Here is a 57,671-nt window from a genome sequence, read left to right as displayed (position 1 = left end):
GCCGTCGCCCCCGGGCTGCCAAGCTGACTCACGCCTGGCTGGCGGCCAGCGCCTGGTCCAGGTCAGCCAGGATGTCGTCGATATGTTCGATACCAATGGAGAGGCGCACCATGTCGGGCGTCACCCCGGCTGCGCGGAGCTCCTCGTCGTTGAGCTGACGGTGGGTCGTCGATGCAGGAATGGAGGCACAGCTCTTGGCATCGCCGATGTTGACCAGGCGCAGGACCAGGCCCAGCGCATCGTAGAAACGCGCGCCAGCCTCGCGGCCGCCCTGGATGCCGAAGCTGAGGATGCCCGAGGCACGCCCGTTCATGTAGCGCTGTGCCAGGGCGTGGTCCTTGTGGCTGGGCAGGCCGGCGAACTGGACCCAGGTGACCGAGGGGTGACGCTCGAGGTACTCGGCAACCCGCTGCGCGTTGTCACAGATACGCTCGATGCGCAGCGACAGGGTTTCCAGGCCCTGCAGCAGGTTCCACGCCGCCTGGGCGGAGAGCGCCGCACCCATGTTGCGCAGCGGCACCACCCGGGCCCGGGCGATGAAGGCGGCCTCACCGACGTCGCGGGCGTAGCTCACCCCGTGGTAGGAGGTATCGGGCTCGTTGAGCAGCGGGAAGCGCTGAGCATGCTCGGCCCAGGGAAACTTGCCGGAATCGACGATCACGCCGCCGATGGTGGTGCCATGCCCGCCGATGTACTTGGTCGCCGAATGGATGACGATATCGGCCCCATGCTCGATCGGACGCCATAGGAACGGGGTGGCCACGGTATTGTCGACGATGACCGGCACGCCGTGGCGATGGGCCGCTTCCGCCAGGCGCGCCATGTCGATCACGCTGCCGGAGGGGTTGCCCACGCTTTCGCAGAACACCGCCTTGGTGCGCGCATCGATCAGCGACTCGATGCCGTCAATGTCGTCCTTGTCGGCGAAGCGCACCTCGATACCCTGGCGCGGCAGGGTGTGAGCGAACAGATTGTAGGTACCGCCATAGAGTTCGCTGATGGAGACGATATTGTCGCCGGCCTCGGCGATGGTCTGAATGGCATAGGTAATCGCCGCCATGCCGGAGGCCACCGCCAGGCCGGCGATCCCGCCTTCCAGCGCGGCGATACGCTGCTCCAGCACCGCGCACGTAGGGTTCATGATGCGCGAGTAGATGTTGCCCTCGACCTTGAGGTCGAACAGGTCGGCCGCATGCTGGGCGCTGTCGAAGGAGAACGACGTAGTCTGGTGAATGGGCACGGCCACGGCGTGCTGGTCGTTGGCGGTGTATCCGTGGTGAAGGGCGATGGTTTCCGGCTTCATGGCGTATCCTGTCGGCATAGGGCGTGAGCGGGCCGTTTCGACTCGCGGCGGCGGATAACGGCTATATCACGCGATGCTAACCAAGACTCAACCCAATCACCAATATCGTTTAGTCTGGTTGACCGACCCTGACGTGAAAACACGGATGCTGCGACGCTACCTGCCGATTCTCACATGGCTGCCCCACTACAACCGACGCCTGGCCACTGCCGATGTGCTGGCGGGGGTGATCGTTACCATCATGGTGATCCCCCAGTCGCTGGCCTACGCCGTGCTGGCCGGTCTGCCTGCCGTGGTGGGGTTGTATGCCAGCCTGCTCCCGGCGATCGCCTATGCGCTACTGGGGACCAGCCGCACGCTGGCCGTCGGCCCGGTCGCCATCATCGCGCTGATGACCGGGGCGGCCCTGTCAGGCGTTGCCGCACCGGGAAGCGCCGAGTATCTGCATGCCGCCTTGATCCTGTCCCTGCTCTCGGGCGTGATCCTGCTGCTGATGGGCCTGCTGCGCATGGGGTTCGTGGCGAACTTCCTCAGCCACCCGGTCATTGCCGGCTTTCTTACCGCCTCTGGCGTGCTTATCGCTGCCAGCCAGGTGGGGCATCTGGCGGGCCTCGACCTCGCCGCGCGTGACCTGCTGCCAAGGTTGGCGGAGCTGATCACGGCCCTGCCAGGCCTGCACCTGCCGACGCTCGCCATCGGCCTCGGCACGCTCGCCTTCCTGCTGCTGCTGCGGCAACAAGGGCGCCCGGCCCTGCGCCGCCTGGGCCTCTCTCGCCCCCTGGCCGACCTGCTGACACGCAGCGGGCCGGTCTTCGCGGTATTGGTCACCGCCACCGTCACCTGGCAGTTCACGCTGAACGAGCGTGGTGTCGCCGTGATTGGCGATATCCCCCAGGGGCTGCCTGCGCTCAGCCTGCCCGGCTTCGATGCCGGGCTGTGGCAGGCCCTGCTAATACCGGCCCTGCTGATCAGCGTGGTGGGCTTCGTCGAGTCGGTCTCCATGGGACAGATGCTGGCCGCTCGGCGCCGCGAGCGGATCTCACCCAACCAAGAGCTGGTCGCGCTGGGCAGCGCCAACCTGGCCGCCGGATTTTCTGCCGGGATGCCAGTCACCGGCGGCCTGACCCGTACGGTCATCAACCACGACGCGGGGGCCCAGACCCCGCTGGCCGGGCTATTCACCGCGCTCGGCATCGGCGCCGTGACCCTCTTCCTTACCCCGGCACTGGCCTACCTGCCGATCGCCACCCTCGCCGCCACCATCACGGTGTCGATCCTCACCCTGATCGACATTCCCATGATTCGCCAGACCTGGCGCTACTCCCGCAGCGACTTCTCGGCGATGGCCGTGACCATCCTGCTAACCCTGGTGGAAGGCGTCGAGGCCGGCATCATCAGCGGCGTGGTGCTCTCCATCGGCCTGTTTCTCTACCGCACCAGTCGCCCCCACAGCGCACTGGTCGGACGTATCCCGGATACCGAGCATTTCCGCAACGTCGAGCGTCACACCACGGAAACCGTCAGCCATGTGGCCCTGCTGCGTATCGACGAGAGCCTCTATTTCGCCAACGCGCGCTATCTCGAAGACACCGTGTATGACCTGGTGGCCACCCGCCCGGAGCTCGAGCACGTGGTGCTGATCTGCTCCGCCGTCAACCTGATCGATGCCTCGGCGCTGGAAAGCCTCGACGCCATCAACGCGCGCCTCAGGGATTCTCGGGTGACCCTGCACCTGGCCGAGGTCAAGGGTCCAGTCATGGATCGCCTGAAGCGCAGCGACTTCCTCGACGACATGACCGGCAGGGTCTTCCTCAGCACCTTTGCCGCCTGGCGCGAACTGTCTCGCCCTGCCGAATAGTAGAGAACCGAGCACGCAGCATCCTGCTTCTTCCATATTGCCTTTGGTCTATCAACCCGCGCCTAGACCTTGGTCTGAGGTGCCCTCACCTGCCTCTGTAGGAAAGCGCCAACTTCTTGTTGTGACAGAGAGACTCGGCGAGCCTTAGGCCATGTTCCGCAGAGCGGAAGGCTGACGATACATCATTCTTGCGGACTCATTGACACCACCACGGTGGCTTCCTAGTATCGAACTCAGTTTCGGAATTAAATACCGCATAGCAAAACAACAACCGGCACAATACAGGAGACATCTATGCGCCAGCTGCCCTGCTCGCTCGCTCTCGTAGCACTTCCGCTCTCGCTGCTCGCTGCCACAGTGGCCCAGGCCAGTGACGTCGAGCTTCCCCGCACCATGGCCTGGACCGCCTACGGCACCAGCTCCAGCGGCTATGCCCAGGCGGTGGCCATCGGCAACATGCTGCAGAGCCACTACGGCACCTCGGTGCGCATCCTGCCAGGCGACAATGATGTCTCGCGCATGACGCCGCTCAAGCAGGGCCGCGTCGACCTTTGCGCCTGCGGCATCGCCAGCTACTACGGTGCCGAAGGCGTCATGATGTTCGCCAACCGCGACTGGGGCCCGCAGCCAATCCGCGTCATCACCACCTCCACTGCCTCCTTCGGCCTTTCACTGGCCGTTGCCGGCGATCTCGGCGTCGAGACACCGGCCGACCTGGCCGGAAAGCGCATCGCCTATATTCGTGGCGATGACGCCCTGAACAAGGGCACCGAAGCCTACCTGGCCTTCGGCGGGCTGACGTGGGATGACGTCGAGCGAGTGGATTTCCCCGGCTATGCCCGCTCCTTCGACGGCATCATTGCCGGTAACGCCGATGCCTCCTTCACCACCACCGTCACCCCGCCGGCCCAGCAGCTCGCCAGCAGCCCACGCGGCATCAGCTGGCCGGTGCTCGACCCCGACGACGCCGAGGGCTGGGAGCGCATGATGGCGGTGGCCCCCTACTTCCGCCCCCACGAGGTGACCGCCGGGGCCGGCGACGTCAGTGCCGACAACCCCGTGCCCAGCGCCAGCTACCCTATCCGATCGTGGTCGCCAACCGTGACCTCGACGACAAGGTCGCCTACGGCCTGATCAGGGCGCTGCAGGACAACTATGACGACTACAAGGATGCCGCGCCCGGCGCCGTGGGCTACGCCTTCGAGTATCAAGACCTGCAGTGGGTCGTGCCGTTCCACGACGCGGTGGTGGCGTACTACGAGGAGATCGGCGTCTGGACCGACGAATTGCAGGCGCATCAGGAGGCGCTGGTAGAACGTCAGGAGCTGCTCCTCGCCACGTGGAACGACTTCCTGGCCGACGCGCCCGACGACGAAGACGCCTTCGAGGAAGCCTGGATGCAGGCCCGCGCCGAAGCGCTGCGCGAGGCTGGTCTCGACCCGGTCTTCGAGTGAAGCCAGGACCTCAGCCTGACCCGGGGCGGCCATGCCGCCCCTTCCCCGATTCACGGACGCCGCCATGACCCCTCCCACTCCCCTAACGAATCGACGCGCCAGCTCAAGGAGAAGGTCACCCATATCCGCACGCTGCCGCTCGCGCTGCGCTGGATCCCCGGCGCGGTGACCGTGGTATTGATGGCGATGACCCTGGACTATCTGTTCAACCTCGGCTGGCTGCGCTTCGTCACCGGGCTCGAGACCCAGTTCTATTACGCCGTGGTGGCGCTGCTGCTGCCGCTGGTCTACCTGCTGTGGCCGATCACCCCGTCTCTGCAGCACCGCCCGGTGCCCTGGTACGACTACGCGCTGAGCCTGGCCACGCTGATCGTCGGCGGCTACTTCGTTTACCACGCCGAATCGATCCTCGAGCGCGGCTGGGCCTTCGCCGCCCCCGACACCGCCATCCTGGCCAGCTACGCCTGGTGGCTCTTGATCGTCGAAGCGGCCCGCCGCGCCGGGGGCTGGCCCATCGCCGTGATCGTGGCCATGTTCTCGCTCTATCCGCTGGTGGCCGACGTCGTTCCCGGGCCGATCCAGGCGTTCCCCTCCACCCTGGAGGAGACCGCCATGTATCACACCATGAGTACCGAGAGCATCATGGGCGTGCCGCTGCAGGCCTTCGCCGGCCTGGTGATCGGCTTCCTGGTGTTCGGCGTGGTGCTGCAGAAGAGCGGCGGCGGGAAGTTCTTCATCGACCTGGCCTTCGCCCTGCTGGGGCACGTGCGCGGTGGCCCGGCCAAGGTCTCGATCTTCTCCAGCGGCCTGATGGGCTCGATGAGCGGCAGCGTGATCAGCAACGTGCTGACCACCGGCGTGCTATCGATTCCCGCCATGCGCCGCATCGGCATGGGCCGCTCGTTCTCAGGCGGGGTGGAGGCCTGTGCCTCCACCGGCGGCGTGTTGATGCCCCCGGTGATGGGCGCCACCGCCTTCGTCATGGCGATGTTTCTCGACGTGCCCTATTCCGCCGTGGCGCTGGCCGCCGTCATCCCCTCGATCCTCTACTTCCTCGGTCTGTTCATCCAGATCGACGCCTATGCGGCACGCCACGACATCAAGGGCCTGCCGGCGGCCGAGCTGCCTTCGCTGTGGCAGACCCTCAAGCAGGGCTGGTACTTCATCTTTGTCTTCGCCCTGCTGGTGTGGATGCTGCTGGTAATGCAGCGCGAAGCGGTGGCGCCCTTCTACGCCACGGCGCTGCTACTGGTGCTCAACCAGTTCTCGCGTCGCAATCGCTGGGGGCTCCGCGAGCTGGGCGAGTCGCTGTCGTCGGCGGCCAAACTGTTCGCCGAGCTGATCGCCATCCTGGCCGGCGTCGGCATGCTGGTCGGGGCACTGTCGATGACCGGCCTCTCCGGCACCATCGCCAACGACTTCATTCACATCGCCGGGGGCAGCGTACCGCTGCTGCTATTGATGGGTGCGCTCACCAGTTTCGTGCTGGGAATCGGCATGACCGTGACCGCCGCCTACATCTTCCTCGCCGTGGCCCTGGCCCCGGCGCTGATCCAGGGCGGCGGTCTCGACCCCATGGCGGTGCACATGTTCATCCTCTACTGGGGAATGCTCAGCTTCATCACCCCGCCCGTGGCGCTCGGTGCCTTCGCCGCCGCCACTGTCGCAGGGGCGCGCCCCATGGCCACCGGGCTGCAGGCCATGCGCCTGGGCAGCGTGATCTACTTCATCCCCTTCCTGTTCGTGCTCAACCCTGCGCTGATCATGCAGGGCGAGCCGCTGCAGATCGGACTGGTCTTCGTCCAGGCGCTGATCGGCATCGTGCTGTTCGCCTCCGCCATGCAGGGCTATCTCATCGGCGTGGGCCGGCTCGGCGTTGGTGTCGCCAGCGAAACCGTCATCCGCGGCCTGGTGCTGATGGCAGGCCTGCTGTTCGCCCTGCCCGGCGGCGGCATGGTCCCGCTCAGCCAGCTCGAGCTGTTCGCCCTCGCCCTCGCTGCGCTGGTACCCGCCGTACTGCTGGCGCGCTGGAGTCAGCGCCAGGCGCGGCCACGTTCGGCGACCCTGACGCCCCCATCGACTCATGAGCCTGACGATGCGCGATACGCTTACTCTTCTACCAGCCACTGAGAGCCATGCCCCATGACGACTCCGGTCAGCTACCAGCGCCATGACGACATCGGCGTGATCACCATCGACAACCCGCCGGTCAACGCCCTGGGCCAGGCCGTCCGCCAGGGCCTGATGGAGGCCGTCGCCCGGGGCCACGAGGATAGCGAGGCGCGGGTGCTGGTGCTCCTCGCTCGCGGCCGTACCTTCATTGCCGGCGCCGACATTCGCGAGTTCGGCAAACCGCCCCAGGCGCCGATCCTGCCGGAGGTGATCGCCTCCCTGGAAGCCGGTGACAAGCCCATCGTCGCCGTGCTGCACGGCACCGCGCTGGGCGGCGGGCTCGAGGTGGCGCTGGGCTGCCAGTTGAGGGTGGCCCTGCCCGGCACCAAGCTGGGCCTGCCCGAGGTCAAGCTCGGCCTGCTGCCGGGCGCCGGCGGCACCCAGCGGCTGCCACGGCTGAGCGGCATCGAGGCGGCCCTCGACCTGATCACCAGCGGCCGCTTTGCCTATGCCGACGAGGCACTCGCCCTGGGCATCGTCGACGCCGTGGCGGACGCTGACGACCCGCTCGAGGCGGGACTGGCGGCGGCGCGTGACGTCCTGGCCGGCAAACGTACGCCGCGGGTCACCGGGGAGCTGCCGCCCCCTGTCGCCGATCCAGCGGCCATCGAGCGCTACCGGACCCAACTGGAAAGCGAGGTGCCGGAACTCTACTCCCCTTCCGCTGTGTCGAAGCGATTGCCTTCAGCAGTGAAGGCAGCCTGGCCGATGGCCTGCGTCGTGAGCGCGAACTGTTCTTCGCCTGCATGGATTCACTCCAGCGCGCCGGGCTGATCCACGCCTTCTTCGCCGCTCGCGCACCGCACCGGGTGCCCGACGCCAGTGAGCCGCCGACATTCGAGCACCTCGCTGTGCTGGGCGAGCACCCGCTGTTCGAACGCCTGCGTGGAAAAGCCGAGCAAGCCGGCATCGTTCTCGCCGACCGTCCCGCCGAGGCCACTCAGGCGTGTCTGATCGCCGGTTCCGACACGACCTGTCCGAGTCATTGTCTGAGCATCGTTGTGCTGTCGCCCGAGGCGGCAGAAGACCTCACCGCCGTCGCTGCCGACCTGGCGCTGGTCGTGGCCGCCGGCATGACCGAACTGGTCGCGCTGCGCGCCGACGCCGAACGGCAGCAGGCGGTGGCCTATGCGCTGAAGGCGCTGCGTCTGCCCGTGACGGTGAGCCGTCAGGGCAGCCTGCTGGCCACGCTGGCCAAGGCAGCACGCGACGACGCCGCCAATCCCCGGGCGGCCATGGAGGCAGCGAGCCTGATGCTGGCCGAGCGCGGCTGGGCCTACCGCGAGAGCGATATCGACCTGCTCGCCATCGAGGCGCTGGGTTACCCGCGCCACCTGGGCGGCCCCCACCGCCAGGCCACTCTGGCGTTGGAAGAACGCCGCTGCGGATAAAGGCTGCGCCAGCCATTTACCAGGCGGCGAGCAGAAACCACCCTGTCAGCAGCGGAATGCAGGCCAGCAGGAAGCGGGCGTTCCAGCGGTAGCCGATATGACGGGAGGAAACGCCGGTGAAGCGCGACAGGATCAGCATCGAAGCCGTGATCGGCGATGACATCAGCGCCAGCGCCCAACCCACCATCAGGGCGGCACCAGTCAGTGCCGGCGAGAGTCCTTCGATTGGCAGCGAAGGCAGCAGACCCACCAGCAGTGTCACGGTCACGATGGGGTTGACCCCGACCTGGGCCAACCCCACCACCAGTAGCATCGCCAGCACCGCGTTGGCAGCACCCAGCGGCGCGATGAAGGTCAGCAGTGGCCCCAGACTTTCCACCGGGACCAGTGCCACGCCAAGATGGCCGAGATACCCCGCCGCCCCCAGCACCACGACCTCGTTGCCGATGGGCGCCACCAGCCACGGCAACTGACGCCGCAGGCTCGCCAGGGCCGCCGGAACACCCAGCAGGCCGAGCCGACGCCGTTGCCAGGCCAGCCAACCGAATGCGCTGAGAGGCGCCCCGACCAGGGCGGCGATCGGCAAACGAAGTTCAAGCCACCAGGACAGCAGGAAAACCAACGAGACGATGCCGAACAGCAGCAGGCAGAACGCCCCCAGCGGAGCCGGTGAAGGCACCGCGACCGCTTCGCTGCGAGCCACAGGGTGCGGGCCGGTCAAGTGGTCAATGCCCCACCCCATCAGGAAGATGAGCAGCGCCGCGCCCACCACATAGGGGGCCAGGTCGATCCAGCGCAGCTCCGGCAGGCTCGAGAGTACTACCGCTACGCCGATACCCATGGGCGAGATCAGCGGTGCCAGGGAAAACCACGCAGCAGCGCCAGCATCATCCGCCGCTGACGTGCCTGACGGACCCAGGCCCGCCCTTGGGCCGCCGCCAGGGTGTTGCTCTTCTCGATCATGCCGGCGAACAAATTCAGCACCCCGATGTTGAGGATAATGCCGAACAGTGCCGAACCGGCAGAAAGAATGGGATAGCGTCGCGTGGGCGGCTGCAGCAGCATGGCGGTGCCGCAGCGGCGTACCAAGCGTGAGCGGTAGGCCGGCAGGCGCAACAGGCCGAGCGCCACGACGAAGGTAGCGAAAAAGCGAAACGTCCGGCGGCCTCGAACAGCAGCCGACCCGGCGCCTCGGCCTGCCACAGCGCCAGCAGGCTCCCCATGGCGGCGGCGGACAGCAGCCCTAGCGCCATGGGCGAGAGCCGGCCGCCAAGCATGACCAGGTAGCCGGCCAGGGCCAGGATAGCCAGCGCCTGGACCACAGCGCTTCCGAAGACAAGATGAAACAGCGTGCACAGCGTAACGATCGACAACAGGCCGGCGCGCAGGCACGCCGCGTTCACTCGGGCACACCCTCCGCCGACTCGCTGCCGCTGCGACGGCGAAACGCTCCTTCGGCCATAGCCAGCAGCGTGCCCTCGGCATCGATGACTTCACCGCTTGCCAGGTAGACCTTGCGCCCTCCACCGCGCACCCTGCCGGTGGCACGCAAGGTGCCGGTCCCGGCTGGGCCCACGAAGGTGCTGGTCAGCGACAGCGTCATGCCGCGGCGCACCCGCCCGGGGTCATCGCAGTAAAGCCCGGCGAGGCTCAGGGCGCTGTCGAGCATCGACGTGAGCACCCCGCCATGCACAATGCCACTGCGATTGAGGTGGCGGTCGTCTGCTACCAGTTCAACCACCGCAAGTCCTTCCGACCACTCCACCACCCGTATGCCGAGCAGCTCGTGGTAGCCCATGAGTGCAGTTTCTCTCATGCCTCCTTCTCCCGGCCCGCCATGTCGCGCAGGCGGCCTTTGAGGATCTTGCCGCTGGCCGTGGCCGGCAGCGTGTCCATCAGGATCAGGCGCGTGGGCCGCTTATAGGGCGCCAGCCGCGAGCCGATGAACGCACGCAGCTCCGCCTCGCTGAGCGTGGCGCCGGGCTCGCACTGGACGAAGGCGACCACCTCCTCATTGCCCTCCACCTGGCGTCCCACCACCGCCGACAGTGTCACGTCCGGATGCTCATTGATCACCGCCTCCACGTCGGGTGGATAGATGTTGAAGCCGGAGCGGATGATCAGCTCCTTGCTGCGGCCGACGATATAAAGCTGGTCGTCGTCATCGAAGCGGGCGATGTCGCCGGTGTTCAGCCAGCCGTCCGCGGTGAGGCAGGCCCGGGTGGCCGTGGGCTGGCGAAAGTAGCCTTTCATCACGTTGGGTCCACGTACCCACAGCTCGCCGGCGCCGGCATGTGCGGGTTCGTCCTCGCCACCGTCGCCCAGCGGCGCCAGGCGGTACTCCAGCAGCGGCAGTACGCGCCCTACGGTGTTGCTGTCGAAGCAGTCGTCGATACGGGTCTGGCTGATGGTCGGGCTCGCCTCGGTGAGGCCATAGCCGTTGTGCAGGGTCAGGCCGAACAGGGCCTGGACACGCCCCTTGAGATCGCCATCGAGCGGCGAGCCCCCGCCGAGATGTAGCGCAGCGCCGGCGCCACCAGGCTTCTCCTTCGCGGCGAAGGTACTCCAGCGTGCGTGCGAACATCGCCGGCACGCCTTGCAGCACGGTGATGCGCTCATGCTCGAGTGCGGCCAGCATGGCGGCGGCATCGAAGCGTGGCACGGTGTAGAGGCAGGCGCCATTGTAGAGCGAACCCATGCACACCGATGACAGGCCGAACACGTGCGACACCGGCAGCACCCCGTAGACCCGCTCGCCCTGGCACAGGTGACGCATGCCGCCCGAAATGGAGGCGATATAGAGGATGCCGCGATGGGTCAGCATCACTCCCTTGGGCGTGCCGGTAGTGCCGGAGGTATAGATCATCGCCGCCACCTGCTCGGCGCCGCTGGCGGCGACCGGCTCCGGTGCCACCTCAGCCAATGCGGAGAGATGCAGTCGGCCCAGTGAGGCATGCTCGAGCGCCTCGGCGCCATGGCGTTCGCCATGGGACTCGGCGTCCGGCGAGGCCTCGCTGGTATAGAACACCCGCCGCGGCTGGCAGTTGTCGCGGATGACATCTATCTCCTGGGCCGAGAGGCGCGAATTGACGATGGCCACCCAGACGTCGCGCTCGCTGGCCGCCAGCAGCAACGCCACCAGCGCTCGGCCATTCTCGCTCACCGTCATGATGCGATCACCGCGGCGAATGCCCAGTGAATCAAGCCACTCGGCGGTGGCATGAATCGCATGCCCCAGCTCGCCGTAGCTCCAGCGCACCTCGCCGTCGACCAGCGCCGGCTCGTCGGCCAGGCGCTCGGCATTCTGCAGCACCCGGGTGCTGAGTCGCTCGGGAAGCTCGGCCACCAGCTCGCTCGCCATACGGCCGAAGATCGCCTCGTCGGGCGCCTGGCGGATGTCCGACTTAGCCGTCGGCGCACTCCCAACCGCCATCAGGTCACCTCCCGCACCATGTTGCGCGCGATCACCACCTGCTGGATCTGGGTCGTGCCCTCGTAGATGCGGAACAGGCGAACGTCGCGATAGAAGCGCTCCACCGCGTATTCCGCCATGTAGCCGGCACCGCCGTGCACCTGCACCGCCCGGTCGGCCACGCGGCCCACCATCTCGGCGCAGAACAGCTTGCAGCAGGAGGCCAGCGTCGAGACGTTCTCGCCGGCGTCCTTGCGCCGTGCGGCGTCGAGCACCATGGTGCGTCCCGCGTAGGCCTCGGTCTTGCTGTCGGCAAGCATCGCCTGCACCAGTTGGTGCTCGGCCAGGGGCACGCCGAACTGCTTGCGCTCGATCGCGTAGTTGAGCGACTCCTCCACGAGTCGGTCGGCCACGCCCACGCATACGGCCGCGATATGCAGCCGGCCTCGATCGAGCACCTTCATGGCGGTCTTGAAACCTACCCCTTCCACGCCACCGATGATGTTTTCGGCGGGTACACGGCAGTCTTCGAAGATGATGTCGCAGGTGTGGGCACCCTTCTGGCCCATCTTGTTGTCCGCCGGGCCGCGCTTGAGCCCCGGGGTGTCGCCCTCGACGATGAAGGCGCTGATACCACCCGCGCCCTTGTGGCTCGGGTCGGTGCGCGCCATCACGGTGAAGATGTCGGCTTCGGGGCCGTTGGTGATGTAGCGCTTGGTGCCGTTGAGCACGTAGTGATCGCCGTCGCGCACGGCCGTGGTGCGCAGGCTGGCGGCATCCGAACCGGAATCGGGCTCAGTCAGACAGAAGGCGCTTAGCAGCTCACCGGTGGCCAGACGGGGTACGTATTTCGCCTTCTGCTCGGGCGTCCCGTCGATCAGGATACCCTGGGCGCCGATCCCGTTGTTGGTACCGAACACCGAGCGGAAGGCCGGCGAGGTCTTGCCCAGCTCCATGGCCACCAATGCTTCTTCTTCCATGGTCAGAGCCAGGCCGCCGTACTCCTCTGGAATCGACAGGCCGAACAGCCCCAGCGCCTTCATCTCTTCGAGCAGCTCCGGCGGCACGGCGTCTTCCTCTGCCAGCCGCGCCTCATTGGGGATCAAGCGCTCGCGCACGAAGCGGGCGATGGTGGTGGTCAGCTGGTCGAGCAGTTCGGGGTCGCGAATCATGACGAGTCCTCACGCAGGAGAGAAGCGGCCGTTCGACGGGCATTGCCCTAAAGCGTCAAGGCCAGGCCTGCCTTGTTTCGCTTAGCAGAACGTAAGACCGCATTTGGTTGTCTTGCACTCTTGCATAGCCTAGGATGTCAGTCAATAAATGAAATGTTGTTTCGCAAAGCGAAACCAAGGTACAAACCAGAAGTACAACAATTCGGAAGCACAAAAGCTTAAAAAGCAGCCCAGAGAGGATCTTCATGCTGAACAACATACCGACTCCCTTCCGTACCCTGGGTATCGTAGGCACGGGTGCGATGGGCCGGGGCATTGCCCAGATCGCCGCCCAAGCCGGGCTGACCGTCTACCTGCATGACCTGCGCGAAGGGGCAGTTGCCGAGGCGCGCCAGTACATCGGTGGCCTGTGGCAGCGCGCCGTGCAGAAGCAGCGCCTGAACGAGACCGATGCCGAGCGCTACCGCACTGCCCTGAAGCAGGCCGAGGCCCTGTCCGACCTGGCAGGCTGCGATATCGTCGTTGAGGCGATTGTAGAAAAGCTCGAGGCCAAGCAGGCGCTGTTCCAGCAGTTGGAGGCCATTCTCGGCAATGAAGCCGTACTGGCGACCAATACCTCGTCGCTATCGGTGACGGCGATTGCCTCGGGCTGTCGCCATCCGCAGCGCGTGATCGGGTTTCACTTCTTCAACCCGGTACCGCTGATGAAGATCGTCGAGGTGATCCCCGGGCTGCGCACCGCTGATGACGTGACCGATAGAGTGGAGGCGCTGGGACGCGCCATGGGTCACTTCACCGCCCGCACTACCGACACCCCGGGCTTCCTGGTCAACCATGCCGGTCGCGCCTACGGCACCGAGGCGCTGCGTATCCTGGGCGAAAGCGTGACCGACCACGTTACGATCGATCGCATCCTGGTCGATCAAGGCGGATTTCGCTTGGGCCCTTTTGCGCTGCTCGACCTCACCGGGCTCGACGTCTCCCATGCGGTGATGGAGTCGATCTACCACCAGTACTACGAAGAGCCGCGCTTTCGCCCTCGCCCCTGACGCGCCAGCGCCTGACGGCCGGGCTGCTCGGACGCAAGAGTGGCGAAGGCTTCTACCGCTATGAGGAGGGCAAACCCCAGCTGCCCTCCGAGCCCCCCACGCCCGAAGCCGCGCCGCGCCCGGTGTGGATCGGCACTGAGGATGACGAAGCCAGACGACAGCTCGCCGCGCTGGTGACCGCAGCGGGCTGGCCGCTGGACAGTGCTTCGGCTCCCTCTTCGGAAGCGCTGTGCCTGGTCGCCCCGCTAGGCGAAGATGCCACAACCTGCGCACTGCGCCTGGGCCTGTCTCCCGAACGCTGCGTGGCCGTCGATCTGCTGGCCGGCCTCGAGCGGCGCCGCAGCCTGATGACCACGCCAGCCACCCAACCTGCCTATCGCGATGCCGCCGCGGCCCTGTTTGCTCGCGACGGCACGCCGGTCAGCATCATCAATGACAGCAATGGGTTCGTGCTGCAGCGGGTGGTGGCATGCATCGTCAACGTCGGCAGCGACATCGCCCAGCAGGGCGTGGCCGCCCCATCGATCATCGATCGCGCCGTGGAACTCGGCTTGGGCTATCCACTGGGGCCGCTGGCCATGGGCGACCATTACGGCCGCCGCCGCATTCTCACCATTCTCGACAACCTTCTGGCCGCTACCGGCGATCCCCGCTACCGCGCCAGCCCCTGGCTACGCCGCCGTGCTGCCCTCGACCTTACCCTGACAGCGGCCTGAAGCCCCTGCCCAATAGGAACTCCCATGCAAGACGCCTATATCTTCGACGGACTGCGTACTCCCTTCGGTCGCCATGGAGGCAGCCTCGCCGCCATACGCCCCGACGACCTGCTCGGCCACGTGCTAAAAGCGCTCGTCGCACGCAACGCCTTTTCCATCGAAGCCTATGAAGAGGTGCTGGCCGGCTGTACCAACCAGGCCGGCGAGGATTCGCGCAACATCGCACGGCACGCGGGGCTGGTCGCCGGCCTACCGGTCGAAGTGGCGGCCCAGACGGTCAACCGCCTGTGCGGCAGTGGCCTCGCGGCGGTCATCGATGCCGCTCGCGCCACACGGCTCGGCGAGGGTGAACTGTTCCTGGCCGGGGGTGGAATCCATGTCCCGCGCCCCCTATGTGCTGGGCAAGGCGGAATCCCCTTACGCCCGCAACCAGCCGCTGTACGATACCGTAATCGGCTCGCGCTTCCCCAACCCCTGGATTTCCCGCGAATACGGCAGCCACAGCATGCCCGAGACCGCCGACAACGTGGCCCAGGATCTCGGCATCGGCCGCGAGGCGAGCGACGCCTTCGCCGCTCGCTCCCAGTCCCGCTATGCCGAGGCCCAGACCCGCGGCTTCTATGACGACGAGCTGCTGGCCGTGGAGGTCGCCCAGGGTCGCAGGCAACCACCGCAGGTGGTAACGCAAGACGAACACCCGCGCCCCGACACCGACGCCGACAAGCTGGCCAGGCTGGGCCCGTTGTTCGAAGGCGGCGTGGTCACGGCTGGCAACGCTTCCGGCCTTAACGACGGCGCGGCGGCGCTGATCGTGGGTAGCCTCACCGCGGGCGAGCGTGCCGGCATTGCGCCACGGGCACGTATCGTGGCCAGTGCCGTAGCCGGCGTGCCCCCCGTGTGATGGGGCTGGGCCCGGTACCGGCCAGCCGCAAGGCGCTCGAAAGAGCCGGCCTAACCCTCGAGCAGATGGACGTAATCGAGATCAACGAGGCCTTCGCGGTGCAGGTGCTGGGCTGCGTCAAGCAGCTGGGACTCGATCCCGACGACAGCCGCCTCAACGCCAACGGCGGCGCCATCGCCATCGGCCACCCGCTGGGTGCCTCCGGCGCTCGCTTGGCGCTGACCGCACTGCGCCAGCTCGAAGCCGGAGCAGGCCGCTACGCACTGGTCACCATGTGCATCGGGGTCGGCCAGGGCATCGCCTGCATTATCGAAAGAGCGGAGCGCTGAGCACCCCTGCCGCCCCGGGCTCGGCCGCCAACGGACTGACCCGGGGCAATATGCGATACTCGCCCAACGACCTCGCGACAGGGAACCACAATGAACACACCTGCCCCGCTGGAAGATGACGGCACATTGCCGACCAAGGACCGCAACTTCGTCACCGCTCTGGCCCGCGGCCTGGAACTGCTGCGCGCCTTCGGTGCCGGCGAGGAGTATCTTGGCAATGCCGAGCTTTCCAGCCGCACCGGGATTCCGCGCCCGACGGTGTCGCGGCTGACCTACACCCTGACCCAGCTCGGCTATCTTCGGCATAACACCCGGTTGGAGAAGTATCGCCTTGGCCCCGGCATCCTGGCCCTGGGCTACCGCTTCCTGGCCAGCCAGGGCATTCGCGACATCGCTCGCCCTTTCATGCAGCAGTTCGCCGAAGCCACCGATTGCAATGTCAGCCTCGGGGAGCCGGACAAGCACGACATGGTGTATATCGAAAGCTGCCATGGCAGCGGCCCACTGATCGTGCGTCTCGACATTGGCTCGCGCCTGCCGATGGCGACCACGGCGATCGGCCGCGCCTGGCTGTGCGGGCTCTCCGAAGCGCGCCGCGAGGCGGTGATGGAGGAACTGGCCAAGGCGCATGGCGCGGACTGGCCGGGGCTGGAAAAAGGGATTCGGAGAAGTCAGGAGGATTATGCTCGCTATGGCTTCTGTCTCTCGGAGGGCGACTGGCAGTCGCAAATCAGCGCCGTGGCTACGCCGCTGATCCTCGAGGATGGCGCCGAGGTAATGGCGATCAACTGCGGCGGTGCCGCCCACCGTCTCGGCCATTCGATCATGGTCGACAACCTGGGGCCGCGACTCAAGGAAGTGGCAAGGCGCATCCTGGCGGAACTGCAGCACGGCAACGCACCCTGACGGCTGCCAAGCCGCCCCTGTCACCCGCCCGGCGATCAGGATATAGTGCAAAAAACCGTGAGGTGACGACACCTTGCAACTGAACGCCAGGAGAATTGAGTCGACTTCATGCCCGACACTGCTTCTCGTCCCGGCATGCTGGTGCAGGAGGCCGATCGGTTCAGCGCCGAGGGTGACTGGACGCTGCCGCACTACGCCAGGCTGAGCGCCGTTGCCGCCAAGGCCAGGGCCGCCGAAGAGATTGCGCTTGATCGCCTCGGTGCCCTGGATACCTCCGGCGCCTCTGTGCTGGTCGATCTGCTGGGCGCCGACCGGGTGCAGGAGATAGACCGCTGGGCACCGGCGCTGCCACCGGAACGCCGCAGCATGCTCAAGGCAGTGGCCAAGGCGCGGAGGCGTCGCCGCCGCCTACCGAACCACGGGCGCTGCCGATACTCGGTGCATTGGCCGAGCTGGGCCGGCGCGTCGAGGCACTGGGCCGCCAGCAGCTTCAGCTCGCCGGCTTCATCGGGCTGACCCTGACCAGCCTGCTGGCCAACCTGCCGCGCCCCTGGCGCTGGCGCATCACCGCCCTCGTCGCTCATATCCAGCAGACCGGGCTCAACGCCATTCCCATCGTGGCGCTGCTCACCTTCCTGGTCGGCGCCGTGGTGGCGTTTCTCGGCGCCACGGTGCTGCGCGATTTCGGCGCCACCATCTATACCGTCAACCTGGTCACCTACTCCTTCCTGCGTGAGTTCGGCGTCTTACTCGCAGCCATTCTGCTGGCCGGGCGAACCGCCAGCGCCTTCACCGCCCAGATCGGCGCCATGAAGGCCAACGAAGAGCTCGATGCCCTGCGCGCCCAGGGCCTGAGCCCCATGGAGCTGCTGGTGCTGCCCCGAGTGCTGGCGATGATGATCAGCCTGCCGATCCTCACCCTGGTGGGCATGCTCAGCGGCATGCTGGGCGGGGCGCTGGTCTGTGCCCTGGCGCTGGATATCTCTACCACGCAGTTCCTGGCCATCCTGCAGCGCGAGATACCGCTGCGCCATTTCCTGCTGGGGATCGGTAAGGCGCCGGTATTCGCCTTCATCATCGCAGTCATCGGCTGCCTGGAAGGCTTCAAGGCCAAGGCCAGCGCCCAGTCTGTCGGTGAGCACACCACCTCCAGCGTGGTGCAATCCATCTTCATGGTAATCCTGCTCGACGCACTTGCCGCCATGTTCTTCATGGAGATGGGCTGGTGAGTCAAGCGTCCGATACGGTGGTCGAAGTACGCGACCTCACCAACCGCTTCGGCAGCCATGTGGTGCATAACGGCCTCGACCTGGATATCCGTCGCGGCGAGATTCTCGGCGTCGTGGGCGGTTCCGGCACCGGAAAGTCGGTTCTGCTCCGTAGCATCGTCGGGCTCAAGCGGCCGGACGGCGGGTCGATTCACGTGCTCGGCGAGGACCTGCAGCGGCTGGCGCCCGACCGGCGAGCACGAATCGAACGCCGCTTCGGTGTGCTGTTCCAGCGTGGCGCGCTCTTCAGCTCGCTCAACCTGCAGGAAAACGTCGCCCTGCCGCTGATCGAACACCTGGGAATGGCCCGGGCGGACGCCGAACATCTGGCGCGACTCAAGCTGGCCCTGGCCGGCTTGCCTTCCCAGGCAGCCCAGCTGATGCCGGATGCGCTGTCGGGCGGCATGGTCAAGCGTGCTGCCCTGGCTCGTGCGCTGGCCCTCGACCCGGAGGTGCTGTTTCTCGACGAACCCACTGCCGGCCTGGACCCCATCGGCGCCGCCGCCTTCGATACACTGCTGATGACGCTACGCGACGCCCTCGGCTTCAGCGTCTTTCTGGTGACCCACGATCTCGATACGCTCTATACAGCCTGCGATCGCGTCGCGGTCATCGCTCACCGCCGGATCCTGGTCGCCGACCGCCTGGACGTCGTGGAAGCGACCGACGATCCGTGGGTCCGCGACTATTTTCATGGCCCGCGAGGCCGCGCCGCCCGCCACGCGGCCCACGCTGCAAAGGAGGGGTGATGGAAACCCGAGCCCACCATGTCGTCATTGGCCTGTTCACCGTACTGGCCATAGCAGGCGGCCTGCTGTTTGCGCTGTGGCTGAACCACACCGCTGGCGACCGCGACTACACCCATTACGAGGTGCTGTTCAATCGAGGGGTCAGCGGCCTGTCCGAGGGCAACGCCGTGGAATACAGCGGGGTCCGGGTCGGCGACGTCGTTAACCTGAGACTCGATCCGGTCGATCCTCGCAACGTGCGAGCGCTGATTCGCGTGCAGAGCCACGTGCCTATTCGTCAGGACACGCGGGCGCGCCTTGCGCTGGCCAATATCACCGGCAGCATGTCGATCCAACTGCACGGCGGCACACCGGAGAGCCCACTGCTGATTAATCGCGGCGAGGCACCGCCACAGATCGTGGCCGATCCGTCGCCGCTGGGTGCGCTGCTCAGCGACAGCGAAGAACTGCTCGGCAACGTCAACAGCGTGCTGTCACGCCTCGAGGCGCTGCTGTCGCAGGACAATATCGACAGCGTGGAGCAGATCCTTGCCAACCTGGAGCGCACCACGGCTCAACTGGCCGCCATCGGCGATGCGCCGAGTCAGGTAGCAGAACGCATGGTGGAGGTCACCCAGGAAGCGGCGCGCGTGCTGGCGGAGCTGCGCAGCCTGGCGGAGCGCACAGGTGGGCTATTGCAGGGCCCCACGGAGAGCATGCTGCGTGAAGCCGGCCAGCTCACCGGCAGTCTGGCCCGGGCGGCCCAGCAGATTGAACAGCTCATGCAGGACAACCAGGGTGCGTTGGAAAGCGGCATTCGTGGGGTGCAGGGACTCGGCCCCGCCACGCTCGAACTGCGCAACACCCTGTCATCCTTGAATCGCCTGGTGCGCAGGCTGGAGGACAACCCGACCGATTTCCTGCTCGGACGCGACCAGATAGAGGAGTTCACCCCATGACCCCGCTGCGGCTACCCCTGCTGGGTCTGCTGTTCCTGATGCTCGGCGCTGCCGGCTGCACCCTGGTGCCGCAGCGCACCCCGCTGGCACTCTACACCTTGCCCGATGGCACCGTTCCGCCAGCACACGCCAACGCTGCCCGGCAGGACACGCGCACTCTGCGGATCGACACGCCACAAGCCAGCGGCCTGCTCGACAGTGCTCGCATCGTGGTCGTGCCCACTCCGCACCAGCCTCAGGTCTACGAAGGCGCACGCTGGGCCGACGACATGCCCCGCCTGCTGCGCAATCGCATGCTGGATGCCTTCCAGGCCGATGGCCGCCTCTCGCGTCTCGTCCATGATGGTGCCGCGCTGGTCGCCGACTTCGAGCTTGCCAGCGACCTGCGCGCCTTCCAGAGCGAGTACCACGCTGGCCGTGCCCCGCAGGCGGTGATCCGCCTGGACGCCCGCCTGATCGATGCCCGCTCCCAGCAGCTGCTGGCCAGCCGACGCTTCGAGCAGCGCCACCACGCGCAGAGCGAAGCCCTGCCCGATGTCGTCACGGCCTTCGGCGCAGCGGCGGACCAACTCACCCTCGAACTCGTGGCCTGGGTGGTGGAACAGGCTGACCGGGGCGATACGGCGGCCCGTTGAACCCACCCTCGGCTCAGGCCGTCGAATATAGACAATTCATCATAATGTCTTGCGGTTACCGTTATCGGCAGCAATTGGTTATGATGCGGCTAAAAGCAAGGATGTACGCCATGGATAGTTCGCCCCGACAGAACCTGGGCATCAGCGCCTATAGCTGGCTCAAGCATGACATCATCCGCGGCATCTTCCAGCCGGGAGAAAAACTGCTCATGAGCCGGCTCAAGGATCGCTATCGCCTGGGAATCGGCCCGCTTCGCGAAGCCCTGTCTCAGCTGGTGGCAGAGCGGCTGGTAATTGCCATCAGCCAGCGGGGCTATCGAGTCGCCCCGATGTCCCTGGCCGAGCTGAAGGACATCTATGACGCCCGAGCCCAGCTCGAAGGGCTGATACTCACGCTTGCGATCGAGCGTGGCGACGACGCCTGGGAAGCGGAGATTCTGGCCACGGCTCATACCCTCTCCAAAGTTATGGAGGTCAATACACCGGACGAGCTGCTCGATGTCTGGGACACCCGCCACAAGGCCTTTCATACTGCCATCGCCAGCGGCTGTGGCTCTCCTCACCTGCTTCAGGTCCGCGAAAGCCTGTTCGATCAGGTCGAACGCTATCGCCACCTCTGGCTGCGCGAAACGGTCTTCTCCGAAGACGCCCTCGAGCGCAAGCGCCAGGAGCATGCCGCGCTGGTCGAGGTGATTCTCGCCCGTCGTGCCGAGCAGGCCGGAGAGATGATGCGCGAGCACCTGATGACACCGGTACCGATCATCACCGAGGTGATGACACGACGCGGCCTGGCCTGACCGTCACCTTCCTGTCACTACACTCGGCCATACTGTGGCCGTGACAAGATGAAACTCACGTTTTATTTTGTAGAGACAACCGGCCAAGCGCAGCCCTATCGTTGCCGGCCCGAAGGAGGGCGTTATGCCACACATCCTGCGTTTTTCACGTGAAGTCGAAGACCGGCTGGAACGCCTTCTTCAAGGAACCGATCTCAGCAAGGCGGAGCTGATCGAGCGCTGCCTGGGTCGCGGCCTGGCAGAGCTGGAAGCCGAGCTGCTGATGGAGGGCGCCGATGCCCGCCTCGACCCGGTAAATGGCCCGACCATCGACCAGCTGCTGCGCGAAAGCGGCTTGGGCGCCTGAACCGGCTTTTGCAAACGCCCCCTGGCTTGTCATCATGCGCCAAAGACAGCTCGGAAACGACGGTAGGCCGCGAGAGCCCGTTCCGGAGTGTCTGGCGCCAGACGTATCGCCTGGCCCGGCAGGCACTGGGCCAGGCGTGACGCTGCCAACGGTGTCAGCGCACCGAGCCTGGGGTAGCCACCTATCGTCTGGCGGTCATTGAGCAGTGCGATGGGCTGGCCATCCGGCGGGACCTGCACTGCGCCAAGACCGATTCCTTCGGAGATCAGCGAATCACCACGGAATTCAAGTTTCGGTCCCGTGAGCCTGACCCCCATGCGATCGGCACGATCGTCCACCCGCCATGTCGCATTGAAGGCCCGGAAAAGACTTCGGCCGGTGAATTCGCCGATCTGGGCGCCGGGCAGCAGGGACAGGGCTGCAGGCACTCGATAATCGATCCGCGCCTCCGCCGGGGCCTGACGCAAGCCGCCCCCGGCGGGAGCGGCAGGCATCACCGTCAGTCGATCGCCCTGTGCCAGCTTGCTGCCGCGGCCGTCGAAACCGCCGAGCCCCTCACGTACTACGCAGGCGACGCTGCCTAGCACTGCATTAGCGTGGAAGCCTCCCGCCACCGCCAGATAAGCGCGCAGACCATTGACCGGCGAAGCGAAGCTCAGCCGCTGGCCTTTCCCGCAAGGGAAGCGCTGCCAGATGGGCAACGGCTGGCCATCGAGGCTGGCCCCCAGGTCAGCCCCGGCCACGGCCAACACAAGGTCACGCTCGGCCACAAGGGTGAGCCCGCCGAACGTAATCTCGAGCGCCGCAGCCCCCAGGCATTGCCGGCGAGTCGGTTGGCCCAGCTCCAAGCATGGAGATCTGCCGGCCCTCCTTGGGTCACGCCAAGGCGACGCACGCCGAAACGACCGGCATCCTGAAGCAACGCCAGGGGTCCTGCTTGTTCGACGCGAAAACCGATAACGGTATACTCATTCATCGACGAGCCTCCGTTGGGGTGGTATCGCCTCCACGGGCCTCGAAGGTGTGGCGGTCAACCGGCACGAAGCGCACCCTGTCGCCCACCTTGAGCAGGCTGAAACCGTCGCGGTCGCGATCGAACAGGCGCACCGAGGTGCGGCCCAGCAGGTTCCATCCTCCCGGCGTCACGGCGGGATAGGCCGCCGTCTGGCGGCCGGCAATCGCCACGCTGTTCACCGGCACCCACTTTCGCGGGGTAGCCAGGCGCGGCATCTCCAGGCAGGCATCCAGCAGGCCCATAAAGGCAAAACCGGGAGCAAAGCCGAGGGCGAAGACGCGATAGTCGGTACCGGCATGACGTTCGATCACTTTCTCGACGCTCATGCCGGTATGCCCGGCTACCCGCTCCAGGTCTGGCCCGACGCTTGGGTCATACCAGGTGGGCAGCTCATGCACGTCTCCCGACGCCGTGGCACCATCCGGCACCAGTTCGTGGAGCAGTGCCTGCAGGCGGTGACGCGCCTCCAGTGGGGTCAGGTTGAGGGGGTCGAAGACCACCAGCAGCGTGGTGTAGGAAGGCACCAAGTCTACCAGAGCGGCGCCGAAGGCCGCCTCGCTGCGCCGCATCAGCGCCGTGATCCAGGGCAGATTCTGCTCGTCGATGCGCTCGAACAGTCGCACCATCCAGCCATCCAGCCCGGCCGACTCCAGCCGCGGCAATTTCACTCTCCTGCCGCTCACGAATCGTCCCCAAGCGCATCCAGTGCCTGGCGAATGGCCTTTACGGCGGCAATGGACTCCGGGTTGTCCCCATGCACACAGAGCGTGTCCGCGATTAGCACAAGGTCACTGCCATCGCTGGCAACAAGCGGCCGACCGGTAGCGATACGCCGCGCCTGGTCGACGATGACCTCGGGATCATGGTGTACCGCCCCTGGCTCGCGGCGGGCAATGAGACGCCCGTCGCCGTCATAGGCGCGGTCAGCAAAGGCCTCGAACCAGAGGGTCACGCCTTGTTCTCGCGCCAGGGCGCTCACCGCCGAGGTATCGCGGGTTGCCATGGTCATCAGTGGCAGCCCGGGGTCATAGGCCAGGATGGCACGCATCACCGCCGTCATGATCTCGGGGTCACGCGCCATATCGTTGTAAAGCGCCCCATGCGGCTTCACGTAGCTGACCTCGATACCCTCGGCCCGGCACAGCGCCGTCAGAGCACCCAACTGGTACAGCACCATGTTCTCGATTTCGGCCGCCGAGCAGGCCAGAGAACGACGCCCGAAACCAACCAGGTCGGGATAGGCGGGGTGCGCACCTACGCATACGCCGTGCTGGCGGGCCAGGCGCACCGTCTTGCGGATGACATCGGGATCGGAGGCATGGAAACCGCAGGCCACATTGGCAAGGTCCACGTGAGGCATCACCTCGGAGTCGCGTCCCATGACCCAGGGGCCGAAGCTTTCTCCCATGTCAGCGTTGAGCAGCAGCGTCGTCATGGTTCCCTCGCCTAGGCAAAAGGAAGAATTTACCAGCGTTTCGACGCGAAGCCACCGGGGCACAAACCTTACCGAGTGCGCTCGGGCGCCGACGGCTCTGCCCACTCGCGGGGGTTTCGCGGATAGTAGCGCTCGGGCTGGCGCTCGACATGGGTGAAGAAGCGTGTGTCCTTGTAGGGCATCTTCATGAAGCCGGACACCCCGAGGCCCTCGATGAGTCCGACCGCATCGAGAATATCCTCGAGCCGGGCGCGAAACTCGGCCTCGCGGGCGGGGTCGAGCAGGCGATAATAGCTGTGGATCTTGAGATGCTGGGGCAGCGCCTCGAAGATGATCATCCCGGTATGGTGAATCTCGTTGAGCGCCTCGAGCGAGGTGATGATTGGCTCGGGCAGCACCAGGAACTCCTCAGGATCGGGCCCATCCTCGAAGTAGCTATGCAGTCGGCTGCTGTCCTCAAGCTCCGGCACGGCACTCACTTCGTAGCGCAGCCGCATGCCGGGCGTAATGGCGAAGGGATGAGCCGGGCCTTCCCGGTCCAGGTGCAAGGTATCGCGGGCATTGAACAGGCAGCTCTTGAAGATGCCTTGTCGATAGATCGCCCGGGCCAGGTTGACCATGTTATTGACGGCGGCGACGAACGCCGGCCGCAGCCCGGGGTCATGCAGGTTGAGCGAGGTGTCGATGTAGACGCCATCGGCCTCCCAGCGCACCGCCAGCCCACCCACCACCGGGTACCTGCCGAGACGGCTCACCGCCGCCAGGAAGGCCTTCTCGGTTTCGCCCATGCCCTGCATGAAGTTCTTGTAGTAGCGATCGAGCTGCACATCGTTGATGTCGTTGAGGGTCTCATGCCCTCCTCCTCACGCAGGAAAGCCTTACGCGAGCTGTAGACCACCGTGTCGATCTCCCGCGTCGACGGCCTTACCCAGGTCGGCACCAGCGGTACCTCGGCCGGCTCCGGCAAGTCGATCATCACCACCCGGGCCAGCCTCGGCATCTCGCTGATGAAGTGATCCCCGGCCCGGCGGCGAATGCGGGGTCGTCATCGAGCATGCCGTCGAGCATTCGCGCAAACTCCATGGGCAGGCCCAGGGAAGTGGCCGGAATAGCCCGCTGCCCGAAACGGCATGACTGTGCCGACGCCAGGGCGTAGAGCGTGCCGGCCGTGCCCTGCTCGTCAAACCGCGGCGACGAGAGCGCCCCGTTGAGCTGTTCGTCGCCGATGAAATAGACGTCGCCGAGGCGTGCATTGGTCTGCTGCAGGTTGTCGGACATCAGCTCCATGACGTTGGACGCCACGAACTGCTGGTTGGCGTCGAGCTGGGCAAAGACGGAGGAGCCCCAGTCGATCAAGGCAATGGTTTCCCGCTCCGCATCGAACACCAGGTTCGACGGCTTGATATCGCCATGCACGATAGGCCGCCCCGAAGGCCCGGCTTCGCGCCGCAGGCTGCGCAGGATATCGGCAAGCTGATCGGCGATTCGCACCACCAGGCGCGGCGAAAGCCGCCCTTGCCGTAGCGAGACCTCTTCGAGATTGAGCCCCGGCGCCCGTTGCATGACCAGGATCGACTGGTTGCGCACGCGTTGGAAGGCCACCAGCCGAGGCACGCGGGGGTGCACGACCTGCTCCAGCATGAACGCCTCCTCCTCGAGGCGATCCTGCAGCTGCTGGGGCAGGTTGACCCGGGTAAACTTGAAAACGTACTCCTCGCCATGGGGCGCGATGCCGGCGAACACGAAGCCATAGGCGCCCTTGCCGATCAGCGCGATCTCGCGGTACCCCAGCTGTTCGAGCTGAGCCTGGCACAGCGCCACCCACGCCTTGAGCTTACGCGCATCGTCATGACTGAGCAGGTAGATCGACTGCTCTTCCGGAATGTAGAACTGCTGTAGCTGTGCCTGGGACATGGCGGGCATCCCCACAGGAGAGAAGACGCCCGAGCCATTGGGCTCGGGCGGCGGCGATCAGCCGAGATGAAGCAGCATGGTTTCCGGCGCTTCCAGGTAGCCCTTCCAGGCGTTGCAGAAGCGCGCAATGGTACCGCCATCGATGACCCGGTGGTCACCGGCCCAGGTCACGGTCATGATCGCCCGCTTGGCCAGCTCGCCTTGCGCATCGAAGCGCGGCAGCCACTGGCTCTTGCCGATGGCGACAATGGCCAGCTCAGGGGCGTTGATGATGGGCGCCGCGTAGGTGCCGCCGAAGGCGCCGATATTGGAGATGCTGATGGTGCCCCCTTGAGATCCTCCTGGGCCACCCGACCTTCGCGGGCGGCGCCGGTGAGGCGCTGGATCTCGCGTGCCACCTCCAGCACGCTACGCCGCTCCACGTGCTTGACGTTGGGCACGATCAGCCCGCTCTGGCTGTCCACTGCCATGCCGACGTTCACTGAGGGCAGATAGTGGATCTCGGTGACCTCGGCATTCAAACGGGCATTGAGAATCGGCTCTTCGCGCACCGCCAGGGCCAGCGCCTTCATGAAGAAGGGCATCAGGGTAAGGCGCACCTGCTGCGCCTCGGCCAGCGGCTTCAAGCGCTCGCGCAAGGCCAGCAGTTCGGTGACGTCGATCTCCTCGCCGTACTGGAAGTGCGGGATAGTAGTGGCCGACTCGACCATGCGCCTGGCCATCACCGCACGTACACCGCGAATCGGCTCGACCCGCACCTCGCCCTCCGCGGCCTGAGGCACCGGGGCCGGCTTGGCCGGCGATGCTGCGGACGTGGACGTCGCCGCCTCCTGAGTGGGGCTCGCCTCCCCGTGCTCGAGATGTCGCAGCACGTCCTCCTTGAGCACGCGGCCATCCTTGCCCGAGCCGGCCACGGCGTCCAGACTCAGGCCGTGCTCGCGCACCAGGCGCCGCACCGCCGGGCTTGCGGGAGTGCGCCCGTAGGCCCCCCGTCCGCCGCCCTCGCCTCCAACGGCGGCGCAGGGAGCAATACTGGCGGAACTTTCAGCGCTGGCCACCGACCCCGAGCTCGCCGGGGCGGGTTCGCTTTCGCCGGCCAGGTCCGGCACATAGGCAAACAGCGGCGCATGCACCTTGGCAATCTCGCCCTTGGCCACATGCAGCTTGCTCACCACGCCGGCTTCCGGCGCGGTGATCTCGACCAGCGCCTTGTCGGTCATCACGTCGACCAGCGGCTGGTCTTCGGCGATGGCCTCCCCTTCGGCAACACGCCACTCGACGACTTCACACTCGACGATGCCTTCGCCGATATCGGGCAGAATGAAATCCTTTGTCTTGGCGGATGACGCGGGGGCCGTTGACGCCTGGGCGGCAGGCGGGCCTCGGCGGCAGGGCTGACGGCTTCCTCTTCCACCCGGGGGCGCGGCGGTGCGTCTGGCGTCGCAGGCTCCTCCCCCACTGCCTCGTAGGCAAACAGCGGGGCGTGCACCTTGGCGATATCGCCTTTCGCCACATAAAGCCGGGTGACACGGCCCGCCTCGGGGGCGGTGATCTCGACCAGCGCCTTGTCGGTCATTACCTCGACCACCGGCTGGTCCTCAGCGATCTCCTCGCCTTCGCTCACACGCCACTCGACCACCTCACACTCCACGATACCTTCGCCGATATCGGGCAGCTTGAAATCGCTCATCGTTCTCTCCTGTCCTGATATCGGGCGTCAGTACGCCACGGATGCCTTGATCGCCTCGAAGATCTTCAGGTGGTCGGGCAGGTACTCCTTTTCCAGCGTCAGCGGGAAAGGCGTATCCAGCCCCGTCACCCGTTCGATAGGCGATTCCAGGTACAGGAAACAGCGCTCCTGGACGGTAGCGGCGATCTCGGCGGCGAAGCCACCGGTACGCGGCGCCTCGTGGGTGATCACCAGCCGTCCGGTCTTCAGCACCGACTCGACCACGGTGTCTTCGTCCCACGGCATGATGGTGCGCAGGTCAATGACTTCACAGGAAATGCCGTCCTTCTCGGCCAGTTCCACGGCGCGGTCGATCACTTCCATCTGGGCGCCCCAGCCCAGCACGGTGACGTCGCTGCCCTCCTTGGTCACCTCGGCTTCGCCGATGGGCAGCTGGTAGTCCTCCTCGGGCACTTCGCCTACCGCGGCACGGTAGAGGCGCTTGGGCTCGAAGAAGATGACCGGATCAGGGTCGCGAATGGCCGAGAGCAGCAGCCCCTTGGCCTGGTAGGGGTTGCGCGGCACGAGGATCTTCAGCCCCGGCGTGTGTGCGAAGTAGGCCTCCGGCGACTGGGAATGGTAGAGACCGCCGGAAATCCCGCCGCCATAGGGCGTACGGATGGTCAGGCCACCGACGTTGAACAGGTCACCGGAGCGAAAGCGGAACTTGGCCGACTCGTTGACGATCTGGTCGAAGGCCGGAAAGATGTAATCGGCAAACTGAATCTCGGCCACCGGCACCGAGCCCTGGGCGGCGAGGCCGTTGGCGAAGCCGATGATGCCCTGCTCCACCAGCGGCGTGTTGAAGCAGCGAGCCTTGCCGTATTTTTCCTGCAGATGACTGGTGGCGCGGAACACCCCACCGAAGATTCCCACATCCTCGCCGAAGCAGAGTACCTTGTCGTCCTCGGCCATGGCGATGTCCAGCGCGTTGTTGATCGCCTGCAGCATGTTCATCTTGGGCATCTCAGGCTCTCCCCTGGTCGTCGCCAGCGGTGGCATCTGGCTGGGTGTCGCGCACATCCGGGTCGAGGGATCGCGCGCCTTTCGGGTAGGCATCCGGATACTTGCGGATATGGCGCTTGAGGCCATCGAGCTGGCGCTGCAGCGCCGGCGTCACGTCGGCATAGACGTCTGTCACCAGCGACTCCAGTGGCGGCGGTGGCCGCTTCTCGGCACGCTTCATGGTGTCGAGCACCTCGCGGCGCAGGGTCTCCTGCAGGTTCTTCTCCTCCTCTTCGCTCCACCAGCCCTGGTCCAGCAGCCACGCCCTCATGCGTGAAATGGGGTCCTTCTCGCGCCAGGCCTCCTCCTCCTTGCGGGAACGATAGCCGGACGGGTCGTCCGACGAGGAGTGAGCCGCCAGCCGATAGGTCATCGCCTCGATCAACACCGGTTCGTTGCGCTCCACCGCAATGCGGCGCGCCTCCTCGGTGGCACGATAGACCGCCAGGACGTCGTTGCCGTCGACACGGATCGCATGCATGCGATAACCGAAGGCCCGCGGTGCGATGCCGTCGGCAGCGAACTGCTCGCTTGCGGGTGTGGAGATGGCGTAGCCGTTGTTGCGACAGAAGAAGATCACCGGCACCTTGTGCACCGACGCCATGTTCAGCGCGGCGTGGAAGTCGCCCTCGGAGGCGGCCCTTCTCCGAAGAAGGTAATGGTGCAGTGCCCTTCGCCGGCCAGCTTCTGGCCATAGGCATAGCCTGCCGCCTGGGGGATCTGGGTGGCCAGCGGGGACGAGATGGTCATGTAGTGCAGCTTACGCGACCCATAGTGGATCGGCATCTGGCGACCCTTGCCGTAATCGAGCTCGTTGCCGAACAGCTGGTTCATGAACTCGTCGTAGCTGAAGCCACGGTAGACTAGCGCGCCCTGCTCTCGGTACTGCGCCATGATCATGTCGGCATCTTCCAGCGCTGCGGTGGCACCGATCACGGCGGCCTCTTCACCGGTGCACTGCATGTAGAACGACAGCCGGCCCTGGCGCTGCGCGGCCATCATGCGCTCGTCGAGCACCCGGGTGGCCAGCATGGCACGGTAGATCCGGAGCGCCGTTTCCTCATCGAGGTCGGGCGCATCGGCCTCCTCGTGCAGGGTTCCATCCTGCCTGAGCAGCCGGAACGTGGGGATATGCAGTTCATCGCCAACCATGAAGCGTGGCGTGTGGATGTCGTGTGTTGTTGTCATCATCCTGGTCCTTGGGTGGTGGCAGGAGGAAAACCGCCCCTTTTGAGGGCAGTGTCGACGCAAATGGCGTGGGCTGCCAGAGGTCGTTCCCAGCAGTCCGCCAACGCTGGAAAGGTTGACGTTAACGTAAGATGCGACCAAACGCATCCCCTTTGACATTGGAAATTCTGCCTATTCGGCAGAAAGGCGGGAAATCTTGTGGCTTTTGTAAACAAACTCCCTGTGCCGGGCGGCGCTCAACGCCGCGGCGTGACGAGTCGCTCGAACACGCTATCGACGGTGAGAGCGAGCAGGCCGATGAGCAGGGCACCCTGAACGATATAGGCCGTATTGTTGTTGACAATGCCGGCAATGATCGGATCGCCCAAGTTGCTGGCACCCACCGTGGCGCCAAGCGCGGCGGTGGCGATATTAATGGTGACCGAGGTGCGAATGCCGGCCAGGATCACCGGAGCGGCCAACGGCAGCTCTACCTGCAGCAGCCGCTGCCGCCGGGTCATGCCCATGCCGCGCGCCGCTTCATGCACCGACTGGCTCACCCCGCCAATACCGACCAGGGTATTTCGCACGATGGGCAGCAGCCCATACAGCACCAGCGCGACAATGATGGGAACGGTACCGAAGCCCAGCGCCGGCACGGCCAGGGCCAGTACCGCCACGGGAGGAAACGTCTGGCCGATGGAAGCGAGCTGCGACACCAGCGGCAGGAAGTCGCGACCCGCCGGGCGCGTAACGGCTACCGCAGCACCTACTCCCAGCAGGATCGACAGCAGCGACGAGAAAGCCACCACCAGGACATGCTGCCCCAGCAACGCAGCGAAGCTGGCGCGAGGATAGATTACGGCCCGACTGTGGGGCTCGATGAAACGAAACAGCGCTTCGAACTGTGCCATGCCGAAGGTGAGCACCAGCAGTGCCAGCAGCCACCCCAGCGGCACCGCCCAGCGCTGCAGGCCCTGGCTCAGTACGACGCGCGGCGTCTCGGTGACCTTGGCGCTCATCCCGGCTTGGCTCCGAGCAGCCGACGCAGCGACAGCTCGCCGATTGGCAGGTCGTCACGGTCGACCACGGTCAGCCGGTCGACGCGGTGCCACAGCATGACCGACAGCGCCTGGCTGAGCGGCGCCTCCAGGTCGATGCGCTCGCTGGCGAGCAGCCGTGGCCCCAGCGGCAGCATGCGATCCTTGACCCTCAGCAGCGCCGCTTCCTTCAGGCCGCGATCCTGGCCCCCAGCAGCGACTCCACGAAAGGGCTGGTCGGTTCACGCAGCAGCTCGATGGGAGCCCCTGCTGCACGATCCGCCCGGCATCCATCACCACCAGTTGGTCGGCCAGCGCCAGGGCTTCATCCATATCATGGGTGACAAAGACGATGGTCTTGCGCAGCCGCGCCTGGAGCGTCAGCATTTCATGCTGCAGGGTGCGCCGAGTGATCGGGTCCAGCGCCCCGAAGGGCTCATCCATCAGCAGAATGTCGGGATCCGCCGCCAACGCCCTGGCCACGCCGACGCGCTGGGCCTGACCGCCCGACAGCTGGTGCGGGTACTTGTCGGCAAAGGTTTCCACCGGCAGCCCAAGCAGCTGCATTAATTCCTCGACGCGCTCCCTGACCCGCTGGCGCTGCCACTTGAGCAGCCGCGGCACGACGCCGATATTGCGTGCCACTGTCCAGTGAGGGAAAAGCCCCGTGCTCTGGATCACGTAGCCGATGCGGCGGCGTAGCAGCGCCTCCTCAAACTCGCCTACCGGCTGGCCATCCAAGCGAATCTCACCTTCATCATGCGCAATCAGCCGGTTGATCATGCGCAGGGTGGTGGATTTGCCGCAGCCCGACGTGCCCACCAGCACGCACAGCTGCCCTGGTTTGATGCTCAACGTGACAGCATTGACCGCCGTGGTGTCGCCGAAGCGCTTGGTGACCCCTGAAAGTTCGATCATCCAGCCCCTCCTGGGCGCAGGTAGTCGGTCAAGGCGCCCAGCAGGGCGTCCGCCAGCAGGGCCAGCACGACGATCGGCAACGCCCCGAGGAGCACCATGTCCATGGCCGCCTGCCCCAGTCCCTGAAAGATGAAAGTACCGAGCCCCCGCGCCGATCAGCGCCGCCACCGCCGTCAGGCCGATGGCCTGCACCGTGGTGATGCGCACGCCCTCCAGCACCACCGGCAGCGCCAGCGGCAGGCGCACCTGCCAGAACACCTGGCGCTGGCTCATGCCCATGCCGCAGGCGGACTCGATGACGGCAGGCTCTACGCCTTCCAGGGCCACAAAAGGTTGCGCACCATGGGCAGCAGGCTGTAACCGAGCAAGGCGAGAAAGGCCGGCGCCCAGCCGATACCGCCCACCCCAAGCGCACCCAGCCAGTCGACCCGGGCGCCAAGCCAGGCCAGCGGCGCTAGCAACAGGCCGAACAGCGCCAGGCTGGGAATGGTCTGCACGACGTTGAGCACTGCAAATACCGCCTTGCGGGCGCCGGCATGGCGGCGCATGAGCATGACCAGCAGCGCAGCCAGCAGCAGGCTTGCGCCGACCGCCGCACCCACCAACCGGAGATGCATGCTTAGCGCCGCCATGAACTGCTCGCTGCGCGCCTGGTACTCGCGATTCAGCGCCAGCGGCTCAAGCCATAGGGACAGCGCCAGCCACCAGGCCAGCACCACGGGAAGCAGCAGCAGCCAGCCTTGTGGCCGCGACAGCCCGAGGCGGGTGCGCAGCTCGATCATGGCCAGCAACAGCAGAAAATTCAGCAGCCAGAACGAAGTGCCGATACCGATACGCGCCTGGGGCAGGTCAGGGCTCACCAGCGTGGAGGCCGCCGCCGACAGCCAGAACGGCAGCAGCAGCAGCACAGCCATCACGGCGGCCAGCGCCAGCCAGAGGCTCCGGCGGTCGGGCCGCCAGGCCAGAACCACCACGGCCAGCAGCGGCAAGGCCAGCAGCAGCGCCGGCCAGCCGCCCATGACAGTCAGCGCCGCCTGGGGGATACCGGGCACGATCCGGTTGGCGGCCACCGTGACCGCATCGAGCGAGAGCCACGCCAGCAACGCCATCAGCGCAAGGCTCACCAGCACCCAGTTGGGTGCCTGCCTGCCTTCAATCACGCCTCACTCCCGCAGCTCGGCCAGGTACTCCTCGGCCACCTGGCGCGGGTCGCGCCCTTCCACCGCTACCTGGCCATTCAGCGCCTGCAGGGTCTCCAGGTCCAGGGATTCGAACAGTGGTCTGAGCAGCTCGGCAATCTCGGGATGAGCCTCGAGCACCTCCTGGCGCACCACGGGCGCCGGCTGGTAGACCGGCTGCACGCCACGCGTATCCTCCAGCACCACCAGGTCCAGCGCATGGAGGCCGCCGTCGGTGCCGTAGGTCATCGCCGCGTTGACGCCGCTGGTCTGCTGGGCGGCGGCGCGCATGGTGGCGGCCGTATTGCCCCCGAAAGCACCAGCAGCTGATCCCCGCTCAGCTCGAAGCCATAGGCCTGCTGGAAGGCAGGCAGCGCCTGTGGCGAATCGACGAACTCGGCGCTGGCGGCAAACTTGAACTCACCGCCTTCGGCGAGATAGCGGGCGAGGTCATCAAGGCTCTCGAGCCCATGCTCACGCGCCAGGTCGCCGCGCACGCTCATGGCCCAGGTATTATTGGCCTGTGCTGGCGTCAGCCAGGCCAAGTCATTCTCGGCATCCCGTTCACGAACCGTCTCGTAGGCGCGCGCGGCGTCGTGCCAGACGTCGCTGTCGGTCATGTCGAAGAAGAAGGCGCCATTGCCGGTGTACTCCGGATAGAGATCGATCTCGCCGCTCAGCAGCGCCTGGCGAACGATATTGGTGGCACCCAGCTGCAGCCTGTCTTCGGTTTGGATTCCGCCCTGCTGCAGCCGCTGGATGATCAGCTGGCCCAAGACCGCCCCTTCGGTATCGATCTTCGAGGCCACCGTCACGCTATCGTTGGCCTGCGTGCCACTGACCAGCAGCATGGAGCCCGCCGCAAAGGCAGCCAGGCCGGACAAGACGCGTCTCATGTCATCACCCTCCCTTGTGAATGTCACTAGAGTATAAGGCGTGTACAGTTTGACTGTCAGACCCGATCTCAACGCGGAGTCCCCATGTCCGACGACGCTGCCCGCCTGCTCAGCCTTTGCCATCATCCGCTGGTACGCGACCTGGCGTGGATCGTGCTGACACCCGACCTCATCACCACCGCCTGGCCGGGGCGCCCCGACAGGAAACCCTGGGCCTGGCGGCGCCCGCTCGGCTGCGCGACTTCCTCGCATCACAAGAAGCCAACCCGCAGGCGCTGGAGCGTCGCGTCGGCGATACCGCTTCCGGTCGCATGGGACATTATCACGAGCGCCTCTGGCAGCACCTGCTCGATACCGCACCGGGCACTCGCCTCTTGGCCAGCAACCTGCGTGTCCACCAGGGCAAGCGCACCCTGGGCGAGCTCGACCTGCTCTACCGCCGCCGCGACGATCCTGGCCTGGTGCACCTCGAAGTGGCCATCAAGTTCTATCTGGGCCTGCCGGAAGGCCCCGGCACGGCATCGGACCCATCACGCTGGATCGGCCCCGGCGGCGCCGATAGCCTGGCCACCAAGCGCGAACACCTGGTCCGCCACCAGCTGCGCCTGACCGGCCAACCCGAGGCTCGCACGACCATCCAGCAGCTCATTCATCCCCGCGACCTCGGCCCGCCTGAACCAGCCCCCATTCGCACCCAGATGGCCATGCCGGGCGTGCTGTTCTACCCCTGGCTTGGTGACTTGCCTTCGCCTCGTGAGGCGAGCCCCGACCATCTGCGCGGCCAGTGGCTGCACTGGCCGGCCTGGCGCACCCTGCGCGATGGGCTACCCGCCCAGACGCGCGCGGCCTGGCTGGCCAAGCCTCACTGGCTGGCCTTGCCGCGCAATGAGGCTTTTCTTCCCCTGCGTGACATCGAGGCACGCCTGGCAGAGCACTTCTACGTTCCGCCTCACCGGTCCAGATCGCCCTGCTCGGCCACGCCAGCCATGGCGCAGGCCACCGCAGGCTGTTCGTGGTGGATGCCAGCTGGCCATTGCAGGTGCCGCTGCCTCCTCGTCCGCTGGCCTGACTCGAGACCGCTGGCTTGCGCCAAAACCACTGCGCCCGGCCGAAGCCGGGCGCAACAGGCGGTCACTGACCGTCCCTGCCCCTTCCCTTCACTGGCGCGAGGCTTCGTAGATCCAGCTCGTGCCTTCACGGGAATCCTTGAGCACGATGCCGAGGGCGACCAATTCATCGCGAATGGCATCGGCGGTAGCGAAGTCGCGCGCCTGCTTGGCCTCGGCCCGCCGTGCGATTCTGGCTTCGATCTCGGCCTCCGGCAGCGGCAGGGCCACCTGGTTGCCCTGAAGGAAAGCCGCCGGCTCCTGCTGCAACAGCCCCAGCACACCGCCCAGTCGACGCAGCTCAGCGGCAAGGGCAGGCGCCTGGTCAGGCGCTTCCTTCCTTGACCGGTTCAGCTCGCGGGTCAGGTCGAACAGCACCGAAAGTGCCTCGGGCGTATTGAAATCATCGTCCATCACGCTGACGAAGCGCTCAGCGAAGCGGCTGTCTACCTCTCCGCCATCGATAACTACGCCCTCTAGCGCAGTATAGAGACGCTCCAACGACTTGCGCGCCTCGGCGAGGGATTCGGGGGCATAGTTGATCGGGCTGCGATAGTGGCTGGCCACCAGCAGAAAGCGCACCACCTCGGGGTCGTGACGCTCGAGGACTTCACGAATGGTAAAGAAATTGCCCAGCGACTTGGACATCTTCTCCTGATTCACCCGCACCGCACCGGCATGCATCCAGGTATTGACGAACGGCTTGCTGTTCGCGGCCTCGCTCTGGGCGATCTCGTTCTCGTGATGGGGGAAGGTCAGGTCCGGGCCGCCCCCATGGATATCGAAGGTCTCGCCCAGGCAACACTTGGACATGGCCGAGCATTCGATGTGCCAGCCGGGACGCCCGTCGCCCCAGGGCGAGGGCCAGCTCGCCTCCCCCGGCTTAGCCGCCTTCCACAGCACGAAGTCGAGCGGGTCTTCCTTGTGCTCATCGACCTCGACGCGAGCACCGGCACGCATTTCGTCGAGGTTCCGGTTGTTGAGCTTGCCGTAGCCCTCGAACTTGCGCACCCGATAGTAGACGTCGCCGTTGGCGGCGGCATAGGCATAGCCCTTGTCGATCAAGGTCTCGACCATGGCGATGATCTCGCCGACATGCCCGGTCGCCCGGGGCTCGTGGCTAGGGCGCTCGACGAACAGACGCGCCTCGTCCTCGTGCATGGCGGCGATCATGCGCTGGGTCAGCGAGGCAATGCTCTCGCCGTTCTCGTCGGCACGCCGCAGGATCTTGTCGTCGATGTCGGTGATGTTGCGCACGTAGGTGACGTCGTAGCCGCGCCAGCGCAGGTAGCGGGTCACCACGTCGAAGGCCACCATCACCCGGGCGTGGCCCAGGTGGCAGTAGTCATAGACGGTCATGCCGCAGACGTACATGCGCACCTTTCCCGGCTCGATCGGTGCGAAGGGCTCCTTACGGCGCGTCAGCGTGTTGTAGATCTGCATGTCAGCCCTTCTTCTGGCCATCGTTTTTCTGGCCATCGCTCTTCTGAATCTTGGCCCAGCTGTCCTTCAGTCCAACGGTGCGATTGAACACCAGCTTGCCGTCGCGGCAGGCATGTCGGTCGGCGCAGAAATAGCCCATACGCTCGAACTGGAAGCGCGACTCCGGCGCGACTCCGGCCAGGCTCGGCTCGCCCATCGCCTGGCAGACCTCAAGCGACTCGGGGTTGAGGTGCTCGAGGAAATCGGCGTCCTTGTCCTTGTCAGGCTGCTCGACCAGAAATAGGTTGTCGTAGAGGCGAACCTCCACCGGCACCGCATGGGTCGCGCTGACCCAGTGGATCACGCCCTTGACCTTGCGCCCCTCAGGGTTCTTGCCCAAGGTGTCGAAATCCACCGAGCAGCGCAGCTCGGCGATCTCCCCGGCCTCATCCTTGACCACCTCATCGCAGCGAATCACGTAGCTGTTGCGCAGCCGCACCTCCTGGCCCGGCGCCAGGCGGAAGAACTTCTTGGGCGGCGCCTCCATGAAGTCGTCGCTGTCGATGTAGATCTCCCGAGTGAAGGGGATGCGGCGAATGCCCATGTCTTCGCGAGCCGGATGGCCAGGCACCTCATAGACCTCCTCGTGGTCTTCCGGCACGTTGGTCAGCACCACCTTGAGCGGCTTCAGCACGCACATGGCACGCGGCGCGTTGTCCTCCAGATCCGCCCGAATGGCATGGTAGAGCATGGCGATATCGACCAGGCCACCGTCGGCACGAGTCACACCGATCATTTCGCAGAACTTGCGGATCGACGCAGGGGTATAGCCGCGCCGGCGCATGCCGGACAGGGTCGGCATGCGGGGGTCATCCCAGCCGTCAACGATGCCCTCATCGACCAGCAGCTTGAGCTTGCGCTTGGAGGTGAGGGTGTAATTCATGTTCAGGCGCGCAAATTCGATCTGGCGCGGGCGCGCCGGCACCGGGAGGTTGGCGAGGAACCACTCGTAGAGCGGGCGATGGTCCTCGAACTCCAGGGTGCAGATGGAATGGGTCACGCCTTCGATAGCGTCCGACTGGCCGTGGGCAAAGTCATAAGAGGGATAGATCTTCCAGGCATCGCCGGTCTGGTGATGGCGCGCATGGCGGATACGGTAAAGGATCGGATCACGCAGGTTGATGTTGGGCGAAGCCATGTCGATCTTGGCCCTCAGCACCTTCTCACCTTCGTTGAATTCACCGGCGCGCATACGCTCGAGCAGATCGAGGTTCTCGTCCACGCTGCGCTCGCGCCAGGGGCTCGGGCGCCCTGGCTCGGTCAGGGTGCCACGGTATTCCCGGATCTCGTCCGGCGACAGGTCATCGACGTACGCATTGCCCTCGCGAATGAGGTGCTGGGCCCAGGCATAGAGCTGCTCGAAGTAATCCGAGGCGTAGCGCACCGTGCCGGCCCACTCGAAGCCGAGCCAGCTGACATCTTCCTTGATCGCATCGATATAGGCCTGCTCTTCCTTGGCCGGGTTGGTGTCGTCGAAGCGCAGGTGACAATCTCCACCGAACTGCTCGGCCAGACCGAAATTCAGACAGATCGACTTGGCGTGACCCACGTGCAGGAAGCCGTTGGGCTCCGGCGGAAAACGGGTCACGATCCTGTCGGCACGGCCGGCCTCGATCTCCTCGCGAATCTGGTTACGAATGAAATTTGGCGCGCTGGCGGTTTCGGTGGTCATAAGGATGCGGCAAACCTCTGGTTGGATTGCATACTGCAGGATGGCAAGGCCGGGGGCGCCACTGGCTAAGGGGGCGCCAACCCGACGCGCTTCGCGCATCGATGCAAAACGGCTATTATAGCGTCACGCCCATGCACGGCGCCAAGGCGTGCTCTCGTACAGGAAAAGATGGATGATTATTCTGCAGACCAACTTCGGCGACATCAAAGTCGCGCTGAATCACGACAAGGCTCCTAAGACTGCGGCCAATTTCGAGCAGTATGTTCGTGACGGTCATTATGATGGCACGCTGTTCCACCGCGTCATCGATGGCTTCATGATCCAGGGCGGCGGTTTCGACCAGGAATTCAACCAGAAGCCGACGCGTGAGCCGGTAGAGAACGAGGCTGACAACGGCCTGAAGAACCTGGCCGGCACCCTCGCCATGGCCCGGACGCAGGACCCTCACTCCGCCACAGCTCAGTTCTTCATCAACGTGGCGGACAACGACTTCCTCAACCACAGTGGCAAGAGCATCCAGGGCTGGGGCTACTGCGTGTTCGGCGAAGTGGTAGAAGGCCAGGAAGTGGTCGAGAAGATCAAGGGCGTTGCTACCACCCGCCGCGGCATGCATGCCGATGTACCGGCCGAGGACGTGGTCATCCAGCGCGCCTATGTCGAAGAAGAAGAAGCTGCGGAATAAACGGCATTCCCCGACCGAGGCCGCCGGGCTCCGCCCGGCGGCTGAACTTACAAGCGCCATGGAGACTCGTCAATGAGCAGGACGCTGCTGATTTCCGACCTGCACCTGCACCCCGGCGCCCCCGCAGTGACCGAAGGCTTCCTGCGCTGGCTGGACGAACGCGCACAGGGTGCCGACGCGCTCTATATCCTGGGCGACTTCTTCGAAGCCTGGATCGGCGACGACCTGCTCGACCACGCGGACCAGGACCCTACCGGCAATGCCGAACTGGCCCTAACCGTTGCCCGTGCCCTTCGTTCGCTTGCCGATGGCGGCACGGCCATTTATCTCATGCATGGCAACCGCGACTTTCTGCTAGGCTCACGCTTTGCCAGCGCCATAGGCGCCAAGCTGCTGTCAGACCCCGCGGTGCTGAATCTCGGCGGAGCCCCGGTGCTGCTGATGCATGGCGACAGCCTTTGCACCCGCGACAAGGCCTACATGGCATTTCGCGAGCAGGCACGTCATCCTGACTGGCAGGCGCAAGTTCTTTCCATGCCGCTGGCCGACCGGCAAATGCTTGCGGCCGCACTGCGCCAGCAGTCGGGCGAGGCCACTTCGAACAAGGCCGAATCCATTATGGACGTTACGCCGGAAGAGGTGCTGAGCGTGATGCGCGACTACGGTGTGAGGACCCTGATCCACGGCCACACGCATCGCCCGGCCCAGCACGATTTCGAACTCGACGGCGAGCCCGCACAGCGCATCGTGCTTGGCGATTGGCAAGCCGACCAGGGGTGGGAAGTGCTGGTGGAAGGCAATGGCAGACCGGAGCTGCGCTGCTTTTCGCTCTAACGGCGCCACCATAACAAGCCTACTGTTCCGTGCCCGACATCTCGCCCCGGTGCCTGTCGGGCTCAAGGCTGCTCTATCACACACTGCTGCAGAGCTTCAGCAAGCCAATGCGCATCCGGAATGGTGCCGTCTTCGCCGATTACCTCCAGACGAGAGTCCTGGCGCCAGGCACTGGGCTCGAGGCAGGCGGCGCCTCCTCCGCGGTTATAGCGCACCCAGCTGCTATCCGTATGCAGCACACCCTTGATGCGAAGCCCCGCGGGCAATGAGCCGAGTAGCAGCGTCAGTCGGTCGAGATCGAACACCTCGTAAGGCGACCAGCGCCAGCCAAGCGTGGTGTAGCCCAGCGCAGCTCCCTGCTCGAAGGTCGGTGAGCCTGGCTGCGGCATGGCTGGCGCCCAATCTTCCAACATGACCACTTTCGACGCCTGCGCGCGCAGCTGACGATGAGCCGTATTCTCATGGCCTACTCTCGCTTGCCACGCCGGTTCGGCATGCGGCTGAAGCAACAAGGCAATGGGAAAGGCGCCATGGGTCACCTCTATCACCCAACGACGCAGCGGCCAGTGATCTCGCGCCAGGGCATGGGCGGCATCGAGCTGCTCCGCCGTGGCTAGGTCCGCCTTGGCGATCACCACGCCGTCTGCCATCTCCAACTGGTCACGAAAGGTAGGATGCTCGTTCACACGCGCCTCGCCCAGGCGTGTCGGATCTAATACGGTGATCACGTCGTGCAGCTCCAGCACCTCACGAAATGCTTCACCACGAAGGAGTTCAAGCACACCCGCAGGATGACCCAGGCCCGAAGGCTCGATGATCAAGCGGTCGGGGCGATGCCGGTGCAACAGGTTGACGAGCGTAGCTTGAAGCACAAAGGCCAGTTGGCAGCAAAGGCAGCCTCCGGGCAGACCCTCGACAACGACATCATCGCGCTCATCGAAAAGCGCTTGATCGATCCCCACCTGGCCGAATTCATTGACCAGAATGGCCCAGCGCTCGGCTGCCGGCTTTTGTGCGAGCATGCCTTGAATCACCGTGCTCTTGCCGGCACCCAGAAATCCCGTAATGAGGTGCACAGGAATGGCAGTGAGCGGTGCCTTATTCATACGTCCAACCCTTTCCAAATAATGTTACACAATACCATTAAAGGCAGAGCCGCGCTGTGCTTCAGTAGCGAGCGCGAAGACGAGGCATGACTAGTGAGGTGTACTAAGAGAACCCAAGTGAAGGTAACGGTATAAATTCTCATCAAAGAAAAGCGAGGCGCCGCCTGACGCCCCCTACCATCCCACTCATCCCTTAGCGGTGAATATCAGCCGTTTCACGCAGATGCTGCTGCAGGGCCTGCACCGCCGACTGAGCGCGCAACTGCTCGGCCATGCGAGCCACAAATTCCTCGACCTGCGGGTCGGATTCACCTTCCTGAACCTGGTCCAGAGCAATCAGCACTACGCGGCCGTTCTCGCTCACGTGCCCGAAAACCGGCTGGCCCGCCTGCGGCTGCGGCAGGCGGAAGGCCGCCTGAAGCACCGGCCGCGGGACATCACTCTGCTGGCGCGTGGCACCACTGACCTGCTGCCAGGTCAAATCCAGTGATTCACCAGCGCGCAGCTGCTCGACACGTTCACGTGCCACTTCCAGCAGGGCTTCGTGCTGCTTGCGCCGCGTCACTTCGGCCAGCACGCGGTCGCGCACCTCGTCGAGCGGCTGCACCATGGCTTCACGATGCTCGGCCACACGCAGGACCATGCGACGATCTTCATCCAGCTCGATTACCTCGCTGTTGAAACCCTCGCGAAGGACGTCTTCACTAAACGCTTCACTCATCACGCCTGGCTCGGACAGCACACCCTGGCCGCCCTCACGCGACACCCAGTCACTTTCGCGCAAGGACAAGCCAAGGCTGTCTGCCACACTCTGCAGGTCGTCGGCGGCAAAGCTCTCGTCGATCAAGGCTTGAACGCGCTGATGGAAGGCCGATGTAACTTCGCCAAGGGCGAGATCGCGCTGTAGCTCATCGCGCATCTCCTCGAGCGGTGGCTGATCGAGATCGGTAACCTGGATCAGGTGCAGACCGCCACTGCTCTCGACGATGCCGGATACCTGACCAGGCCTCAGTGAAAAGGCAGCTTCGTCGAAGGCATCCCCGAAGAAGCCACGACTGATCACACCAAGATCCCCGCCCTGCTCGGCAGTGGATGGATCTTCGGAGTACTCCAGCGCCAGGTCGGCAAAGGCGTCGCCCTGCGCCAGGCGCTGGCGAACTTCTTCCAGACGAGCGGCTGCCTGTTCACGATCACGCTCGGCACCAAACCCCACCATGATGTGCGATACACGCCGGTCGGCATCCTGGCCACGCGCCTCCCAGGCCTGGCGGATCGCCTCGTCGCTCACGTCGACCTGCGCCGCCATTTCCTGGCGATCGATGATCACATACTCAAGGCGGACCTGCTCGGGGCGCCGGTAGCGTTCGGCATTGGCGTCGTAATAGCGCTGCAGGTCCTCTTCGCTCACGTCCACCGCCAAGGGCAGGTCGTCGGCATGGAGCACATGGTAGCGGAAGCTGCGGGACTGCCCCTGCAGGTTGGCCAGGGTTTCACGCTCACCGGGTAGGGTAAACTCACTGAAGGCCAGCCCCTGCTGCAGCTGCTGTCGCTTGAGATCGACACGCAGCGCTGCTCGGAATGAAGCAGGCGAATAGCCTGCACTGGCAAGGCGGTTTCGGAACAGGTCCGCGTCGAAACGGCCATTCTGGTTGTGGAACTCAGGCAGGGTCACGATCACCTGGTCGAGCTGCTCATCGGAAAGATGCAGGCCACCATCGCTGGCAAAAGAGGCGAGCAGGCGCTCACCAATCATCTCGTCCAGTATCTGTCCGCGCAGCGCACGCTCCTGTTCAGGCGGCACCTGCCCGGAACGGATGGCACGCTGCACTTCCATCTCGAGTTCCTGACGGGTGATGGACTGCCCATTCACCTTGGCGACCTCATCCCCACCGCCACCAAACAGCCCAACCAGGGACTCGACGCCAAACAGGGCCATGGTCACCACGACGGCGCCCACGATGATCTTTGCACCCCAGCTTCTGGAGCGGTCACGTATACTTTGCAGCATGCAGGCCTCTGCTGATGATGGTTGGGTGGCAGACGCGCGACATTATAATGGGGCAGGCACCTTCAGGGCCATGGCCAGCGGGACGCGACGCGACTTACCGACACATCAAAAAGAAACGCATCGCCAAAGCGATGCGCCCTGTATAACCGTTGTCGAATCCGGCCCCATGCCAGGCAGCCTTCGTGCAACGTCATTCGCTCAGTTGACAGAGTCCTTGAGCGCCTTGCCGGCCTTGAAGGTGGGCACCTTGGCGGCGCTGATCTGGATCGGCTCGCCGGTCTGCGGGTTACGCCCGGTGCGTGCAGCACGCTCCTTGACGGAGAAGGTACCAAACCCCACCAGAGAGACGGTGTCACCTTTCTTGAGGCTTTCGGTGACGGTGTCCACCATGGCATCAAGTGCACGTGACGCAGCCGCCTTCGGAATATCAGCAGTCGCGGCAATGGCTTCGATCAGCTCGGATTTGTTCACACTTCACCCCTTGACTATTTCAGGAAATGGCTCTAATCGGCATACCTTTTGCCCGGCAACACGATCACAGCATGGCTGCAATTTATAGCAATGCTGCAAAAGATGTGTCAAGCAACTTGCGGCGCCAAACCGCGCCATGCCAGGGTTTTCACCCTGGCATGATGCGAAAAATACCTTTAATGCGTGCTGATCATCGAGGTAGTAGCTGCGGTTTCATCGGCTCGAGACTCATCTCCACCTGTCACCGGCCTTTTGGCCAATGCCGCTTCGAGCACCTCGTCAATCCATCGCACAGGACGAATATCCAGAGCACCCTTGATATTGTCCGGCACCTCCTTGAGATCCCGGCGATTCTCCTCTGGAATTAGCACGACCTTTATACCACCGCGCCGTGCGGCCAGCAATTTCTCCTTCAAGCCTCCTATCGGCATGACCTCGCCACGTAGATTGACCTCACCGGTCATGGCCAGGTCGCAGCGCACAGGGCGTCCGGTATAGGCCGATACCATCGCCGTCACCATAGCGATGCCTGCACTGGGTCCATCCTTCGGCGTCGCGCCCTCGGGAACATGGATATGCAGATCCTCTTTCTCGAACCGCTCCGGGTCGATCCCCAGCGACTCGGCGCGCGCCCTTACCACGGTATGGGCAGCGCTCACGGACTCTTTCATGACATCGCCCAGCGAGCCCGTCTTGTTGATGCGCCCTTTGCCAGGAGTGACCACCGACTCGATGTTGAGCAACTCCCCACCCACCGAGGTCCAGGCCAACCCTGTGACACGCCCAACCTGATCTTCCTTGTCGGCCAGGCCATAGCTGTAGCGACGCACACCAGCATAGGCCTCGATGTCGTCAGCCGCCAGTTGAGCAGGCGCCTGAGCACCCTTGCCTTCCTGCTCCAACCGCTCGCGCAGCACCTTGCGGCACACCTTGGCGATCTGGCGTTCCAGCTCACGCACACCCGCTTCCCGGGTGTAGTAGCGAATCAGCTCCAGCAGCGCCTCTTCTTCGAAATCGAGTTCGCCAGCTTCAAAGCCGTTCGCAGCCAGCTGCTTGGGCACCAGGTAGCGACGCGCAATCGCGAGCTTCTCGTCCTCGGTGTACCCGGGTAGACGGATGATCTCCATGCGGTCAAGCAACGGCCCCGGGATGTTCATCGAATTGGCCGTGCAGATGAACATGACCTCCGACAGGTCGTAATCCAGCTCGAGGTAGTGGTCGTTGAACTTGTCGTTCTGCTCGGGATCCAGCACCTCCAGCAATGCCGACGCTGGGTCACCGCGATGGTCCATGCCCAGCTTGTCGATTTCATCGAGCAAGAACAGCGGGTTCTTGACCCCGGCCTTGCTCATGCGCTGAATCAGCTTGCCCGGCAGTGAGCCGATATAGGTGCGGCGATGACCACGGACCTCTGACTCATCACGCACCCCACCCAAGGCCAGGCGCACATATTTGCGATTCGTGGCGCGCGCTATCGACTGACCGAGCGAGGTCTTGCCGACGCCAGGGGCCCGACCAGGCAGAGTACCGGCCCCTTGAGCTTCTTGACGCGCTTCTGGACCGCCAAGTACTCAAGGATCCGCTCCTTGACCTCATCGAGACCGTAATGGTCCTCGTCCAATACCTTATGCGCATGAATCAGGTCGTGCTTGACGCGGGTACGTTTTTTCCAGGGCACCGAGACCAGCCAGTCGAGGTAGGAGCGCACCACCGTGGCTTCCGCTGAGTTCGGCGACATCATCTTGAGCTTACTCAGCTCCTGGGTGGCCTTGTCGCGGGCTTCCTTGGGCATACCCGAGGCTTCGATGGCCTTTTCGTACTTCTCCGCCTCGTTGGGCACATTCTCCAGCTCACCCATTTCCTTCTGGATGGCCTTCATCTGCTCGTTCAGGTAATACTCGCGCTGGGACTTCTCCATCTGATCCTTGACCCGCGAGCGAATGCGCTTCTCGACCTGCAGCAAGTCGATTTCCGATTCGATCAGGGCCATCAGATGCTCGACTCGATCGCGAACCCGGTCCATTTCCAGCAGCTGCTGCTTGTCGTGGATCTTCAGTGACAGATGGGCGCAGACGGTATCGACGAGACGGCTCGGATCCTCGATGCCGGATAGCGAATTGAGAACCTCGTTGGGCACCTTCTTGGAGAGCTTGACGTACTGCTCGAACTGATTGAGCAGGACGCGTACCAGCGCCTCCTGCTCCCGCTCGCTCAACGGCTCGCTATCTCGCAGAACCGAGATTGCCAGGCTGTAGCCGTCGTCCGTATGGCGAACTTCACGCAGGTCGGCTCGGGATACCCCTTCGATCAATACCTTGACCGTACCATCAGGCAGCTTGAGCAGCTGCATGATCTCCGCCACGGTGCCGATCGTAAAGAGGTCGTCTGCATCGGGATCGTCATGCCCGGCCTCGCGCTGGGCGACCAGCAGTACACGCTTGTCTGCCGCCATAGCGGCATCGAGCGCCTGAATCGACTTCTCCCGGCCGACGAACAGCGGTATGACCATCTGCGGATACACGACCACGTCGCGCAGCGGCAGGAGGGGCAGACTCAAGGTCTGTTCAGCGTTCTGCAACATCGCAGACGTACCTCAACGAATCGAAATGGTTACGGAAGGGAATGGGGGCGAAGGCGCCTGAATGCAAGGATGACACTGCCAGACATGGCGCGGGCCGCCAGGCGGCCCCTCAGCATTGGCTTTCCATGGCATTGCCTGGGCTCAGCCGTCAGTCCCGTCGACGCGCTGCTCCTGCTGCGAGTAGATCAGCAGCGGTTCGCTTTCGCCGGCAATCACCGACGCATCGATCACGACCTTGGTCACCCCTTCCATGGAAGGAATTTCGTACATGGTATCAAGCAAGACGGATTCCAGGATGGAGCGAAGGCCACGAGCACCCGTCTTGCGCGTCATTGCCTTGGCGGCCACCGCACGCAGCGCGTCCTCACGGAATTCAAGCTCGACGCCCTCCATCTCGAACAGCTTGGCATACTGCTTGACCAGCGAATTCTTGGGCTCCGTCAGGATCTGGATCAGCGCGTCCTCGTTGAGCTCGGTCAGGGTCGCAATGACCGGCAGCCGCCCCACGAATTCCGGGATCAAGCCGAACTTGACCAGGTCTTCAGGTTCGACCTCGGCCAACAGGTCGCCCACGCCCTTGGTCTCATCCTTGCTCTTCACCACAGCGCTGAAGCCGATGCCCCCTTTCTCTGCGCGATCGCGAATGACCTTGTCGAGCCCGGCAAAGGCACCACCCACGATGAACAGGATGTTGCTGGTATCGACCTGCACGAACTCCTGCTGCGGGTGCTTGCGCCCACCTTGGGGAGGCACGGAGGCCGTGGTCCCCTCGATCAGCTTGAGCAGCGCCTGCTGCACGCCTTCACCAGAGACATCTCGTGTGATCGACGGATTGTCCGACTTGCGTGAGATCTTGTCGATCTCGTCGATGTAGACGATGCCGCGCTGGGCCTTCTCGACATCGTAATCGCACTTCTGCAGCAGCTTCTGGATGATGTTCTCAACATCCTCACCCACATAGCCCGCTTCGGTCAGCGTAGTGGCATCGGCGATGGTGAAAGGTACGTTGAGCAGGCGCGCCATGGTTTCTGCCAGCAGCGTCTTGCCACTGCCGGTCGGCCCGATCAGCAGGATGTTCGACTTGCCCAACTCGACGTCGTCGCCCTTCACCCCTGCCCGAAGACGCTTGTAGTGGTTGTAGACCGCCACCGACAGCACCGTCTTGGCTCGGTCTTGGCCAATCACATAGTCATCCAGGGTGCGACGGATCTCACGCGGAACCGGCAGGCGCTCCTCATCGCTCTCGGCGTCGGCATCGAGAACTTCCTCACGAATGATGTCGTTGCAAAGATCGACACATTCGTCGCAGATATAGACGGACGGGCCTGCTATCAGCTTCCTGACTTCGTTCTGGTTCTTGCCACAGAACGAGCAATAAAGCAGCTTGCCGCCTTCGCCCTTGCCTTTGCCGTCGGCCATTCGCGTACCTCTGTCGCTTTGGCGGCCAGGGACCGCCAATGAATCACTTTAAGTAGGGGCGTACTGGATCACGCTATCAGGATACAGGACGCTTATCCAGTACGGCGTCGATCAGACCGTACTCGACCGCCTGGCTGCCGTTCATGAAATTGTCGCGATCGGTATCGCGGGCAATGGTCTCGATATCCTGCCCGGTGTGGTGCGCCAGAATACGATTGAGCTTGTCACGGATACCCAGAATCTCGCGGGTGTGGATCTCGATGTCCGAGGCTTGCCCCTGGTAGCCGCCCAGCGGCTGATGGATCATCATGCGTGAATTGGGCAGGCAGTAGCGCTTGCCCGCTGCGCCACCCGCCAGCAGCAGCGCACCCATGCTGGCAGCCTGACCGATACAAACGGTGGACACGTCGGGCTTGATGAACTGCATGGTGTCGTAGATCGACATCCCCGCCGTGACGGAGCCGCCCGGTGAATTGATGTAAAGGTGGATGTCCTTGTCCGGATTCTCGGACTCGAGAAACAGCAGCTGAGCCACCAGCAGGTTGGCCATGTGGTCTTCCACCGGCCCCACCATGAAGATCACCCGCTCCTTCAGCAGACGGGAGTAGATATCATAGGCCCGCTCTCCGCGCGCGCTCTGCTCCACTACCATCGGCACCAGGCCGCCGGCGTTTTGTGTCTCGAACTCGTTGCTCATCAATGTGATGTCCTTGCATCCGATGAATGGAAGCGGGTGACGCTCCGCCGCGCCCGCAGCTCCTCGCGAGCACGGCGGCAAGGCGTGTCAGCTCTTGGCTTCCTGAGCTTCTTCCGCCTCGGCGTTTTCATCCTGCTCGTCCTGGTCCGCCTGTTGCTGAGCCGCCGCCAGCACCTGCTGGTAGGTCATCTCAACATCCTTGACGCTTGCCTGTGCCAGCAGCTGGTCCACCGCCTTTTCTTCGAGGATAGCCGATTTCACCTGCGTCTTGAGCTGGTTGTTGCTCATGTAGTACTCGACGACCTGCTCGGGCTCCTGGTACTGCTCGGCAAGCTCCTCGACCTTGGCGCGAACATCATCGTCGCTGGCATCGAGGTTGTTGGCCTTGATCACCTCGGCCAGCAGCAGGCCAACCTGAACGCGGCTCTTGGCTTGCTCGGAGAACAGCTCATTGGGCAGCTGGGAAACGTCAAAATCCTCGCCGAGACCGAACTGCTGGGCCGCCTGACGCTTGAGGGCGTCGGTTTCCTGCTGCACCAGAGACTGCGGGACCGGTACGTCATTGGCTTTCTTCAGCGCTTCGAGCACCTGCTGCTTGAGACGGTTGTCTACCGCCTGCTTGGCCTCGCGCGCCATGTTCTTCTTCACTTCGGCACGGAATTTATCGACATCACCGCCTTCCACTCCGAAGCGCTGGATAAATGCCTCATCGAGCTCAGGCAAGGCGCGGCCCTTGACCTCATGCACCTTGACCTGGAAGGTGGCTTCCTGGCCGGCAAGGTGCTGGGCCTGGTAGTCCTCGGGGAAGGTCACTTTGAGCTCGCGCTCCTCACCCGCCTTGGCGCCAACCAGCTGATCCTCGAAGCCGGGAATAAAGTTGCCAGAGCCCAACACCAGGTCGTGCCCTTCAGCACTACCGCCTTCGAAAGGCTCATCGCCAAGGAAACCCTTGAAGTCGATCTTGACTTGATCGCCATCTTCCGCGGCACGCTCGACCACTTCCCAGCTGGCGTTCTGCTTGCGCAGCGTCTCGATCATCTCATCGAGATCGGCGTCAGAGATATCCACCACGGGACGCTCGACTTCGGTACCCTCGATCGAAGCGAGCTCGATCTCCGGATAGACCTCAAGCGAAGCGACGAACTCGAGATCCTTGCCCGACTCATTGACGGTCGGCTCGATGCTGGGGAAGCCGGCAGGATTCAGGTTTTCCTCGCTGATGGCACGCACATAGCGCTCACGCATCAGTTCGCCCACGACTTCATTGCGCACGTCCTGGCCGTAACGCTGGCGCACCACCGTCATGGGCACCCGACCCTTGCGAAAGCCATTCAGGCGAACGTTTTTCGCGGTGTCCTTGAGGCGGGCCTCGACGGCTTCGTCGACCTCTGCAGCCGGCACCTGAAACGTGACGCGGCGTGCAATCTGGGAGGTCGTTTCGACGGAAACTTGCATGAATTGTCCTCTGGGGGCGTTCGGTTGAAAGCGTGTAAGGTCAAAGGAGAGATTTTAAGAATCCCACCCTGCGCTGGCAAGCATTCCCCTGTAGATGGGGGCATTGCGCCGCTTTGCAAGGCGCCTTAGCAATGAGAAAACGGAAATTTAAGGGAAAATGACAGGAAGAAACGAAGCACAGCAAAGCGCACGAACTCGCCATGCCCGCAAACGGAAAGAACCCACCCGGCAGGCCGAGTAGAGTCGTTACGGAATAACGATGGAGAAAAAATATAACCATGAAGGGTGCAATGGGGTGGATGATGGGGATCGAACCCACGACCACCGGAGCCACAATCCGGGGCTCTACCACTGAGCTACATCCACCATTGCAAGTGCCTGCGTCGATGTGGGGTGGATGATGGGGATCGAACCCACGACCACCGGAGCCACAATCCGGGGCTCTACCACTGAGCTACATCCACCATATCGACAACAGCTTCTACCACTACGCCTTTAACAACCACAGCGCTTCTACAACCACAGCCACCAAGAACTGCCCAACGCTTCGGAACACCTGCAGGCATCTCAGCACGCAAGCTGGCACGCCCAGCAGGACTCGAACCTGCAACCTACGGCTTAGAAGGCCGTTGCTCTATCCGGTTGAGCTATGGGCGCATTCTACTTTTTACGCCGCCCAACCGCAACCCGTTTCGCTTTTTTCACCAAGCCAAACAAAAGGTTGTGGTCGGGGTGGAGGGATTCGAACCCCCGACATCCTGCTCCCAAAGCAGGCGCGCTACCAGACTGCGCTACACCCCGCCGACCTTGCGCGGCCTCGATGCGCCTCACTGGCCTCATCGAGCGCTGCGTATTCTACGCAAGATTCAGCGAGGGTCAATAGCTGCCTGACTCCACGAGGCTTTTGCGCTTTGCCTTGCGACCCCAACATGCGAAAATTGGAGGCTCGATGTCGCCAACCGGCCATCCGGCCACTCAGCATTCATCCACGGGGGAGAGACGATGACCGCCCAACTCATCGACGGCAAGGGCATTGCCGCTCAGGTCCGACAGCAGGTCGCACGCCAGATCGAGGCGCGCCGGGCCGAGGGCAAGCGCATACCTGGCCTGGCCGTCGTCATTGTGGGCGAGGACCCCGCCTCCCATGTCTACGTCAGCAACAAGCATCGCGCCTGCGAGCAGGCAGGCATCCTCTCCTTCCGCCATGAGCTACCCAGCGACACCTCCCAGCAGGCGCTTGAGTCCCTGATCGACACACTTAACGCTGACTCGCGCATCGACGGCATCCTGCTGCAACTGCCGCTGCCTGCCCACCTAGATGCTCGTCCTCTTCTCGAACGCATCGTGCCACACAAGGACGTAGACGGATTCCACCCCTACAACCTGGGGCGCCTGGCTCAGCGCCTGCCGGTGCTGCGCCCCTGCACGCCCAAGGGCATTATGACCCTACTGCAGGCTAGTGATCTCAAGGTTCGCGGCCTGGATGCCACAGTGGTAGGCGCCTCGAACATCGTTGGGCGCCCCATGGCACTCGAACTGATGCTGGCTGGCTGCACGACTACCGTCTGCCACCGCTTCACACGCAACCTCGAGGAGCACGTGCGCCGCGCCGAACTATTGGTGGTTGCGGTCGGCAAGCCCGGCCTGGTGAAGGGAGAGTGGGTGCGCGAGGGCGCGATCGTCATCGACGTCGGCATCAATCGCGAAGAGGATGGCCGCCTGGTGGGCGACGTGGAGTTCTCGCCAGCGGCCGAACGTGCCGCCTGGATCACCCCGGTACCGGGAGGCGTGGGCCCGATGACGGTAGCGTCGCTGCTAGAAAATACGCTCTTCGCCGCGGAGCGCCATGATGCCATGCAGCAGGGCAACACGCCCATTTGACCCCCACCCTGACACAGCCGGCCGGACCCGCTAGAATTCGTGCCTCTTGTTGAAGGCTCGCCCAGCCAACCGCCCAGCCTCATTGATGAAAGCCCAGCGCGGCGTCGGCAGCCCATTGGAGAAATCTAGACAGATGAAACGCATTGGCATCATTGGCGCCATGGCCCAGGAGGTGGAGCATCTCGCTTCTCTGCTGGAAGAACGCCGCACCCGTACCCATGTCGGCTGCACCTTCCACCATGGGCGGCTACACGGCGTGGATGTCATTATCCTGCAGTCCGGAATCGGCAAGGTTAACGCTGCCATCGGCACCACGCTGCTACTGGACGTCTATCAGCCCGAAGCCATCATCAATACCGGCTCTGCCGGCGGCTTCGGTGAAGATCTTGCCATCGGCGACGTGGTGATCTCCAGCGAGGTTCGCCATCACGACGTCGATGCCGTTGCCTTCGGCTATGAGCATGGCCAGGTGCCCAACATGCCTGCGGCCTACCTGCCCGACCCGCGACTCGTCACCGTAGCGCGTGAAAGCGTCGAGGCACTTGGTGAAGTCAAGGTGGTCGAAGGCCTGATCGCGACCGGGGATGTGTTCATGGCTTGCCCGGAACTCGTTGCCAAGACACGCAGCCGCTTCCCGACCATGCTGGCAGCGGAGATGGAAGCCGCGGCGATCGCCCAGACATGCCATCTCTATGGCTGTCCATTCGTGATTATCCGCGCCCTTTCCGATATCCCAGGGGTGGCGACAACCATCTGACCTTCGAGCAATTCCTGGAAACGGCGGCCGCTCACTCGGCGCGCATGGTCGAAACCATGGTTACCCGCCTGGGACAGACAGAATGGCATAGCGCTCCCCAGCCCGAAGTCATCGCCGACTAAACTCCGCCTGATGCAACGGCCGCCGTCAGGCGGCCGCTGGCACACCTACCCGCCAGGATCAACCGCGCAGGCGCCAGCCCAGCGTCTCGCCTGCCTGCAGCGGCACGATCACCTGTCCATCCGCATAAGGCAACGACTCCGGCATCTGCCACGCCTCGCGCACCAGGGTGATGCGATCCCGATTGCGCGGCAGACCGTAGAAGTCCGGGCCGTAATGGCTCGCAAAGCCCTCCAGCTTGTCCAGCGCCCCTGCCTGTTCGAACGCCGTGGCATAAAACTCGATGGCTGCCGGAGCCGTGTAGGCGCCGGCGCAGCCGCAGGCAGACTCCTTGTCTCCCTTGGCATGCGGTGCACTGTCGGTGCCGAGGAAGAACTTGCCGCTGCCCGAGGTGGCCGCTGCCAGCAACGCCTCGCGATGCCGCTCGCGCTTGAGAATCGGCAGGCAATAGTAGTGAGGCCGAATCCCGCCCGCGAGCATGTGGTTACGGTTGAACAGCAGGTGATGCGCGGTAATGGTGGCCGCCACGTTGGCCGGCGCCTCGGCAACGAAGGTGGCCGCTTCAGTGGTGGTGATATGCTCGAACACCACCTTGAGGTCTGGATGCCGCTCGAGCAGAGGTTTCATGATGCGCTCGATAAAGACCGCTTCCCGGTCGAAGATATCGATATGGGCATCGGTGACCTCGCCATGTACCAACAGCGGCATACCCAGGCGAGCCATGGCGGCGATGGCTCCATCGCAGTGGGCAAGGTCGGTAACGCCAGAGTCTGAGTTGGTCGTGGCCCCAGCCGGGTAGAGTTTGACGGCATGCACATACCCACTGGCAACCGCTCGCTCAATCTCGTCGGCCGGCGTGCGATCGGTCAGGTAGAGCGTCATCAGCGGCTCGAACGCAGACCCCACCGGGCGCGCGGCCAGGATTCGCTCGCGGTAGGCCAGCGCCTGCTCGGTCGAGGTAACAGGCGGACGCAGGTTCGGCATGATGATAGCGCGCCCCATCTGCCGTGCGGTGGCAGGTACCACCGCCTGCAAGGCTTCTCCGTCGCGCAGGTGAAGATGCCAGTCATCGGGGCGGGTCAGGGTGATTTCGTTCACGGCGTATCCTGTCGTTCAGCATGAAGGGGACGAAGGCGCAGTATACCGGATGCCCGCACCTTGACCCGCGCCAACGGCAGCATTGCCGGAAGATTTCCCGTATCATCGGGTCCGTTTCAACCGTACGAGAGAAACCTATGCCCAGGGTCCGCCACTATGCAGATATCGTCGCCGTTCTGGCCGGCCTGCTCTGGATCCTGCTGTTCTGGTCGATCAGCGTCTCGGCGCGCCTGGACAGCATCGAGCCCACCCTGGCGGCACTGCTCGCCCTGGGCACCATGGTCATGGTGAGCTTTGCCCACCGCCCCTTTCGTGTCCTGTTGAGCCGCTTTCACGTACGCAAACGCCGCACGGAAATGTGGATGCACATCCTCGCCCTGCCTATTACCCTGGCACTGCTCATCGGGATTGTGATCGAGACGCTGCTGACCCCGCTGAACGGCGAGCAGAAGATGCTGCTGTTCAATGTGCTGGCCACCGCAGGATGGATCGTCTATGTGATGACACTGGTGATCAAGTTCATTCACCACCAGCTGCGCCGGCGGAGCTGATCCACCGGCGCATGCGCACGCTCAGCAATCAGAAACGGTCCGCACGGAAGGGCTGCATATCGACCGCGGTGGGTTCGCCTTCCAACATTTCGGCCACCAGGCGACCGGTCACGGGCCCCAGCGTAAACCCCTGATGCGCATGACCGAAGGCCAGCCATAGCCCTGGGTGACGCGGGGCCGGCCCGATAACCGGTTTCATGTCGGGCAGGCAGGGGCGCGCGCCCTTCCAGGGTATCTCTTCGAGGCGCTCGCCAAGGGCAGGATAAAGCGCTCTGGCGACACGCTCGGCCGCCGCCAACTGGCCATAGGCGGGCGGTGCATCCAGCGCCGCCAGCTCGGCGCCGGTGGTTAGGCGAATACCCGCCCGCATGGGAGCCAGGATATAGCCCACCTCGGCATCGAGCAGCCAATGTTGAAGGTGGCGTTCCGGTGCGGCGCCATAGTGCATATGGTAGCCGCGCTTGACGAAGGTAGGCAGACGATACCCGAGCGACTCGAGCCAGCCCCCGACCATGGGCCCAGCGCCACTACCACATCCTGCGCCTCATGAGCCCCGCTTTCGCACAGAACTCGCCAGCCCTGGCCGTTGCGCTCGACACCTTTCACCTCGGACTGCACGAAGCGCCCCCCTCGGCCTCGAACTGCCTGGCATAGGCGGCCACCAGAGCGCCTGGGTCGGACACGCTCCAGGCATTGGTCCAGTGGATGGCGCCGATCGCGGCCTGGCCGAGCTGAGGCTCACGCTGATGCAGCTCGGCCGCATTCAAGGCCTCATAGGTAACGCCGAAACGCTCGGCGGCTTCTTGTGCCTCGCGCAGGCGCTCATCCAGCTCGCCACGGGTACGATAGATTTCAAGCCAGCCATCGTCGCGCACCAGATCGCCGGCACCGGCCGCCTCGATCATGGGGGCATGCTCCTGGGTGGAGAGGGCGATGAGCGAGGCGTACTCAGGGATGATGCGAGCATGCTGTCGCGGTGCGGAATGGCGCCAATAATCGAACAGCGGGCCTGCGTAGCGCAGCATTCCGGAAAGTTGGTAGCGAATATCGACACGGCGATTGAGCAGCGACGAGAGCAGCTTGACGAGTTTACGAGGAAAGGGATAGGGCCGTACCGCTTCGCGCTGGATGAGACCCCCATTGCCATAGGAAGTCTCCTGGCCAGGCGGGCGGCGATCCATCAACTGCACCGCATGGCCGCGGCGGGCCAGATGCCAGGCAATGGAAACGCCGACCATGCCGGCTCCCAGGACGATGGTTTCGCGGGACATGCCACTCCTCCAGTTGCACCGCGCTTCGGCCCCGTGCCGAAAGCAGGCGCCTAGTCTATCAGCGCTCTCCGCTCGGCGCTGATAGTTTCCCTACCGGAAGGAGGCCGCTGCTAGTTACTGCGACGCCTGGCCCGGCGACCCGCCCAACTGCTCCTGCACCTGCAGCTTGGTGCGAATGAAGTCGGAGTGGCTGACATGCAGCAGATCGGCCAGGCGTCGGATCCGGTGCTCTTCAAGCGAGTTATGGCCGCTATCGGCATTGGCGAGCTGCCACATCATCCTGACCAGCTCACAGCGCTGGTTATAGGCGTAGTGCTGCTTGATGAGGCTGACGAACTGGTAATGATCGACGGAAGTCTCCACCTCCTCCCTGGCCATCTCCATCAGCGCATCCACATCCTCCTCGCCGAGAGAAAGTGGCGCTGCAGCAGCTTTCGCAGAGCAGCGATCTGAATGTCATCGGTATGATAATCGGCGCGCATCACTTCGCACAGCAAGGCGGCCGTGGCCAGCTCGAGCGTCGGCGCCGGGTCAGATGACGCCTCCGGTTCTGCCAGGACCTGCTGGAAGAAGCGCTGGATACTATCAAGCATAGCAAGCTCCCTACGGTTTCTTGGCTTGAGACCCACGACGCTCCGCAGCGTTCCGGGCCATAGCGTTGCGCCAATCGCTTTGGCCAAAAGAGATGACTGCGCGGGGCAACAAGGCATCGCGCAGCATGACGTACTGCAAGAGGTCTGCAATCGCTCGTGGAAATCGTATACTTGCTAATGACTTGATACTGCCTTAGCCGCCTCCAGATGGCGTGCCGGCATGATACCGCCTAAGAAGGACACCCCATGCAAGTATCCCTAGAGGCGCTGGCCACCATCGTTGGTCGCGGCAATGTGATCAGCGGCGCAGATGTCGCCCAGCGGCGAGTGGACTGGATGACTGGCGCACCCTGCCGGGCCGGCGCGATCGTAAGACCTGCCGATACCCAGGAGCTGGCCTCCATCATGCGGCTTTGCCATGCTCACGCCCAGCCAGTGGTTACCCACGGTGGGCTTACCGGCCTGGTGCATGGCGGCGAAGTAGGACCCGATGAACTGGCCATCTCGCTGGAGCGCATGACAGCCATCGAAGCCATAGATCCTGTGGGCGCCACCATGACGGTACAGGCCGGAATCCCCCTGCAACGTGTGCAGGAAGCGGCCGAGGCCGAGGGGTTTGTGTTTCCGTTGGATCTCGGCGCGCGCGGCTCCTGCACCATCGGCGGCAATATCGCTACCAACGCGGGCGGTGTCAGAGTGATTCGTTACGGCATGATGCGCCAGCAAGTGCTGGGGCTCGAGGTGGTGCTGGCCGATGGCAGCGTGGTGAGTTCGATGAACCACATGCTCAAGAACAATGCCGGCTACGATCTCAAGCAGCTCTTCATCGGCAGTGAGGGCACCTTGGGCATCGTCAGTCGTGCCGTGCTGCGCCTGCAGCCCCGAATGGCCAGCGAGCGTACTGCGCTGGTAGCCTGCCCCGATTTTGAAGGTGTCACCGGGCTTCTTCGTCACATGGGACGGGAACTCGGCGGCAGCCTGGGCACCTTCGAGGTGATGTGGCGCAATCACTACGCGCTGCTGACCGAAGAGAGCGGCCGCAACACCCCGCCACTGCCTGCCAACTGGCCCTACTACGCCATCATCGAGTCGCTGGGCGGCGACGATGAAGAGAACGCCGCCCGCTTTGGCGCCGCGCTGGAGTCGGCGCTGGAGGCGGGCCTGATCGAGGATGCGGTGCTCGCCCAGTCCGACACCCAGCGCCAGGGCATCTGGGCGATCCGCGAGGACATCGAAGGGTTGATCCAGCAACTCCAGCCGATGTTCACCTTCGACGTCAGCCTGCCCATCTCCGATATGCAGCGCTACGTGGCCGCACTGGAAGAGGGGCTAGCCGCCCAGTGGCCCCATGGCCGGCTGGTAGTATTCGGCCACTTGGGTGACGGCAACCTGCATGTTTCGGTCAGTATCGGCAGCGGCGAGCCCGCAGCCCGTCGTGCGGTAGAACAGTTGGTCTATGCACCACTGGGCGAGTTAGGCGGTTCGGTATCCGCCGAGCACGGTATCGGCCTGGAAAAGCGCGATTACCTGCAGCTGTCGCGCAGCGCCGAGGAGCTCGCCCTGATGCGTACGCTCAAGCACGCCCTCGATCCGCTCGGCTTGCTCAATCGAGACAAGGTTTTCGCATTGCAGAACTGAACAGGCCAGGCACCAAGACCTCGCACCAGCACAGCCGCACGACTGCCCCCGGCAAGAGGCTTGACATAGAATCAGGGGCCGATGCCAGGTATCCAGGAGAACTCGATGATCCGCATCCGCCCCTATCAGCCAGGCGACTGGCCCGCCATGTGGGATTTCATCGCCCCGGTGCTGCACGCCGGCGACACCTACGCCGTGCCGCACCAGATCGGTGAAACCGATGCCTTCCGCATGTGGGTGGAGCTGCCCCGGGCCGTGCGCGTGGCCGTAGACTCGGCCGGCAACCTGATTGGCACCTACTATCTCAAGCCCAACCAGCCCGGGCCTGGCGACCACGTCTGCAACTGCGGCTACCTGGTGGCCGAAAAGGCGCGCGGCCAGGGCATCGCCGGCAAGCTGTGCGAAGACTCCCTGCGCTTGGCCCGCGAGCTGGGATTCACCGCCATGCAGTTCAACATGGTGGTCTCCACCAACACGGTAGCGATCCGGCAGTGGCAGAAGTACGGCTTCGAGATCGTCGGCACCCTTCCCTGCGCCTTCCGCCACCCACAGCAGG

The 57,671-nt window shown here is 64.4% G+C and carries 44 protein-coding genes, 4 tRNA genes and 13 pseudogenes (1 of these 61 running past the window's edge); 24 read left to right on the top strand and 37 right to left on the bottom strand.

The features are described 5' to 3' along the window. Positions 1-28: 28 nt before the first annotated feature. A complete protein-coding gene (locus tag ACUDAL_RS07330) occupies positions 29-1,303 on the bottom strand; it encodes an O-acetylhomoserine aminocarboxypropyltransferase/cysteine synthase family protein (RefSeq protein ID WP_444677674.1) in 1,275 nt (424 codons plus the stop codon). A 145-nt stretch (positions 1,304-1,448) separates the two neighbouring features. Here ACUDAL_RS07330 and ACUDAL_RS07325 point away from each other — a divergent pair, with 145 nt between their 5' ends. The 5 genes and pseudogenes from ACUDAL_RS07325 to ACUDAL_RS07305 all read left to right on the top strand — a co-directional run bounded on the left by ACUDAL_RS07325 (position 1,449) and on the right by ACUDAL_RS07305 (position 8,178). After that, the gene (locus tag ACUDAL_RS07325) at positions 1,449-3,161 is read left to right on the top strand and encodes a SulP family inorganic anion transporter (protein ID WP_444679333.1); all 1,713 of its coding nucleotides are present in this window, start codon (positions 1,449-1,451) and stop codon (positions 3,159-3,161) included. A 294-nt stretch (positions 3,162-3,455) separates the two neighbouring features. Beyond that, positions 3,456-4,615 (top strand): annotated as a pseudogene (locus ACUDAL_RS07320) (TAXI family TRAP transporter solute-binding subunit). Between the two features lie 165 nt (positions 4,616-4,780). After that, a complete protein-coding gene (locus ACUDAL_RS07315; RefSeq protein WP_444677673.1) occupies positions 4,781-6,745 on the top strand; it encodes a TRAP transporter permease in 1,965 nt (654 codons plus the stop codon). Between the two features lie 12 nt (positions 6,746-6,757). Further along, entirely contained in the window at positions 6,758-7,561 is an 804-nt protein-coding gene (locus ACUDAL_RS07310) for an enoyl-CoA hydratase/isomerase family protein (protein WP_444677672.1), read from the top strand. Continuing rightward, on the top strand, positions 7,534-8,178 hold the full coding sequence (locus tag ACUDAL_RS07305; RefSeq protein WP_444677671.1) for a hypothetical protein: 645 nt from the start codon (positions 7,534-7,536) through the stop codon (positions 8,176-8,178). The genes ACUDAL_RS07310 and ACUDAL_RS07305 overlap by 28 nt, the downstream gene beginning before the upstream one ends. 16 nt (positions 8,179-8,194) lie before the next feature. Here ACUDAL_RS07305 and ACUDAL_RS07300 read toward each other — a convergent pair whose 3' ends face one another. The 6 genes and pseudogenes from ACUDAL_RS07300 to ACUDAL_RS07275 all read right to left on the bottom strand — a co-directional run bounded on the left by ACUDAL_RS07300 (position 8,195) and on the right by ACUDAL_RS07275 (position 12,762). Further along, complete coding sequence (locus ACUDAL_RS07300; protein ID WP_444677670.1) at positions 8,195-9,019, bottom strand: hypothetical protein; 825 nt, start codon at positions 9,017-9,019, stop codon at positions 8,195-8,197. A gap of 8 nt (positions 9,020-9,027) precedes the next feature. Continuing rightward, entirely contained in the window at positions 9,028-9,309 is a 282-nt protein-coding gene (locus ACUDAL_RS07295; protein WP_444677669.1) for a hypothetical protein, read from the bottom strand. A gap of 268 nt (positions 9,310-9,577) precedes the next feature. After that, positions 9,578-9,994, bottom strand: coding sequence for a PaaI family thioesterase (locus ACUDAL_RS07290; protein WP_444677668.1), 417 nt, complete (start codon positions 9,992-9,994; stop codon positions 9,578-9,580). Beyond that, entirely contained in the window at positions 9,991-10,431 is a 441-nt protein-coding gene (locus ACUDAL_RS07285; RefSeq protein ID WP_444679332.1) for a class I adenylate-forming enzyme family protein, read from the bottom strand. The genes ACUDAL_RS07290 and ACUDAL_RS07285 overlap by 4 nt, the downstream gene beginning before the upstream one ends. A gap of 45 nt (positions 10,432-10,476) precedes the next feature. Further along, positions 10,477-11,539: pseudogene (locus ACUDAL_RS07280) on the bottom strand (AMP-binding protein); the annotation flags it as partial. Positions 11,540-11,610: 71 nt separating this feature from the next. Further along, positions 11,611-12,762, bottom strand: a complete 1,152-nt coding sequence (locus ACUDAL_RS07275; protein WP_444677667.1) for an acyl-CoA dehydrogenase family protein — start codon at positions 12,760-12,762, stop codon at positions 11,611-11,613. A gap of 245 nt (positions 12,763-13,007) precedes the next feature. Here ACUDAL_RS07275 and ACUDAL_RS07270 point away from each other — a divergent pair, with 245 nt between their 5' ends. The 11 genes and pseudogenes from ACUDAL_RS07270 to ACUDAL_RS07220 all read left to right on the top strand — a co-directional run bounded on the left by ACUDAL_RS07270 (position 13,008) and on the right by ACUDAL_RS07220 (position 21,396). Further along, entirely contained in the window at positions 13,008-13,811 is an 804-nt protein-coding gene (locus ACUDAL_RS07270) for a 3-hydroxyacyl-CoA dehydrogenase NAD-binding domain-containing protein (RefSeq protein WP_444677666.1), read from the top strand. 122 nt (positions 13,812-13,933) lie between these two features. Then, positions 13,934-14,527 (top strand): 3-hydroxyacyl-CoA dehydrogenase family protein, encoded by a 594-nt coding sequence (locus ACUDAL_RS07265; RefSeq protein WP_444677665.1) that lies wholly within the window; start codon positions 13,934-13,936, stop codon positions 14,525-14,527. A 24-nt stretch (positions 14,528-14,551) separates the two neighbouring features. Beyond that, positions 14,552-15,757: pseudogene (locus tag ACUDAL_RS07260) on the top strand (3-oxoadipyl-CoA thiolase). Positions 15,758-15,847: 90 nt separating this feature from the next. Next, positions 15,848-16,663, top strand: a complete 816-nt coding sequence (locus ACUDAL_RS07255) for an IclR family transcriptional regulator (RefSeq protein WP_444677664.1) — start codon at positions 15,848-15,850, stop codon at positions 16,661-16,663. A 108-nt stretch (positions 16,664-16,771) separates the two neighbouring features. Then, entirely contained in the window at positions 16,772-17,179 is a 408-nt protein-coding gene (locus ACUDAL_RS07250) for a hypothetical protein (RefSeq protein ID WP_444677663.1), read from the top strand. Beyond that, positions 17,107-17,892, top strand: coding sequence for an MlaE family ABC transporter permease (locus ACUDAL_RS07245; RefSeq protein ID WP_444677662.1), 786 nt, complete (start codon positions 17,107-17,109; stop codon positions 17,890-17,892). The genes ACUDAL_RS07250 and ACUDAL_RS07245 overlap by 73 nt, the downstream gene beginning before the upstream one ends. Continuing rightward, positions 17,889-18,680, top strand: coding sequence for an ABC transporter ATP-binding protein (locus tag ACUDAL_RS07240; RefSeq protein WP_444677661.1), 792 nt, complete (start codon positions 17,889-17,891; stop codon positions 18,678-18,680). The genes ACUDAL_RS07245 and ACUDAL_RS07240 overlap by 4 nt, the downstream gene beginning before the upstream one ends. Next, positions 18,680-19,618, top strand: coding sequence for an MlaD family protein (locus tag ACUDAL_RS07235; RefSeq protein WP_444677660.1), 939 nt, complete (start codon positions 18,680-18,682; stop codon positions 19,616-19,618). Before ACUDAL_RS07240 ends, ACUDAL_RS07235 begins: the two co-directional genes overlap by 1 nt. After that, on the top strand, positions 19,615-20,253 hold the full coding sequence (locus tag ACUDAL_RS07230; RefSeq protein ID WP_444677659.1) for an ABC-type transport auxiliary lipoprotein family protein: 639 nt from the start codon (positions 19,615-19,617) through the stop codon (positions 20,251-20,253). Before ACUDAL_RS07235 ends, ACUDAL_RS07230 begins: the two co-directional genes overlap by 4 nt. Before the next feature lie 110 nt (positions 20,254-20,363). Beyond that, on the top strand, positions 20,364-21,050 hold the full coding sequence (gene csiR / locus ACUDAL_RS07225; protein ID WP_444677658.1) for a DNA-binding transcriptional regulator CsiR: 687 nt from the start codon (positions 20,364-20,366) through the stop codon (positions 21,048-21,050). A gap of 124 nt (positions 21,051-21,174) precedes the next feature. After that, positions 21,175-21,396 carry a hypothetical protein gene (locus ACUDAL_RS07220; protein WP_444677657.1) on the top strand — a complete coding sequence of 74 codons (222 nt, stop codon included), beginning with the start codon at positions 21,175-21,177 and terminating at the stop codon, positions 21,394-21,396. A gap of 32 nt (positions 21,397-21,428) precedes the next feature. Here ACUDAL_RS07220 and ACUDAL_RS07215 read toward each other — a convergent pair whose 3' ends face one another. The 13 genes and pseudogenes from ACUDAL_RS07215 to osmF all read right to left on the bottom strand — a co-directional run bounded on the left by ACUDAL_RS07215 (position 21,429) and on the right by osmF (position 33,693). Further along, a complete protein-coding gene (locus ACUDAL_RS07215; RefSeq protein WP_444677656.1) occupies positions 21,429-22,244 on the bottom strand; it encodes a biotin-dependent carboxyltransferase family protein in 816 nt (271 codons plus the stop codon). A gap of 124 nt (positions 22,245-22,368) precedes the next feature. Further along, positions 22,369-23,079, bottom strand: a complete 711-nt coding sequence (gene pxpB, locus ACUDAL_RS07210; protein ID WP_444677655.1) for a 5-oxoprolinase subunit PxpB — start codon at positions 23,077-23,079, stop codon at positions 22,369-22,371. An 11-nt stretch (positions 23,080-23,090) separates the two neighbouring features. Then, positions 23,091-23,846 (bottom strand): 5-oxoprolinase subunit PxpA, encoded by a 756-nt coding sequence (locus ACUDAL_RS07205; RefSeq protein ID WP_444677654.1) that lies wholly within the window; start codon positions 23,844-23,846, stop codon positions 23,091-23,093. 68 nt (positions 23,847-23,914) lie between these two features. Next, positions 23,915-25,760 (bottom strand): annotated as a pseudogene (locus tag ACUDAL_RS07200) (protein kinase domain-containing protein). Positions 25,761-25,817: 57 nt separating this feature from the next. Further along, positions 25,818-27,082: pseudogene (locus tag ACUDAL_RS07195) on the bottom strand (2-oxo acid dehydrogenase subunit E2). After that, positions 26,980-27,450: a biotin/lipoyl-containing protein gene (locus ACUDAL_RS07190; RefSeq protein WP_444677653.1), complete on the bottom strand. Its 471-nt coding sequence runs from the start codon at positions 27,448-27,450 to the stop codon at positions 26,980-26,982. Before ACUDAL_RS07190 ends, ACUDAL_RS07195 begins: the two are co-directional and overlap by 103 nt. 27 nt (positions 27,451-27,477) lie before the next feature. Further along, positions 27,478-28,455 (bottom strand): alpha-ketoacid dehydrogenase subunit beta, encoded by a 978-nt coding sequence (locus ACUDAL_RS07185; protein WP_444677652.1) that lies wholly within the window; start codon positions 28,453-28,455, stop codon positions 27,478-27,480. Between the two features lies 1 nt (position 28,456). Then, positions 28,457-29,682 (bottom strand): annotated as a pseudogene (locus ACUDAL_RS07180) (thiamine pyrophosphate-dependent dehydrogenase E1 component subunit alpha). Positions 29,683-29,918: 236 nt separating this feature from the next. Next, the gene (locus ACUDAL_RS07175) at positions 29,919-30,683 is read right to left on the bottom strand and encodes an ABC transporter permease (protein ID WP_444677651.1); all 765 of its coding nucleotides are present in this window, start codon (positions 30,681-30,683) and stop codon (positions 29,919-29,921) included. Continuing rightward, positions 30,680-31,619 (bottom strand): annotated as a pseudogene (locus ACUDAL_RS07170) (ABC transporter ATP-binding protein). The gene ACUDAL_RS07175 and the pseudogene ACUDAL_RS07170 overlap by 4 nt, the downstream one beginning before the upstream one ends. 204 nt (positions 31,620-31,823) lie before the next feature. Then, positions 31,824-31,892, bottom strand: a pseudogene (locus ACUDAL_RS07165) (hypothetical protein); the annotation flags it as partial. A gap of 35 nt (positions 31,893-31,927) precedes the next feature. Next, positions 31,928-32,779, bottom strand: coding sequence for an ABC transporter permease (locus ACUDAL_RS07160; protein WP_444677650.1), 852 nt, complete (start codon positions 32,777-32,779; stop codon positions 31,928-31,930). Positions 32,780-32,782: 3 nt separating this feature from the next. Further along, positions 32,783-33,693, bottom strand: a pseudogene (gene osmF / locus ACUDAL_RS07155) (glycine betaine ABC transporter substrate-binding protein OsmF). Positions 33,694-33,839: 146 nt separating this feature from the next. On the opposite strand from osmF, the pseudogene ACUDAL_RS07150 reads away from it, so the two are divergent. Then, positions 33,840-34,565, top strand: a pseudogene (locus ACUDAL_RS07150) (DUF1853 family protein); the annotation flags it as partial. 285 nt (positions 34,566-34,850) lie between these two features. On the opposite strand, the gene cysS reads toward ACUDAL_RS07150, so the two are convergent. Then, positions 34,851-36,242: a cysteine--tRNA ligase gene (cysS, locus tag ACUDAL_RS07145; protein WP_444677649.1), complete on the bottom strand. Its 1,392-nt coding sequence runs from the start codon at positions 36,240-36,242 to the stop codon at positions 34,851-34,853. A 1-nt stretch (position 36,243) separates the two neighbouring features. Then, positions 36,244-37,953: a glutamine--tRNA ligase/YqeY domain fusion protein gene (locus ACUDAL_RS07140; RefSeq protein ID WP_444677648.1), complete on the bottom strand. Its 1,710-nt coding sequence runs from the start codon at positions 37,951-37,953 to the stop codon at positions 36,244-36,246. Positions 37,954-38,125: 172 nt separating this feature from the next. On the opposite strand from ACUDAL_RS07140, the gene ACUDAL_RS07135 reads away from it, so the two are divergent. Continuing rightward, a complete protein-coding gene (locus ACUDAL_RS07135) occupies positions 38,126-38,635 on the top strand; it encodes a peptidylprolyl isomerase (protein ID WP_444677647.1) in 510 nt (169 codons plus the stop codon). Between the two features lie 72 nt (positions 38,636-38,707). After that, positions 38,708-39,469: a UDP-2,3-diacylglucosamine diphosphatase gene (locus tag ACUDAL_RS07130; protein WP_444677646.1), complete on the top strand. Its 762-nt coding sequence runs from the start codon at positions 38,708-38,710 to the stop codon at positions 39,467-39,469. A gap of 62 nt (positions 39,470-39,531) precedes the next feature. On the opposite strand, the gene ACUDAL_RS07125 is transcribed toward ACUDAL_RS07130, so the two are convergent. From ACUDAL_RS07125 to ACUDAL_RS07075, 11 genes and pseudogenes are all read right to left on the bottom strand, one after another. Continuing rightward, positions 39,532-40,575 (bottom strand): CobW family GTP-binding protein, encoded by a 1,044-nt coding sequence (locus ACUDAL_RS07125; RefSeq protein ID WP_444677645.1) that lies wholly within the window; start codon positions 40,573-40,575, stop codon positions 39,532-39,534. 193 nt (positions 40,576-40,768) lie between these two features. After that, positions 40,769-42,583 carry a SurA N-terminal domain-containing protein gene (locus tag ACUDAL_RS07120; protein ID WP_444677644.1) on the bottom strand — a complete coding sequence of 605 codons (1,815 nt, stop codon included), beginning with the start codon at positions 42,581-42,583 and terminating at the stop codon, positions 40,769-40,771. A 198-nt stretch (positions 42,584-42,781) separates the two neighbouring features. Further along, positions 42,782-43,054, bottom strand: a complete 273-nt coding sequence (locus ACUDAL_RS07115; RefSeq protein WP_444677643.1) for an HU family DNA-binding protein — start codon at positions 43,052-43,054, stop codon at positions 42,782-42,784. 176 nt (positions 43,055-43,230) lie between these two features. After that, positions 43,231-45,635 (bottom strand): annotated as a pseudogene (gene lon, locus ACUDAL_RS07110) (endopeptidase La). A 141-nt stretch (positions 45,636-45,776) separates the two neighbouring features. Further along, positions 45,777-47,054: an ATP-dependent Clp protease ATP-binding subunit ClpX gene (gene clpX, locus ACUDAL_RS07105; RefSeq protein ID WP_444677642.1), complete on the bottom strand. Its 1,278-nt coding sequence runs from the start codon at positions 47,052-47,054 to the stop codon at positions 45,777-45,779. 76 nt (positions 47,055-47,130) lie between these two features. Beyond that, positions 47,131-47,751, bottom strand: coding sequence for an ATP-dependent Clp endopeptidase proteolytic subunit ClpP (gene clpP, locus ACUDAL_RS07100; RefSeq protein ID WP_444677641.1), 621 nt, complete (start codon positions 47,749-47,751; stop codon positions 47,131-47,133). 87 nt (positions 47,752-47,838) lie between these two features. Continuing rightward, positions 47,839-49,206 carry a trigger factor gene (tig, locus tag ACUDAL_RS07095; protein WP_444677640.1) on the bottom strand — a complete coding sequence of 456 codons (1,368 nt, stop codon included), beginning with the start codon at positions 49,204-49,206 and terminating at the stop codon, positions 47,839-47,841. A gap of 291 nt (positions 49,207-49,497) precedes the next feature. Beyond that, a tRNA-His gene (locus ACUDAL_RS07090) sits at positions 49,498-49,572 on the bottom strand. Between the two features lie 23 nt (positions 49,573-49,595). Beyond that, positions 49,596-49,670, bottom strand: a tRNA-His gene (locus tag ACUDAL_RS07085). 116 nt (positions 49,671-49,786) lie between these two features. Continuing rightward, positions 49,787-49,863, bottom strand: a tRNA-Arg gene (locus ACUDAL_RS07080). Positions 49,864-49,930: 67 nt separating this feature from the next. Next, positions 49,931-50,007: transfer RNA gene (locus tag ACUDAL_RS07075), tRNA-Pro, on the bottom strand. Between the two features lie 201 nt (positions 50,008-50,208). Here ACUDAL_RS07075 and folD point away from each other — a divergent pair. Further along, positions 50,209-51,087 carry a bifunctional methylenetetrahydrofolate dehydrogenase/methenyltetrahydrofolate cyclohydrolase FolD gene (gene folD, locus ACUDAL_RS07070; protein ID WP_444677639.1) on the top strand — a complete coding sequence of 293 codons (879 nt, stop codon included), beginning with the start codon at positions 50,209-50,211 and terminating at the stop codon, positions 51,085-51,087. A gap of 133 nt (positions 51,088-51,220) precedes the next feature. Continuing rightward, positions 51,221-51,966: pseudogene (mtnN, locus tag ACUDAL_RS07065) on the top strand (5'-methylthioadenosine/S-adenosylhomocysteine nucleosidase). Positions 51,967-52,024: 58 nt separating this feature from the next. Here mtnN and pyrC read toward each other — a convergent pair. Then, complete coding sequence (pyrC, locus tag ACUDAL_RS07060) at positions 52,025-53,062, bottom strand: dihydroorotase (protein WP_444677638.1); 1,038 nt, start codon at positions 53,060-53,062, stop codon at positions 52,025-52,027. Between the two features lie 137 nt (positions 53,063-53,199). Here pyrC and ACUDAL_RS07055 point away from each other — a divergent pair, with 137 nt between their 5' ends. Then, positions 53,200-53,613: a hypothetical protein gene (locus tag ACUDAL_RS07055; RefSeq protein WP_444677637.1), complete on the top strand. Its 414-nt coding sequence runs from the start codon at positions 53,200-53,202 to the stop codon at positions 53,611-53,613. 28 nt (positions 53,614-53,641) lie between these two features. On the opposite strand, the pseudogene ACUDAL_RS07050 reads toward ACUDAL_RS07055, so the two are convergent. From ACUDAL_RS07050 to ACUDAL_RS07040, 3 genes and pseudogenes are all read right to left on the bottom strand, one after another. Next, positions 53,642-54,884, bottom strand: a pseudogene (locus tag ACUDAL_RS07050) (NAD(P)/FAD-dependent oxidoreductase). A 114-nt stretch (positions 54,885-54,998) separates the two neighbouring features. Beyond that, complete coding sequence (locus ACUDAL_RS07045; RefSeq protein ID WP_444677636.1) at positions 54,999-55,280, bottom strand: tellurite resistance TerB family protein; 282 nt, start codon at positions 55,278-55,280, stop codon at positions 54,999-55,001. Beyond that, entirely contained in the window at positions 55,268-55,477 is a 210-nt protein-coding gene (locus ACUDAL_RS07040; protein WP_444677635.1) for a tellurite resistance TerB family protein, read from the bottom strand. Before ACUDAL_RS07040 ends, ACUDAL_RS07045 begins: the two co-directional genes overlap by 13 nt. A gap of 246 nt (positions 55,478-55,723) precedes the next feature. Between ACUDAL_RS07040 and ACUDAL_RS07035 the strand changes: the two genes are divergently transcribed. Both ACUDAL_RS07035 and ACUDAL_RS07030 read left to right on the top strand, forming a co-directional pair. Further along, entirely contained in the window at positions 55,724-57,115 is a 1,392-nt protein-coding gene (locus ACUDAL_RS07035) for an FAD-binding oxidoreductase (RefSeq protein WP_444677634.1), read from the top strand. Between the two features lie 105 nt (positions 57,116-57,220). Next, positions 57,221-57,671, top strand: partial view of a GNAT family N-acetyltransferase gene (locus ACUDAL_RS07030; protein WP_444677633.1) — the 5' portion only. Its footprint extends 38 nt past the window's final position; only the first 451 of its 489 coding nucleotides appear in the window; its start codon is at positions 57,221-57,223; its stop codon lies off the right edge, out of view.

Source organism: Halomonas sp. E19, from assembly GCF_052439355.1.
In the GTDB taxonomy this organism is placed as follows: Bacteria; Pseudomonadota; Gammaproteobacteria; order Pseudomonadales; family Halomonadaceae; genus Halomonas.
Note: the sequence above shows the minus strand (reverse complement) of the source record. Positions and strands in the feature narration are given on the sequence as shown.

Bases quoted from the DNA above. Each gene is read 5' to 3' on its own strand.
- ACUDAL_RS07120 (WP_444677644.1), bottom strand. From the start codon at position 42,583: ATGCTGCAAAGTATACGTGACCGCTCCAGAAGCTGGGGTGCAAAGATC.
- ACUDAL_RS07330 (WP_444677674.1), bottom strand. From the start codon at position 1,303: ATGAAGCCGGAAACCATCGCCCTTCACCACGGATACACCGCCAACGAC.
- tig (WP_444677640.1), bottom strand. From the start codon at position 49,206: ATGCAAGTTTCCGTCGAAACGACCTCCCAGATTGCACGCCGCGTCACG.
- ACUDAL_RS07305 (WP_444677671.1), top strand. From the start codon at position 7,534: ATGGATTCACTCCAGCGCGCCGGGCTGATCCACGCCTTCTTCGCCGCT.
- ACUDAL_RS07220 (WP_444677657.1), top strand. From the start codon at position 21,175: ATGCCACACATCCTGCGTTTTTCACGTGAAGTCGAAGACCGGCTGGAA.
- ACUDAL_RS07300 (WP_444677670.1), bottom strand. From the start codon at position 9,019: ATGGGTATCGGCGTAGCGGTAGTACTCTCGAGCCTGCCGGAGCTGCGC.
- ACUDAL_RS07325 (WP_444679333.1), top strand. From the start codon at position 1,449: ATGCTGCGACGCTACCTGCCGATTCTCACATGGCTGCCCCACTACAAC.
- ACUDAL_RS07285 (WP_444679332.1), bottom strand. From the start codon at position 10,431: ATGAAAGGCTACTTTCGCCAGCCCACGGCCACCCGGGCCTGCCTCACC.
- clpP (WP_444677641.1), bottom strand. From the start codon at position 47,751: ATGAGCAACGAGTTCGAGACACAAAACGCCGGCGGCCTGGTGCCGATG.
- ACUDAL_RS07250 (WP_444677663.1), top strand. From the start codon at position 16,772: ATGCCCGACACTGCTTCTCGTCCCGGCATGCTGGTGCAGGAGGCCGAT.
- ACUDAL_RS07035 (WP_444677634.1), top strand. From the start codon at position 55,724: ATGCAAGTATCCCTAGAGGCGCTGGCCACCATCGTTGGTCGCGGCAAT.
- ACUDAL_RS07205 (WP_444677654.1), bottom strand. From the start codon at position 23,846: ATGACGACGCTGCTGCTCAACGCTGACATGGGAGAAAGCTTCGGCCCC.
- ACUDAL_RS07130 (WP_444677646.1), top strand. From the start codon at position 38,708: ATGAGCAGGACGCTGCTGATTTCCGACCTGCACCTGCACCCCGGCGCC.
- ACUDAL_RS07040 (WP_444677635.1), bottom strand. From the start codon at position 55,477: ATGCTTGATAGTATCCAGCGCTTCTTCCAGCAGGTCCTGGCAGAACCG.
- ACUDAL_RS07230 (WP_444677659.1), top strand. From the start codon at position 19,615: ATGACCCCGCTGCGGCTACCCCTGCTGGGTCTGCTGTTCCTGATGCTC.
- clpX (WP_444677642.1), bottom strand. From the start codon at position 47,054: ATGGCCGACGGCAAAGGCAAGGGCGAAGGCGGCAAGCTGCTTTATTGC.
- ACUDAL_RS07055 (WP_444677637.1), top strand. From the start codon at position 53,200: ATGCCCAGGGTCCGCCACTATGCAGATATCGTCGCCGTTCTGGCCGGC.
- ACUDAL_RS07310 (WP_444677672.1), top strand. From the start codon at position 6,758: ATGACGACTCCGGTCAGCTACCAGCGCCATGACGACATCGGCGTGATC.
- folD (WP_444677639.1), top strand. From the start codon at position 50,209: ATGACCGCCCAACTCATCGACGGCAAGGGCATTGCCGCTCAGGTCCGA.
- ACUDAL_RS07275 (WP_444677667.1), bottom strand. From the start codon at position 12,762: ATGATTCGCGACCCCGAACTGCTCGACCAGCTGACCACCACCATCGCC.
- ACUDAL_RS07235 (WP_444677660.1), top strand. From the start codon at position 18,680: ATGGAAACCCGAGCCCACCATGTCGTCATTGGCCTGTTCACCGTACTG.
- ACUDAL_RS07185 (WP_444677652.1), bottom strand. From the start codon at position 28,455: ATGCCCAAGATGAACATGCTGCAGGCGATCAACAACGCGCTGGACATC.
- csiR (WP_444677658.1), top strand. From the start codon at position 20,364: ATGGATAGTTCGCCCCGACAGAACCTGGGCATCAGCGCCTATAGCTGG.
- ACUDAL_RS07140 (WP_444677648.1), bottom strand. From the start codon at position 37,953: ATGACCACCGAAACCGCCAGCGCGCCAAATTTCATTCGTAACCAGATT.
- ACUDAL_RS07270 (WP_444677666.1), top strand. From the start codon at position 13,008: ATGCTGAACAACATACCGACTCCCTTCCGTACCCTGGGTATCGTAGGC.
- cysS (WP_444677649.1), bottom strand. From the start codon at position 36,242: ATGCAGATCTACAACACGCTGACGCGCCGTAAGGAGCCCTTCGCACCG.
- ACUDAL_RS07290 (WP_444677668.1), bottom strand. From the start codon at position 9,994: ATGAGAGAAACTGCACTCATGGGCTACCACGAGCTGCTCGGCATACGG.
- ACUDAL_RS07175 (WP_444677651.1), bottom strand. From the start codon at position 30,683: ATGAGCGCCAAGGTCACCGAGACGCCGCGCGTCGTACTGAGCCAGGGC.
- ACUDAL_RS07125 (WP_444677645.1), bottom strand. From the start codon at position 40,575: ATGAATAAGGCACCGCTCACTGCCATTCCTGTGCACCTCATTACGGGA.
- ACUDAL_RS07255 (WP_444677664.1), top strand. From the start codon at position 15,848: ATGAACACACCTGCCCCGCTGGAAGATGACGGCACATTGCCGACCAAG.
- ACUDAL_RS07135 (WP_444677647.1), top strand. From the start codon at position 38,126: ATGATTATTCTGCAGACCAACTTCGGCGACATCAAAGTCGCGCTGAAT.
- ACUDAL_RS07190 (WP_444677653.1), bottom strand. From the start codon at position 27,450: ATGAGCGATTTCAAGCTGCCCGATATCGGCGAAGGTATCGTGGAGTGT.